This is a genomic window from Hafnia sp. CBA7124 (assembly GCF_002355555.1).
GTDB lineage: Bacteria > Pseudomonadota > Gammaproteobacteria > Enterobacterales > Enterobacteriaceae > Hafnia > Hafnia alvei.
Map to the genome: position 1 here is coordinate 4,087,893 of NZ_AP017469.1, position 57,671 is coordinate 4,145,563.

The window sequence follows — 57,671 nt, forward strand, 5'->3', positions numbered from 1 at the left end:
CGCCGCGTAAGTGATTGCCTTCACGCAGAACAGGAATACCGCCACCGCCAACCGTAATCACCACTTGTCCCGCATTTAGCATCGCGGCCACGGTTTCTTTCTCAACGATATCAACCGGTTTTGGCGAAGCTACCACGCGGCGATAGCCACGACCTGAATCCTCCTTCATGGTGTAGCCATTTTGCGTCAGCAGTTTTGCTTCTTCCTGTGAGAAGAAAGAGCCTATTGGCTTCGTTGGGTTAGCGAAAGCGGGATCTTTGGCATCAACGATGACCTGCGTAATAATCGTGGCAACCGGCGTATGTAATCCACGGTCGAGCAGTTCTTCACGCAGCGCATTTTGCAGATCGTAGCCAATGTAGCCCTGACTAAGCGCGACACAAACCGACATGGGCAGCATTGGCGTATGCGCTTCCGTTTTCGCCGCGGCTTCAAAAGCCTGATTGATCATTCCCACCTGTGGGCCATTGCCGTGCGTCACCACCACTTGATGACCATGGGCAATCAAATCCACAATCGCTTTCGCCGTCGATTTCACCGCCTGCATTTGCTCGGCGAGTCCTTCACCTAACGCATTGCCGCCCAGCGCAAGCACAATTTTCTTTTTCATCCTATCCCTCGCAAATATTGGTGACGTAAGTTAAACGCTTAAATAATGGTGGATTGAGCAAAAGGCTGACGGTGAATAAAGCGACCAAAGCCAGCCTGCCCGGTAAATTTTTTGTCTTGATATACGCATTCACCCCGGCAAAGCGTGGTGATAATTTCACCTTGGCAGCGATAGCCTTCATAGGGTGAATAATCAGCATTATCATGGAGGTGAGCGTGTTCGATGGTGACGTTTTTCTGTGGGTCGATAATGATGACATCAGCATCAGCCCCCACAGAGAGATTGCCTTTCTGAGGCCACAAGCCAAACAGGCGAGCAGGATTGGTACTGGTTAGCTGCACAAAACGCGCTGGCGAAATTCGGCCTGTCATCACCCCCTCAGAGAACAACAGTTGCATACGGTTCTCAACACCGGGCAAGCCGTTTGGGCAGCGGGTAAAATTCCCGTCCGACATCGTAATGCGTTGTTGATAAGGGAACGTGCAGTGGTCGGTCGCAACCGTATCAATAGCGCCGTCAGCAATACCGCACCACAATTTGTCCTGCTCTCGATGGTTACGTAGCGGAGGGCTGAGAATAAACTTCAGCGCATCTTCCCGTTGATAGCTACGTTCATCTAGCAGCAAATATTGCGGGCAGGTTTCCACCCAAACAGGCTGGTGCCTTTCTCGCGCCAATCGTAAATAGTCCAGCCCCAATCCGTTGGAGAGATGGACGATATACAGCGGTGCATTTCCCGCGAGCTGGGCTAGATTAATCATTCGGCTAATGGCCTCAGCTTCGCACTCAAGCGGGCGGCTCAATGCATGGTACATCGCCGCCGTTTTGCCTTCGGAGATAAACTGCTCGCGCCGCAACGCAATCGCAGCATCATTTTCAGGATGCACCGTCGCCAACGCGCCGACCTTATGTAGCTGCTGCAAAGCGCGCAGCACATCGGCATCGCCTAGCTTGTAGTTGTACGTCAGATAGAGCTTAAAACTGCTAATCCCTTCTTCATGCACCATGGATGACATTTCATTAAGAATGTCGTCATCAATATGCTGGATCACCCCGTGAAAGCTATAATCCACCACGGCTTTTCCCGCCGCATATTGATGATAAGCGTTTAGCTGGTGATGCAAATTGCATCCCGCTGGCCCAAAGCCCATATGGTCAATAATGGTTGTTGTACCGCCGCAGGCTGCTGCGCGTGTGCCGGTAAAAAAATCATCACAGCTACGGGCTATTCCAACATCGATATTAAAATGCGTATGAACATCAATTCCTCCGGGCATCACGTAGCACCCATTGGCATCGATCACCTCTTCAGCCTCATCGTCGGAGATGTGTGCTGCCACGCGTGCAATCATCCCGTTCTCAATCAGCAGATCCTGACGAACTTCACCGTTTTCGCTAACGACTACGCCATTTTTAATCAGCTTTTTCATTGAAGCAGTTTCCTTGAATGCCATACTGAAAAAACCACTCCAGCCAAATTTCGGCGGGAGTGGGTTACGCAATAAACGCTAATTATTTTTTCAGTTCATCAAGGTAAGACAGAGGGATAGCAGCGTACATGGCAGCACAGGTCACCAAATGATCTTTCCAAGTTTTTTCATTTGGCGCATGCGCTTCTGGCTCTTTGCCTGGGCCAAAACCGATAACTGGAATGCCATGACGACCCATGATAGAAACGCCATTTGTCGAGAAGGTCCACTTATCTACAACCGGTTTTTTGTTAAACAGTCCTTCGTAGGCTTTGCTCAGGGTTTTCACCGTGATGTGGTCTTCTTCCACTTTCCATGTTGGGAAGTAGCACTCGGTTGGATATACCAAGCCAGTGTAAGAAGGTCGTTCATAGTTGTACATTGATACCACGGCGTTTGCCGCTTTCACCGCTGGCAGCGCACGGATCTCGTCCAGTGCCCCTTCCCATGTTTCACCCCAGGTCAAGCGGCGGTCGATGGAGACTGCGCAGCTATCGGCAACGGCACAACGGCTTGGTGAAGTGAAGAAAATTTCAGATACGGTTAACGTCCCTTTACCCAAGAAATCATCGTTACCTAAATGGTTAGACAGTTCTTTTAATTCGTTAAGAATTGGGCCCATTTTGAAAATGGCGTTATCGCCGCGTTCTGGCGCCGAGCCGTGGCAGCTGATGCCCTGCACGTCCACGCGAATTTCCATGCGTCCACGCTGGCCGCGATAGATTTGGCAGTCTGTCGGTTCAGTACTAACAACAAATTCAGGGCGAATTTTGGATTGCTCGATAATGTACTGCCAGCATAGGCCGTCACAGTCTTCTTCTTGCACAGTCCCGGTCACCAGCAGCGTGTATTGATCTTCCAGCCCCAGATCTTTAATGATCTTACCGGCATAAACCATCGATGCCATGCCGCCTTCCTGATCCGATGCACCACGTCCACCGATCAGCTCATCATCTTCCATTCCCTGATAAGGATCGAAGTTCCAGTTTTTAATATTACCAATCCCAACGGTATCGATATGGGCATCCATTGCAATCAGATGCGGCCCATGGCCGATATACCCTAAAATATTACCCATTGGGTCAATTTCTACTTTATCGAAACCGACTTTTTCCATCTCTTTTTTAATGCACTGTACAACCAGTTTTTCATCGCAGCTTTCACTTGGGATAGCGATCATATCGCGCAGAAAGCGGGTCATTTCATCTTTGTACTGATACGCTTTTTCCAACACCATTTCGAAAGGAACTTGCTTAGCCATTTTCTTAAACTCCAATGTGTTAGCTCGCTTAAGGCGAGAAAATAAAGGTCAAAAAGTCGTTAATTTCATCGCTTTCAGCTACAGGCGGGATGTTTCCCTTCCCAAACGACTTCTCGGTAATGTTTAACGTCGGTATCGCCTTCCGTGCTGATAAGCAACACAACGGAATCATGATTTAAACCCAGCTGTTGCATCAGCTCTTCACGTTTTGGATGGTGGTGAACGGCGGCCAAGACACCCAGCCCTACGGCACCAGATTCACCAGAAACAATGCGCGGATCGCTTCCCAGCGGATTGCCGAGAACGCGCATACCTAACGCAGCGACTTTGTCTTGGCAGGAGATAAACTGAGTGGCGCAGTTGCGCAGCAGTGGCCATCCGAGCGGGTTAGGTTCGCCGCAGGCTAAACCAGCCATAATGGTGGCCATATCGCCGCCCACATTGACGATTTCACCTTTCAAACCTGAACGGAAAACACAGTCGGCAAGATCGGGTTCAACAATCACGGAATGCAGTTTTTCGGCACCGAAGACATCAACCAGATAGCCCAAAACGCCGCCGGCCATTGCGCCTACGCCCGCCTGTAAGAAGACGTGTGTTGGTCGCTGAATGCCCATCGCCTGCATTTGTTCGACCGCTTCATCGGCCAGCGTGGAATAGCCCTGCATAATCCACGTTGGGATCTTGGTGTATCCCTCCCACGCAGTGTCTTGCACGATTTCCCAGCCGCGTTCTTTGGCAGTTTTCATGGTCAAACGCACTGTGTCGTCGTAGTTCATATCGGTCACGATGCACTCCGCACCCAGATTGCGGATATGATCTACGCGCTCACGCGCGGAGCCTTTCGGCATATAAATCACGGCGTTTTGGCCCAGTTGCTGAGCGGCCCATGCCACGCCACGTCCATGATTACCATCGGTGGTGGTGGCGAACGTCATTTTTTCTGTCAGCGTTGACTTCAGCTTTTCGAAAGAAAATGTATTGATATCAATCTGGTATTTTTCACACAGCAAACGCGCAATCGCGTAAGCCCCGCCCAACATTTTGAAAGCGTTCAAACCGAAACGCTGAGACTCGTCTTTGACTAAAATTTTATTAACGCCAAAAAGCTGAGCCAGTTCGTCTAAAGAACAGAGCGGCGTAGGCTGATAACCCGTTATTTTTTTGTGGAAGGCACGGGCCTTTTGCGCTTCTGCGCGTGAGAAAAGTGGAGACGTTTCACCGTTGAAAAAACGGTTTTGCGCAATATCCACTTTCATAGAGAAAACAGACATAACCCATCCTCATCAGGAGAGTATCCGCCAGAGGCGGAAATACCGACGCATCGACAGATGCGCCGGTGCAGACAGTATTACTTGATACGTTTTTGCGCTTCTTTCAGCAGTTGTTCTAACACCAGACCTGGTTTCGAAAATTTACGCGCGACGATCATGGCGGCGATGATATAAGGCTTCCAGCTGGCTTCTTTGTAAGTAGCAATACGGTATTTTTCAAAGACGCCTTCGGTGACTTCGCCTTCCTTACAAGACACGCCTGAGATATCCGCTGGCAGGCAGTGCATATAGAGCGCCTCGCCGCCTTTGGTGTGCTTCATCATCTCTTCGGTGCAGTGCCAATCTTTATGTTTGGCATTCTCTGCTAAACACTGTTTTTCTAATGCTTTGAGACCGTCATGATCGTTCGCACGCAGCAGTTCGGTGCGCTCTTCCATGACTTTATAAGGCGCCCAAGATTTCGGATAAACGATATCAGCGTCTTTGAATGCTTCAGCCATAGAGTTCACCTGACGGAAGCTGCCACCAGAGGATTCAGCGTTTTGTTTTGCCACCGCAACCACGTCTGGAATGAGGTCATAGCCTTCTGGGTGAGCCAGCGTGACATCCATGCCAAAGCGGGTCATTAGACCGATGATGCCCTGCGGCACAGAGAGCGGCTTGCCGTAGCTTGGTGAATACGCCCACGTCATCGCAATTTTTTTGCCTTTTAAGTTTTCTAGACTGCCGAAATGTTCTTGGAGCCAAGCCAGATCGGCCATCGACTGCGTTGGGTGGTCGATGTCACATTGCAGGTTTACCAATGCCGGACGCTGTGGCAGAACGCCTTGTTCATAGCCTTCATCCAGCGCGGCGCCGACTTCGCGCATATAAGCGTTACCTGCGCCGAGGTACATGTCATCACGAATACCAATAGCATCAGCACAGAAAGAGATCATGTTCGCGGTTTCACGCACGGTTTCGCCATGCGCAATCTGTGATTTACCTTCATCCAGATCTTGTTGGGTTAATCCCAGCAAGTTCAGGGCTGATGCATAAGAAAAACGCGTTCTTGTGGAGTTATCGCGGAAAACGGAGATGCCTAAACCACTGTTGAAAATCTTGGTCGCAATGTTCTCTGCGCGCATGGTTTTTAATGCTTCGGCCAGATCCAGAACCAGTTTCAGCTCATCTGGGCTTTGCTCCCAGGTCAGCAGAAAATCTTTTTCATGCAGATTCGACTTAAGCGCATTGATATCCTTAATTAATTCGTTAACTGTTCTCATCTCATGGCCCTACAAAGTAAGTGATTGGCGTTTGATTTAATCTGCTATGGCGTACGTATGGCGGGTGGTTCAACGCTCGCCGTGAATAGCGACTGTTAACTCTTAAACAATAACTATGCCAAGCTGTGATTAATGGAGAGAGAACGTATGAAATAGGGGGGATAATGTGAGCCACGCCTCATTATTTATTCAAAATCAGCGTGTGCAGTTATGAATATCAGTAATAGTTGCATTATTAACTCACTAAGAAAGCTATTTCACTTTGCATACATCGCAAATAAAAACGTTATTCTCAGATGGGTGACAACCCAGAATGATAACAAAAACCATATTCTTATCAGTTTGATAATAAAGTGTGATGCCAACAACAGAAACTCATCCTAGTTAAGAAAAGGCAATTGATGTTTATCAAACCACACTTTCTATTCATGTATTATCGTAAGGTGAAAAGGACATAATTCCCGCTAACCATAAACGCGAATAATTTAGCGTTAGAGAAAGGTTCTGATTATGACACCCGTAAATGCTCAGTCCATATTGATGCAAATTCAGCCGACGATCTTACGCTTCACAAAAATGCTCGCCAGCGTCTTACAATTGGAAGTCGAAATCGTGGATGCCAATATGACGCGAGTATCGGGCACAGGCCCCTACGGGAAATTTTTTGGCCGAAAGCTCAACAGTAACTCAAGACTTCTTAGGTATGTTCTTGATACTAAGCAGGAAAAAGTTGTTATCCATTCACGATTCGATCCGGTTTGCGACGGCTGCACCAGCAAAGACAGCTGCAAAGAAAAAGCCTTTCTTGGGATCCCCATTATTTTTCAAAACGCCTGCATCGGAGTGATCAGCTTGGTGGCATTTACGCCCGAACAACAAGAGAGAATAAAAGATAATATTCATGAATTCTCTGACTACGTCCGCCATATATCCAATCTTTTTGTCTCTAAGCTCCTAGAAAACCAAGGAGGTAGCGATGGAATAAATAAAATACTCATGAGCCTCATTGAGAATATGGACCAAGGCGTACTGGTTATTGATAATGAGAATAGAGCTAAATTTGCTAATCCCACGGCATTAAAACAGCTTAATGCGTCTCAAGATCAAATTATGGGTAAAACCTTTAATATCAGACCTCTTACTTTTCAACAAAATTATACCAGTGGCCATCTGCAACATATTATTTCCTTTGATGAACAACAGGAACTTATTATTGGTCAGCTGCATGATATTCAAGACCACCAGCTTTTTTTAATGGCATTTCATCAATCTCATTCACCGATGAATGTTGATTTTAATCCTGACGATCCACGCATTGAACATTTAGTTGGGGAATGTCGCCCAATTCGTACTTTAAAGCGTCTGATCACCCGCGTTGCCCCCAGTCCATCCAGCATTCTCGTGGTTGGTGAAAGTGGAACCGGTAAAGAAGTGGTGGCGCGTGCTATACATCAACTGAGCGATCGTAATAACAAACCATTTATTGCCATCAACTGCGCAGCTATTCCAGACCAACTGCTAGAAAGTGAATTATTTGGCTATGTGAAAGGCGCATTCACCGGTGCTTCGGCGAATGGGAAAATAGGCCTGATTCAGGCGGCTAACAATGGCACGCTTTTTTTAGATGAAATCGGAGATATGCCCCTGACGCTGCAGGCTAAACTACTGCGTGCGATTGAATCCCGTGAGGTCCAACCGATTGGTTCCAGTAAGCCAATCCCTGTAGATATCCGAATTATTTCCGCGACTAACCAAAATCTTGAGCAATACATTGCCGACGGAAAATTCCGCGAAGACCTCTACTATCGCTTGAACGTTATTCCTATGACGCTACCACCGCTGCGTGAGCGCCAAGGTGATATTGAGCTCCTAGTGCATTATTTTTTAAATTTGCATACCAAACGTATCGGGATTGTTTATCCCGGCATGGCGCCAGAAGTAATGTCTTTGCTCAAGCTTTACCGCTGGCCGGGCAACGTGCGCGAACTCAGCAATTTGATGGAATATTTGATTAACGTGGTTCCAAGCGGAGAAGTGATTGATATCTCGCTGCTGCCTCCGAATTTGGTCAATGGGCAGGTGATACGCAGCTATAGAGAAGATGTCCCCTATCAAAGCGCGGCAGCGTGCGAAGAGCACGGCGCAACAGGGCTTGAAGACATGGAGCGGCAGATGATCCGCGAAGCGCTAAGCCGCCACAATAATAAAAAACAGGCCGCAGACGAACTTGGCATTGGTATCGCAACGCTGTATCGGAAAATCAAAAAATACGAACTCACGTCATTGTAGGCACTGAGCCCCTTGCGCTAAAGCTGTGCAGGGGCTTGCCCACATTCCACATTTGGCACGATAGCCAATGCGCAGGTCGTGTTAACCGTGAACCAACAACATGCCCATAAGGAACAGGCACAACATCATCGGCAGAGCTAAAATCAGTAATTCCAGCATGCGCTTGCCCGGATGCAAAACCTCGTCCTCTTTCGTTTTGGCTAGCGCCATCGCCCCCAGCAGCACCGCCAGCAAAGACAGAGCACCGGCAAAGCTAAAATCGGCAAACAGCACCGACATCTTCCATGCATTATAAGCTTCTGGCGATACCGTTGCTTGATGCTGCCCTTCTGCCATCCATTGCCACAGCAGCAATACCAGCGGCAGCAGCCATGAGCCTGCGCCAGCAATCCATGAAATACGTCTAATCATTGCCTTCTCCCTAAAACCAAACCCGAGAAAGAGTTAAATCTCGATTTCCACTCAAAAAAAAGCCCCGCAATGCAGGGCTATGAGCTGATTTCTTTAACAGAAATCAGAATGGAATATCGTCATCGAAATCCATTGGAGGTTCATTGCTTTGTGGCTGAGCTGCCGGTGCATTCTGTGGGCGAGCCGCTGGCTGAGAACCGCCGCTAAACTGATTGCCCTGTGGCTGCTGAGGCTGACCCCAACCGCCCTGCTGCCCTTGTGCCTGACCGCCGCCCATAGGAGCGCCGCCGCCTTGACGTCCACCCAGCATTTGCATGGTGCCGCCAACGTTTACGACGATTTCAGTGGTGTATTTTTCAACGCCAGCCTGATCGGTCCACTTACGGGTCTGCAAAGCACCTTCGATGTAAACCTGAGAACCTTTGCGCAGATATTCACCTGCAACCTCTGCCAGCTTGCCAAACAACACTACACGGTGCCATTCGGTTTTTTCTTTCTGTTCGCCGGTTTGCTTGTCGCGCCAAGTCTCGGAGGTGGCCAGAGTAATATTGGCTACAGCACCACCATTCGGCATATAACGGACTTCTGGATCTTGACCCAGATTCCCGACAAGAATCACTTTGTTAACGCCTCTGCTGGCCATTTCGATTCTCCTGATGAAGTAAATTTGTACGCACTCAAAATAATTATAGCGCGTAGTCTAAACCGTTAATTCTATCACGCCAGAGCCCTAACAGCATCACTGTTCGCTTCTGTGAAGTGGATTCCTTAATTGTTTAAGCATAGAACAATTTTGCATTTATATACTGGATATTCATTCAGGTTTTATTGTGCCATAATTGATCGTTTCAAGCATCGTTGTGTACTCCTAAACTGGCTAAATATTGCAGCAGACCGCGCCGTTACTGGTCTCAGCCCATTTTACCGACCGAGAGCACAACGCTGTACTAAGATTATCCAGAGCCTATCCCAATAGGTACTCCGCTGTTGCCCGCTGTGTACGATTTATCAGCAAACTGCGGTAGGTAAGCCTAATGAGATGGGTTCTTCATCCGGGAAGTCGTTAATGGATAAAATAGAAATACGGGGTGCTCGCACCCACAACCTGAAAAATATCAATCTGATCATTCCTCGCGACAAGCTGATTGTTGTGACCGGTCTGTCAGGCTCAGGCAAGTCCTCTCTGGCGTTTGATACGCTGTATGCTGAAGGTCAGCGTCGGTATGTCGAATCGTTGTCTGCCTATGCGCGTCAGTTTCTTTCTTTGATGGAAAAGCCAGACGTTGACCACATTGAAGGTCTATCTCCGGCAATTTCCATTGAGCAGAAATCTACTTCGCATAACCCGCGTTCAACAGTGGGGACAATCACTGAAATCCATGATTATCTGCGTCTGCTGTTTGCCCGCGTTGGTGAGCCACGCTGCCCGGATCATGATGTTCCCTTAGCCGCACAAACCGTTAGCCAAATGGTTGATAACGTACTGACGCAGCCAGAAGGCAAACGTCTGATGCTGCTGGCACCGATCGTCAAAGATCGCAAAGGTGAGCATACTAAAACGCTGGAAAATCTGGCGGCACAGGGCTACATCCGCGCCCGTATCGACGGCGAGGTCTGCGATCTTTCCGATCCTCCTAAGCTGGAGCTTCAGAAAAAACACAGCATTGAAGTTGTGGTCGATCGTTTCAAAGTGCGTGATGACATGGCTCAACGCTTGGCGGAATCTTTTGAAACCGCGCTAGAGCTGTCTGGCGGCAGCGCCATTGTTGCCGATATGGATGACGATAAAGCGCCTGAGCTTCTGTTTTCCGCTAACTTTGCCTGCCCAATTTGTGGCTACAGCATGCGTGAGCTTGAACCACGGTTGTTCTCGTTCAACAACCCGGCTGGCGCTTGCCCAACCTGTGATGGTTTGGGGGTGCAGCAATATTTCGATCCCGATCGCGTGGTGCAAAACGCCGAGCTGTCACTGGCCGGCGGCGCAATTCGCGGCTGGGATCGCCGTAACTTCTACTATTTCCAAATGCTGAAATCGTTAGCAGATCATTATCATTTTGATGTGGAAGCGCCATTCGGTAGTTTGGATGCTAAAACGCAGAAAGCCGTGCTGTATGGCTCCGGCAAAGAGTCGATTGAGTTTAAATATATCAATGACCGCGGCGACATTACGGTACGCAACCATCCGTTTGAAGGCGTATTGCACAATATGGAGCGTCGCTACAAAGAAACGGAATCTTCTGCGGTACGCGAAGAGCTGTCAAAATTTATCAGCAACCGTTCATGCGCATCGTGCCACGGCACCCGTTTACGTGAAGAAGCACGTCATGTATTCGTTGAGAACACTACGCTACCTGTGATTTCAGATCTTAGTATTGGCGATGCTCTAACGTTCTTCCGCGATCTTAAACTACAGGGCCAGCGTGCCCAGATTGCCGAAAAAATCCTGAAGGAAATCGGCGACCGCCTGAAGTTCTTGGTTAACGTGGGCCTGAACTATTTAAGCTTGTCTCGCTCTGCCGAAACACTGTCCGGCGGTGAAGCGCAGCGCATTCGCTTGGCGAGTCAGATCGGCGCAGGTCTGGTTGGTGTGATGTACGTACTGGATGAGCCTTCAATCGGCCTCCATCAGCGCGACAACGAACGACTTCTGGAAACCTTGATCCACCTGCGCAATCTGGGTAACACCGTGATTGTGGTGGAGCATGATGAAGATGCCATTCGCGCAGCAGATTACGTCATTGATATCGGCCCAGGCGCGGGCGTGCACGGTGGTGAAGTGGTTGCTCAAGGCTCCGTGGATGAGATTATGGCGGTGCCTGAATCTCTGACCGGCCAGTTCCTTAGCGGCAAGCGTGAAATCGCGGTACCTGCGGAACGCGTTCCTGCCGATGCCACCAAAGTGCTTAAGCTGATTGGCGCCAGCGGAAACAACCTGAAGGACGTTACGCTAACGCTGCCTGTCGGTCTTTTCACCTGTATCACCGGCGTTTCCGGCTCCGGTAAATCCACGCTGATTAACGACACCCTGTTCCCGATTGCGCAAACCCAGCTAAACGGTGCAACGCTCGCGGAACCTGCGCCTTATCGCGCGGTGGAAGGAATGGAACATTTCGATAAAGTTATCGATATTGACCAAAGCCCAATCGGCCGTACGCCACGCTCGAACCCAGCAACCTATACCGGCATCTTTACGCCGGTACGCGAGTTGTTTGCAGGCGTTCCAGAATCACGCGCGCGCGGTTATAACCCAGGACGCTTTAGCTTTAACGTTAAAGGCGGACGCTGTGAAGCCTGCCAAGGCGATGGGGTTATCAAGGTCGAAATGCATTTCTTGCCGGATATCTACGTACCTTGCGATCAATGTAAAGGTAAGCGTTATAACCGTGAAACGCTGGAGATTAAATACAAAGGCAAGAGCATCCACGAAGTGCTGGATATGACGATTGAAGAAGCGCGTGAGTTCTTCGATGCGGTTCCGGCGCTAGCGCGTAAGCTGCAAACGCTGATCGATGTCGGCCTGTCCTATATTCGCTTAGGTCAGTCAGCAACCACGCTGTCTGGCGGCGAAGCACAGCGCGTGAAGCTGTCTCGCGAACTCTCCAAACGCGGAACCGGCCAAACGCTGTATATTCTGGACGAGCCAACTACCGGCCTGCATTTTGCTGATATTCAGCAACTGCTAGCGGTATTGCATCAATTGCGCGATCAAGGCAACACCATCGTGGTCATTGAACATAATTTGGACGTGATTAAAACGGCTGACTGGATCGTTGATTTGGGGCCAGAAGGCGGCGGCGGCGGCGGTCAGATTCTGGTATCAGGCACACCGGAAACGGTGGCTGAGTGTGAGCAATCACATACTGCTAGGTTCTTGAAACCGTTACTGAATAAAAAATAGAGTACCGTTACAAGCCTAAAATTAATGCGCCCCGATGAGAACGATCACCGGGGCGTTTTATATTTTGGCATTCGCTATCCGCTTACCTATTAAAAAAGATTACAGCCCTTGGCGGGTTTGCTCACCGATATGGTTAAGCGCTAAAGAATAAGAGCCATCAACCAGTTTATAGAGCAAAGAATCCTTGAGGGTGCCGTCGAGGAAAATCGTACTCCAATGTGCCTTATTCAGGTTAGGGCTTGGAACGATATCTTTATGTTCGCTGCGCAGTTGCGCTGCCTGCTCACAGCTCATTTTAAGCGCCACTGCAGGGCGACCTTCAACATGGTCGACCATCGCAAACATCACGCCGCCTACTTTAACCTGATTGGCTCGCCAACGATTTTGAACGCTTTGCTCCGCTCCCGGTTTAGCCATGCAGTATTGCAAAAATGCCGAATTATTCATGAACAATATCCCCTTGTATAGTTGCGACGATCCGGCGCGTACCGCCGTGCACGCGGTGTTCGCCAAACCATATCCCCTGCCAGGTTCCCAACTGTAGCTTTCCCCGACATATCGGTAACGTTAGGGAGGCCCCTAACAGCGAAGACTTAATATGCGCAGGCATATCATCATCGCCTTCATAGTCGTGCTCATAGGGAGCATCTTCGGGGACCGTTCGCATGAAGTGTCGCTCCATATCGTAACGGACAGTGGGATCACAGTTTTCGTTGAGGGTTAACGACGCGGAGGTGTGCTGCAGCAGCAGATGCAATATCCCAACCTCGACAGAGGCTAGCTGTGGGAGTTTTTCGATAATTTCATCGGTGACCAGATGGAAACCACGCGGCTTTGCATGCAAAACAATAGTGTGCTGATACCACATCTTCAGACGTCCTTAACTAGTATATTCTTTGTACAATAGTCGGCAACTTTTGAGCGTCAAAAGTTATGTAAAGACCTATTTAGCCTACGCCCCAGACAGACAGTTTGCAGCAGTCAATTTTCCTCTCTATGCAAAATTCGCATAAAAAAGCCCATGTGCTTTTGCTACATGGGCTATAGAAATCTTAATCAACTTATTGAATATTAATTAGTTAAAATCATCTGCCAGCGATTTGCCATCCATGTTCCGCTGCTTTGCATCAGGAAACCGAATATTCCTCCTAGGCACAACGCCAAAACTACCGCTAGCCACTCGGACTGTGAGCCAAACAGCGCACATGCACCGATAAAACTGCCGGGAACAAAGCAAAGCAGGCGAAACCGAGATTGGGCGCACATCATGAAGGATATCGCCCCAGTAATGACTGCAGCATAGCTAAAATCGGTCGAGGCAGTCAGTGCCATAGCCATCGAAGCCCAGCTTGCACCACTCACATTAGCCGCAAGGCCACGACATAAACCGAGTAGTCCTTTGCTAGGAATAGCAAAATAGGTTGTACAACCTAAAAAGCCAATCCAGCTCATGAGTACCAACTGTTCAGCTAGCCATGCCCAAACGCCGGATAAAATGCCGGTGCTTAGCGCAAGACAAAGCAGCAATCGCATGTCTTTTGTCATCATGACGCTATCGCTAATGCCCCAAGACCGATAAACAGCCCAGCAATCGTTGCACTCATCAAGTTAGAGAGCGTCGCCGCAAGCAAAGCGCGTAATCCTAAGCGTGCAATATCCGATGCACGCTCTGGAGCGACGGCGCTAAATGCCCCCACCACCACCGCAATCGAGCCGAAGTTGGCAAAACCGCAGAGTGCAAAAGAGATAACGGCAATGGTTTTTGGATCTAAGGCACCGGCCGCTTCCCTGAGATAGGGAGAGAAATTCACATACGCGACAAACTCGTTAATGGCCAGTTTCTGCCCAATCAAACCGCCGGCCAGCGCAGAGTTATCCCAGCTTACGCCCATGATGTATGCCAACGGTGAGAAGAGATAACCTAGCAGGCTTTCCAAGCTGACGCCTGACCAACCAAACAAACCGCCAACCCCGCCGATGATGCCGTTAATCAACGCAATTAACGCAACAAACGCCATCACCACCGTCGCCACACCAACGGCAATCTTAAGACCTAACATTGCCCCGCTCGCCGCCGCTTCAATAACACTCGCGGGGCGCTTATCGCTAAACGACATCTGGCTAAATTCAACCTGAGACTCCTCCGTGGCGGGGCTGAGCATGCGCGCAAACAAGATCCCGCCCGGAATCGCCATCAACGATGCAGCCAACAAGTACTCAATGGGCACGCCTAAGCCTGCATAACCCACCAACATGGAACCTGCAATTGACGCCATCCCACTACAAATGACCGTAAAAAGTTCGTTGCGGTTCATTTTGCTAATAAATGGTTTGAGCACCGCCGGGAGTTCGTTTTGCCCAAGAAATATCGTGGTGACCGCTGCAAACGCCTCTACTTTGCTCACTCGCATCATTTTCTGGAACACATAACCAAGAATATTAATAACCCAGCCCATCACGCCAATATAATAAAGAATCGAGATCAGCGAGGTAATAAAAATAATGGCGGGCAATACATGAAATGCGAAAACGAAACCAGCACCGTCAAATAACACATTCATTTTAGGGCCAACCAGACCACCAAAAATAAATGAACTACCGGCATCACTGTATGAGATAACCTTATTAACCCCACTCGCAATGGCGTTAATCAGCCATTTCCCCGCAGGTACATAAAGCATCACCGCACCTAGAACAATCTGTAATAAAAGTGCTGCACCAACCGTTCTTATTTTAATTTTTCTTCGATTATTAGAAAAAATAAAAGCGATTAAAAGAAGTATACCAATACCAAGCAAGCTGCGTAATAAGTCCATAAATCCGTCCCTTCGATATATGCAGCCATAGCCAAAATAATTCGAGTTACATTGAGGCGGTAAGTAAATCCCGATGAGCTTACTCAAGTAAGTGATTCGGGTGAACAAACGTAGCCAACAAAAATGCAGCTTGAAGTATGATGGATATATACCTGAAAGAGGATAAGCGTAGAAACCCATCCACCTTTCAGGTTGGCATTTTATTTAATTGTTAATATCAGGATAAAACTTAAGGAGTAACGCTATTTTTATGCTGCGGTCTCCTGGTAGCAACATGCAATCTGAGCGGCTAGTTTTGCATTATTAAATACCAATTGGATATTGGAGTGCAGGCTATCGCCCCCCGTGAGTTCAGCCACTCTGGCCAGCAAGAATGGCGTGCTGTCTTTCCCATGAACGCCCTGTTCTACCGACTCCTGAACGGCTTGCTCAATCGCCGCATTGATTTTAGCTTCAGGCATCGCAAATTGTTCGGGGATCGGATTAGCAATCACCATTCCACCATCCAAACCAGACTGCCACTTGGTCGCCATTGCCTTCGCTATCTGCTCGGGCTCATCTAATTGAATGCTGACGGAGAACGGACTAGTACGGCAGAAAAATGCGGGTAGCACCTGAGTTTGATAGCCAATCAGCGGCACGCCGTGCGTCTCAAGATATTCGGTGGTTAACCCTAAATCCAGAATCGATTTGGCTCCGGCACAAATTACGGCCACGTTGGTTTTTGCTAGCTCTTGTAAATCAGCTGAGATATCAAATGTTTGTTCAGCCCCGCGATGAACACCGCCGATACCACCGGTGGCAAAGACATGAATACCGGCCATTTCGGCAATAATCATGGTCGAAGCCACGGTTGTTGCACCGTTTTTGCCTGCTGCAACGATGAATGGCAAGTCACGGCGGCTCACTTTCGCCACGTTGTGGCCTTCTTTGCCGAGCAGCTCAATCTCTTCGCGGGATAAGCCTGCTTTCATACGGCCGTTAATAATCGCAATCGTCGCAGGCACTGCACCATTTTCACGAATTTGCTGCTCAACCGCCAACGCCGTTTCGGCATTTTGTGGGTAAGGCATACCATGGGAAATAATGGTAGATTCTAAAGCCACAACGGGGCGGTTATTGGCTAGTGCCTCAGCAACTTCCGGCGAAATATCCAGATACTCATTGGTCATAATGTTATTTTTCATGATTGTAATTCCAACAGTTTTTGAACACTGCCATTCGACAGATTAGGGTTATTAGTAAATTCAGAGGAAAGAGTTAACGCGGAGCATCCCTGCGCAAAACGGATACTTTCGGCAAGCGTCATATCTTCAAGCCAACAGCTAGCCAGCCCGGCCATCATGGCATCACCAGCCCCTGTCACATTGACGATATTCACCGGCAAAGGACTCGACCAACCGCTTTGCCCATCAATCTCGCTGTAAAAAACACCGGCCGCTCCCATGCTTAGCGCAATTCGCTGTACGCCTTGTTCATGGAACCATTTAGCCGCTTTAGGTGCATCTTTTGGGCTCGTAATCGTCATTCCACTGAGGATTTCGGCCTCAAGGCGATTAGGCTTCAAGGTATGAATATGTGATAGCCAATTTCGGATCTTGGGTGCTTTAAATGCAGATACGGTATCAACAAATATTGGCACACTGCCTGCGTGGCTAAATAACCATGCCAAAGCATCTTCGGTAAGGTTGCAGTCAACGATCAATACACCGGCATGCTGAATAAGATCTTTTGACGTTGCTAATAATGCTGGCGTCAGTTTTTCTAAAATGCGCATATCATTAATAGCGACCAGCATTTCACCGCCTTCGTCTAATAACGAGACATAGGTCGATGTGGTTTCACCATGCAGTTTATGGAAACTATCAATATGAACACCGGCTAATTTGGCCTGTTCTAATAAGGTATCCCCATAAAAATCATCGCCTACCACAGAAATCAAATGGCACTCTCGACCCAATAAGGCAATGTTTTGTGCTATATTTCTGCCGACGCCGCCGGGAGTACATTTTATTTTCCCTGGATTAGAATCTTCATAAACTAATTTAGAGGATGAGTATCCACAAACATCCATATTCGTAGAGCCGACGGTAACAACATAGCTGTGCTCAGATAATATATATCCTTTTCCTTTTATATATCCTTTCTTCATTAAGTTCATAATATGTCCTGCTACACCAGAGCGGCTAATACCTAAAACATCGGCAATTTCCTGCTGTGGGATCAAAGGATCACGTCTCAGAAGCTGCAATATCTGCTTTTCTCGGCTAGTCATATTGGACACTTGTTTGTTTTTAAACATGCGTTTGTTTTAATCTGCCATTGAAAAACAGTAAAGTGGGATTTAGAAGTTTAAGAAGGAATTGGGAAGGCGATCGTAATTAGGGTGAATACGTTTTCATTCATTATTTTGTGAACAACATCAAGCTATCAACCACCCGATTTAAACCTAATAACCACAAAAACAAATCATTAAAAATAATGCAGAATTTTATTCTTTTAATAAATATTAAAAATCATAGAGATGGGAATTTTCTTATAAAGCGCTAACTTTTGTTTGCATGGACACTCATTATCGATTTTGAGTGATCCATCAGCATCTGCTATTTAAATTACAACGAGATCTGTCTCACAGTCGGCATCGCTGTTTTCAGTGGAACTCTGCTGGGGATGAGAAATAAAAAAGCTCCCTAAAATATCGGGAGCTTCATTAACGATAGGAATTAAACGGCAGCAAATGACTGGGCAACGCGCTGCGCATTAGCGTGATTCATTCCCGCTACGCACATGCGACCGCTGGCGATCAGGTATACGCCAAACTCTTCACGTAGCCGGTCCACCTGCTGAGCGCTGAGGCCGGTATAGCTAAACATGCCGCGCTGCGACATCAGGTAGTCAAAGTTGCGCTGTGGTAATACGGTTTTCAAACCATCCACCAGCGTGCGGCGCATTTCGATAATGCGCAGGCGCATACTTTCAACTTCATCAAGCCACAAAGCTTTCAGCTTCTGATCGTTAAGCACCGTTGCCACCACCTGTGCGCCGAAGTTAGGCGGGCTGGAGTAAATGCGGCGCACGGTTGCTTTTAACTGGCCTAATACTCGGTTTGCGGCTTCTTCGCTTTCACACACAACGGATAACCCGCCAACGCGTTCACCGTAGAGGGAGAAAATTTTTGAAAACGAATTACTCACGAGGCAAGGCAACTCTGCCTGCGCCATCGCGCGGATAGCATAAGCGTCCTCTTCCATTCCGGCCCCAAAACCTTGATAAGCAATATCAAGGAATGGGATCAGTTCACGCGCTTTCGCGATTTCAATCACGCGATCCCATTGTGCATTGGTGAGATCTGAGCCCGTTGGGTTATGGCAGCATGGATGCATCAACACAATGCTACGCGCTGGCAGTTGATTGAGCGTGTTGAGCATCGCATCAAAATTTACCCCCAGCGTTTCAGGGTCAAAATAGGGATACTGATGCACTTTGAAACCCGCCCCCGAGAAGATCGCAATATGGTTTTCCCACGTTGGATCGCTGACCCATACCTCTGAATCAGGGAAATAATGTTTTAAAAAATCAGCTCCAACTTTCAGCGCACCGGAACCACCAATGGTTTGCACTGTAGCAATTCGCTTTTGAGCAACCATAGGATGTGTATCACCAAACAACAGGCTCTGAATGGCGCTACGGTATGGCGCTAAACCTTCCATCGGCAGATACAACGACGCAGCACCCTCGCGAGCATTCAGGATCTCTTCCGCAGCAGCAACGGCTTTCAACTGTGGAATGGTTCCCTTTTCGTCATAGTACAGACCGATACTGAGATTAACTTTATCGGCTCGAGGATCCTGTTTATAGGTATCCATCAGCGAGAGAATCGGATCGCCTGCATAGGCGTCTACATGCTGAAACACGGGTGCTCTCCTTGAAATCACGGGGGTAAAAATAGCTTTAACAACACAATAACCTTGTCGCAGGTCATAAAGCTATAGCCAATTACTTCGTCCATACCGATCTTTTTGGGCTAGGCTTAAAGGATAGGTTTCATCATATCCAAAATAATTTGAGCTACCTTGAGGCGGCAAAGAGGCAGCAAATTCAGCGCGGCCATCAAAAGTGCAGCTTGAAGTACGGCGGGTATGGAACGGATGGGGCTTCTATTTAGCCTCTCCAGCAGAAGGAGAAAACGATGTCCACACAACCTCTTATCAAGCTGAGCGACGGAAATACCATGCCACAGCTCGGTTTAGGCGTATGGCAAGCCTCGAATGAGCAAGTCATCACCGCTATCGAAACCGCGTTAGAGACAGGTTATCGCTCAATCGATACTGCGGCCATTTATGCTAACGAAGAAGGCGTCGGCAAAGCGTTAGCAAACTCGTCAATTGCTCGCGACGAGCTTTTCATCACCACTAAATTATGGAATACAGACCAAGACAACGCGGCGAAGGCGCTGGAAGAAAGCCTGAAAAAGCTGCGGTTGGATTACATCGATCTGTATCTGATTCATTGGCCAGCGCCTGCGCAGGATAAATACGTTACCGCATGGAAGTCGCTGATTGACCTCAAGAAACAAGGGCTGATCAAGAGCATCGGCGTATGTAATTTTAATATCCCACACCTACAACGCCTGATCGATGAAACGGGCGTTTCACCCACCGTGAACCAAATTGAGCTTCATCCTTTGATGCAGCAAAAAACCATGCACGCATGGAATGCCACACATCACATTGCTACCGAATCTTGGAGCCCGCTGGCACAGGGCGGCGAGGGTGTTTTTGATACTGAAATCATTCATAAGCTGGCGCAGAAGTATGAGAAAACCCCGGCTCAAATTGTCATTCGCTGGCACTTGGATTCTGGATTGATTGTGATCCCTAAATCCGTTACGCCAAAACGCATTCAAGAAAACTTTGGGGTATTTGATTTTCGGTTGGATAAAGATGAGCTGAGCCTGATTGCCAAGCTCGATAGCGGAAAACGCCTGGGACCCGATCCTGATACGTTTGAAAAGCTGTAATGAATCGCTAAAAAAATCCCCGCGCTGCGGGGATTTTTTATCGTTATTTACCTTTGGTCACGCGAGGTGCCTTGCGCCCTGATGGCTTCGCAGCCGTTTTTCCCGCTGGCGTATGCGCCGTTGGTCTAGCCGCTTGCGGTTTACCTTTAACAGGCTTGCCCGCCGGAGAAGCCTTATCATGCGCTTTTCCATTGCGCTCCGCTGACGGCGCTTCACCGCGAATCGTTTTAGGTTTGGCAGCACGCTGTTCAGGTTTCGCTGGAGCACCGGTATGCTTAGTCATCGCCGGACGCATATTTCTCTGGTATCCACGACGCGCTTCGCGTTGTTCTTCAAGCGTTGGGGCCGGTACTAAACATTCACGGCGCGAACCGATCAAATGCTTCATACCCATCTCTTCCAGCGCACCACGGATCAGCGGCCAGTTGGCTGGATCGTGATAGCGCAGCAGCGCTTTGTGTAAGCGGCGCTGGCGATCGCCTTTCGGCACCACAACATCTTCGCTTTTATAATCGACTTTACCCAGCGGGTTTTTACCCGTGTGATACATCGTGGTGGAATTCGCCAACGGCGACGGATAGAAGTTTTGTACCTGATCCAAACGGAAACGGTTTTTCTTCAACCACAGCGCTAAGTTGACCATATCTTCATCTCGCGTTCCCGGATGCGCTGAAATGAAATACGGGATCAAATACTGCTCTTTACCAGCCTGCTTGGAATAGGTATCAAACAGCTCTTTAAAGCGATGATAGCTTCCCATGCCCGGCTTCATCATCTTAGACAGCGGCCCTTCTTCGGTATGTTCTGGCGCAATCTTCAGATAGCCCCCCACATGATGGGTTGCCAGCTCTTTGATATAACGCGGATCTTCAACCGCCAGATCATAACGAACCCCAGAAGCAATGAGGATTTTCTTCACACCGTCTAGATCACGCGCACGACGATACAAATTGATGGTCGGCTCATGGTTGGTGTCCATGTGCTGACAAATCTCAGGGTAAACGCAGGATGCACGACGGCAGGTTTGCTCGGCGCGCGGTGACTGGCAGCGCAGCATATACATGTTGGCCGTTGGGCCACCCAAATCGGAAATCACGCCGGTAAAGCCAGGGACTTTGTCGCGGATCTCTTCGATTTCACGAATAATTGAGTCTTCTGAACGGCTCTGGATGATGCGGCCTTCGTGTTCGGTAATCGAACAGAATGAGCAGCCGCCGTAGCAACCACGCATGATGTTGATGGAGAAGCGGATCATCTCATAAGCAGGAATACGGGCGCTGCCGTAGGCTGGATGAGGAACACGCTGGTAAGGCAGCGCAAATACGCTGTCCATTTCTTCCGTGCTCAATGGGATAGCTGGAGGGTTAATCCAAATATAGCGATCGCCATGTTTTTGCATCAAAGCACGCGCGCAGCCGGGGTTAGTTTCATGATGCAAAATGCGTGATGTGTGCGCATACAGTACTTTGTCATTTTTAACTTTTTCATAAGACGGCAGCAGCACGTAGGTTTTTTCCCACGGCTTAGGCTTTGGCGCACGCACGGTGATGGTTTGTACGCTATCGTCTTTCTTCTTATCGGCATCTGGCGCACAGGCCAAATCGTCGCCGTAAGGGTTGGGAATCGGTTCGATACGGCCCGGTTTGTCTAAGCGAGTGGAATCCACGCCGCTCCAGCCCGGCAACGCCTCTTTGCGCATGACCGCGGTATTACGCACGTCGATAATGCTGGCAATCGGCTCACCGGAGGCCAAACGATGCGCAACTTCCACCAGTGGGCGTTCGCCGTTGCCATACATCAGCATATCGGCTTTAGAGTCCACCAGCACCGAACGGCGCACGGTATCAGACCAATAATCGTAGTGAGCAATACGGCGCAGGCTGGCTTCAATCCCACCTAAAATCACCGGAACATCGCTGAACGCTTCTTTACAGCGTTGGGTATAAACCAGCGTTGCACGATCTGGACGTTTGCCGCTTTCATTGTTTGGCGTGTAAGCATCGTCGTGGCGCAGTTTGCGATCGGCGGTATAGCGGTTAATCATCGAATCCATGTTGCCCGCAGTGACGCCATAAAACAGGTTCGGTTTCCCCAGACGCATAAAATCGGCTTTGCTGGTCCAGTCCGGTTGCGCAATGATCCCCACACGGAAACCCTGAGCTTCCAGCATGCGGCCAACGATTGCCATTCCAAAGCTTGGATGGTCAACGTAGGCATCACCGGTAACTAAAATGACGTCACAGCTATCCCAGCCGAGAGTATCCATTTCCTCACGCGACATCGGTAAGAACGGGGCCGTGCCGTAGCACTCTGCCCAATAGGGCGTGTAGGAGAACAAATCACGTTCTGGCTGGATCAGGCTGATACTACTCATGACATCACTCTTTTCTATTTATCTGGGGAAGTTTGCGTTGAAGCGGAACTGCAATACGTTGTGCCGTTAACAATTTGGGTGGTTAACAAAGCATCAATATCAGGGCGGCGATTATACGCATTTGCACACGTAAAAGAGAGGGATATTTGAGATTGGCCTGTTATCCCCCCTATCGTTCCCTGAATGAGCTGCGGCAAAGTTCATGACGGGGGCTTGCCTTAGCGGCTTTTACCCACAACAATAGCATTCTTATCACTGACTTTGCGTGGCGTTACGTTATGTCCGAACGATTGACGATTAAAGATATTGCTCGCCTCAGCGGCGTGGGTAAATCCACCGTTTCTCGGGTGATCAATAAAGAATCCGGCGTGAAACCTGAAACGCGGGCGCGGATCGAAGAAATCATCAGTCAACATAACTTTGCCCCATCAAAATCGGCTCGAGCCATGCGCGGGCAAACGGATAAAGTCGTCGCCATCATTGTTTCGCGTTTAGATTCCAACGCTGAAAATCAGGCCGTTCGCGCCATGCTTCCCCTGTTGTATGCCCAAGGCTACGACCCTATTTTATTAGAAAGCCAGTTTGAGCCGGAGCGAGTGCGGGAACATTTGACCGTTCTATCGCGTCGTCACGTTGATGGCATTTTGCTGTTCGGCTTTACCGGTCTGGATGAATCAATGCTGCTGCCGTGGCGAGAGAAAATCGTTGTTCTGGCATGGGAGTATGAACAGCTGACCTCGGTACGTTATGACGATAGCGGCGCTGTCACCTTGCTGATGAACGCGCTCATCGCCAAAAAACATCAACACATCGCTTTCGTTGGGGTCAAACTTTCGGATGCCACAACGGGTGGACGCCGTTACGATACCTATCACGCGCTCTGCAAAAAGCACCAGATAACGCCTTGTGCCGCGCTCGGGGAGCTTACCTTTCAGAGTGGATATCAGTTGGCTCAGCAGGTTATCACTGAGGATACCAGCGCTATCATCTGCGCGTCAGATACCATTGCTCTCGGCGTAAGTAAGTACTTACAGGAGCGGTCGAAAAACGATGTAATCGTCTGCGGTATGGGGAATAACTCGCTGCTGGAGTTCTTGTATCCCAAGACCTTTTCCGTCGACTTAGGCTATGCCGAAGGCGGACGAATGGCGGTACAACAGTTACTCTCCCTGCAAAGCGCGCCACAGCCCGGCAAGCACATTACGGTGCCTTGCACATTACGCCGCCCAAACTGATTAACGCTGTGCAAATCGGCGCTTACGTCGATAGGCAAAGACATCATCAACCACGCCGTTACTAATCCGCTGCTGCAAACTACGCCAATAGTTTGCAGTAAATAAATCACCGTGCATTTCGGCAAACAACGTTCTAATTCGCGCATCACCGCATAAGAAATGCTGGAACTCTTCAGGAAACACATCATTTGGCGACACGCTATACCATGGCTCGCTGGCCATTTCGTCCTCAGGATAACGCGGCGGTGGAATATCGCGGAAGTTAACCTCAGTCATGTAGCAAATTTCGTCGTAATCATAAAACACCACTCGCCCATGTCGGGTTACACCAAAGTTTTTAAACAGCATATCGCCGGGGAAAATGTTCGCCGCTGCCAGCTGCTTGATCGCATTGCCATACTCTTCAATGGCGTCATGTAACTGGCGCTCGTCGGCCTGCTCCAGATAGATATTGAGCGGAATCATGCGACGCTCAATATACAGATGACGGATCACAATACGATCGCCCAAATCTTCCAATTTCTCAGGAACTTCCCGTTGTAATTCCGCCATCAGCTCAGGGCTGATGCGCCACTTTTCAATCACAAAGTTTTCATATTCTTGAGTATCAGCCATGCGGCCAACGCGATCGTGTTCCTTAACTAGCTGGTAGCAGGCTTGAACCCGTGCAGGATCGACCTCTTTTTGCGGCGCAAACTTATCTTTGATGATCTTAAATACGCGGTCAAACGAAGGCAGCGTGAAAACCAGCATCACCATTCCTCGAATGCCTGGAGCAATAATGAATTGTTCTTTAGATTCGGCAAGATGCTTTAAGTACTCGCGGTAATATTCTGTTTTCCCATGCTTTTGGCAGCCAATCGCCATATAGAGCTCAGCGGTTGTTTTCCCCGGTAAAATCTCGCGCAGCCAGTCAACCAATGCGGCCGGCAAAGGTGCATATACCATGAAGTACGAACGAGCGAAGCCAAAAACAATGCTGGCCTCATCTAAACGCGTTAAGCAGGTATCGACAAACAGCGCGCCTTGTTCGTTATGATGAATCGGCAGCAAAAAGGGATAAATGCCTTCTGGCGTGTGCAGCTTCCCCACCAGCCAAGCCGCTTTATTGCGATAAAACAGCTCATTGGCTACCTGTAGGCGGCTGTGATTCAGCGTATTTTCACCGAAGGTACTTTCTAAATGGCTGAGAATATAGTCCACATCACGGGCGCGATCCTCCCACGGTAATCGAAGTGGCAGTTCGCCGAGTAAATCATTGATTAGCACATGCCAACCGGCATCAGGCTTAAAGGTTCTGGCTAATGGACGGGGAAATTCGCGCCAATGGCGTTCAGGCTGTGAGCTAAAAACAAATAGCTTATCTGGGGTGAGCTCACGATGATTGAATAAGCGGCAGTATACGGAGTTAAAAAAGCTTTCGGCAATTTCAAAACGCGGATATTCAGGCAGCATGTCGGTGTAGACCGTCTTCACGCGAGCCAAGAATTCAGCATCATGACATAAAGGCCCCGTCATCCTGCGTAGCTGCTCCACCACCAGCCCCACATGGTGATCGTAGAGGTGAATACGTTTTTTCATCGCCAGTTGAACAGCGCCCCAGTTAGCTTTCTCAAAGCGCTGTTGGGCTCCCGCGGTCACTTCGAGAAAACGACCATACTGAGCATCGAAGCCCTGTAAGATCGTCTGCGCAATCAGTTGTTCCATACCAATAGCCATCTCGGTCACCTCGCTGACTCTCAGACAAAACGGGCAGAGCGCATTGCCCTGCCCGTTTTAGCGTGCATGCTTACCCGTGTTTTTAGAATTGCTGCTCTTCAGTTGATCCGGTCAAAGCCGTTACCGATGATGCACCACCCTGAATCACATTCGTCACTTTATCAAAGTATCCCGTGCCCACTTCCTGTTGGTGGGAGGCAAAGGTATAACCCTGTTTCTGTGCCGCAAACTCGCGCTCCTGCACTTTCTCAACGTAGTGTTTCATGCCCTCTCCATTGGCGTATGCGTGCGCCAGATCAAACATGTTGAACCACATGCTGTGAATGCCTGCCAGCGTGATGAACTGGTATTTATAGCCCATCGCAGAAAGCTCATCTTGGAAGCGTGCGATAGTCTGATCGTCGAGGTTCTTTTTCCAGTTAAAGGAAGGTGAACAGTTGTAGGCCAGCAGCTTGCCCGGATACTGGGCGTGAATCGCATCGGCAAAGCGCTTCGCCGCGTCTAAGTCTGGGGTAGACGTTTCGCACCAAACTAAATCGGCATAAGGCGCGTAGGCGAGGCCACGACTGATAGCCTGTTCAATACCAGCATGAGTACGGAAAAAGCCTTCAACGGTACGCTCACCGGTGACAAAAGCGCTGTCGTAGCTATCGCAATCTGATGTGATCAGATCGGCAGCATCGGCATCGGTACGGGCAATCACCAGAGTTGGAACACCCAATACGTCTGCGGCTAAACGCGCGGCGACTAATTTTTGAATCGCTTCCTGCGTCGGAACCAGTACTTTGCCGCCCATATGACCGCATTTTTTCACCGATGCCAGTTGGTCTTCGAAGTGAACTCCGCCTGCACCCGCTTCAATCATCGATTTCATTAATTCAAACGCATTCAGCACGCCACCAAAACCGGCTTCAGCGTCGGCAACAATCGGTAAGAAGTAATCGGTAAATTTGCTATCACCCGGCTCCACGCCGTTCGACCATTGGATTTGGTCTGCGCGACGGAATGAATTATTGATACGTTCAACTACCGCTGGCACCGAATTAACGGGATACAGTGATTGATCCGGATACATGCTGGATGCCAAGTTGGCATCCGCCGCCACCTGCCAGCCAGAGAGATAGATAGCTTCGACACCGGCTTTTGCCTGCTGTAATGCCTGTCCACCGGTTAATGCCCCGAGGCAGTTAACATAGCCTTTGCGTGAACCGCCATGCAGCAGCTCCCAAAGTTTAGCGGCGCCCTTTTGCGCTAAAGTACATTCTGGATTCACCGAACCACGCAGATTAACCACGTCATTTGCGCTGTAGGGACGCGTAATGCCCTCCCAACGCGGGTTAGTTTTCCAATCCTGTTCCAACTGCTGAATTTGCTGATTACGTGAGGTAGACATGGCAAGCGCTCCTTGGCTTTTTTCTCTATTTTATGGTTTCGGTGTAGGGTTAATTTTCGTGCTTAATTCAACAGTTCATAACCAGGTAGTGTCAGGAAATCGATCAGCTCATTGCTGGTTGTAATACGCTCCATCAGACTGGCAGCCTCAATAAAACGGCCGCTGTCGAAACGTTTATCACCAAGCTCTTGACGAATAACCTGCATTTCTTCTTTCAATAACTGACGGAAAAGATCTGGGGTAACCTGCTGGCCATTGCTCAGCGTTTTCCCGTGGTGGATCCACTGCCAGATTGATGTGCGAGAGATCTCCGCCGTCGCCGCATCCTCCATCAAGCCGTAGATTGGCACGCAGCCATTACCCGAAATCCAAGCCTCAATGTATTGAACGGCAACGCGAATATTGGCACGCATCCCCTCTTCGGTACGTTCACCAGGGCAAGGTTCCAGCAGTTGAGCTGCGGTAATAGGTTCATCCTGCGAACGCGTTACCTCAAGTTGATTGCTGCGCTCACCCAACACGCGGCCAAAAACCTGCATCACTTCATCAGCTAAGCCCGGATGTGCAACCCAAGTGCCGTCATGACCGTTATTTGCTTCGAGCTCTTTATCAGCACGGACCTTATCCATCACCCATGCATTGCGCTCAGCGTCTTTGCTAGGGATAAATGCCGCCATTCCGCCCATAGCAAAAGCGCCGCGTCTGTGGCAGGTTTTGATCAGCAAACGTGAATAAGCACTTAAGAATGGTTTTTCCATTGTCACAGACTGGCGATCGGGTAAAACGCGGTCGCTATGGTTTTTCAGCGTTTTGATATAGCTAAAGATGTAATCCCAGCGACCGCAGTTCAAACCAACGATGTGATCGCGCAGGCTATGTAAGATCTCATCCATCTGGAATACCGCAGGCAGGGTTTCAATCAATACAGTGGCCTTAATTGTTCCACGCGGTAGATCAAAACGATCTTCGGTAAAGCTGAAGATCTCACTCCACCATGCAGTCTCATGGTAAGACTCTGTTTTAGGCAGATAGAAATAGGGGCCGCTGCCTTTTTCCAAGAGTGCTTGGTAGTTATGGAAAAAGTAGAGCGCGAAATCAAACAGCCCACCGGGGATAGCCTCACCCTGCCACGTTACATGCTTTTCAGGCAGATGAAGACCACGCACACGAGCAATCAGCACCGCAGGATTCGGTTTTAGCTGGTAAATTTTTCCTGCTTCATTGGTGAAGCTGATCGTGCCATTCACGGCGTCACGCAGGTTAATTTGGCCCTCAATCACTTTGTCCCAGTTTGGAGCAAGTGAATCCTCAAAATCAGCCATAAAAACTTTAACGTTCGCATTAAGCGCATTGATCACCATTTTGCGCTCGACCGGCCCCGTGATTTCAACGCGGCGGTCTTGAAGATCGCGAGGAATACCGCGAATTTTCCAATCGGAATTTTTAATGGAATTAGTTTCCGAAATAAAATCTGGCAGTTCGCCACGATCTATTTTTTGTTGTTGCGCCTGACGAGCCGTAAGTAACTGCTTGCGTTGAGGCGCAAATCGAGCGACTAAATCAGTTAAAAACTCAATAGCCTCTTCGGTAAGAACTTGCTGCTCCTGACTGCCAAATTGCTGGGTGAATGCCAGCTCAGTATCAACGATCTGTTGTGTCATATGTTTGTCTCCGCCCTCTGCTAGGGGTACAACCAGAACCCCACTCCTGTCATTTAGCTCACTTTTACACTTCTCATTAGCGACTAAATTTCGTACCAACAGATTAAAGCGTAGACAGTGATTCAACAAAATCAAAAACAATTTCCATTTTTATTATAATTATTTTTATATTCTTTAAATTTCATATGGATAGGTAAATATATTAATAACAATAAGAAGAAAACCGGTTCCATTAGATTGTTTAAACACAATAGACTGTTAATTAAGAAAAAGAATTGAGGGGAGATAAAATTTGAGGATGCTGCTAAACAGACATTCAGCAGCATTAGGGAAAAGTTGAAAATATAGTGAAGTAGGCTTATTCCAGCGTAGGGTTCATATAACGCAGATCAAACGGCGTGATCTGGTAAACATAGTAGTTCAGCCAGTTAGTAAACAGTAAGTGTCCATGGCTACGCCATGACGCTTTGGGGCTATGTTCAGGATTATCATCGGGGAAGTAATTCACAGGAACATCTGGAGAAAGGCCCGCCGCAACATCGCGGAAATACTCTCCCGACAAAGTATGTGCATCATACTCAGGATGCCCCGTCACAAAAGCCATCCGCTTATCTTTGGTCGCAAATAGGTAAGCGCCTGCCTGCTCAGACTCAGCCAAAATATCGAGATCGCTATATTCTCGCAGCACATCCGTTGGGAAGTCAGCATAGCGAGAATGTGGAGCCAAGAAAGTTTCATCAAAACCGCGGGTCAGAAGCGCTAACGGCTGTAGCGTTTGATGATGATAAACACCTGAGAGCTTAGTCTCACGCGTCAGTTTAGGAATGCCATAGAGAACGTTTAATGCGGCCTGAACCGCCCAGCATACAAACAGCGTAGAGGTTACGTGCTCTTTAGCCCAGTGAACGATCTGTTCAATCTGCGGCCAATACGCTACGTCACAAAAATCGACCAGACCGAGAGGTGCGCCGGTGACAATCAGCCCATCAAAATTTTGGTCTTTAATATCTTCGAAATTGCAGTAGAAATTATCCAGATGCTCGGCAGGCGTATTTTTCGACTCACGGCTATCAATGCGCAGTAGCTGTATATCAATCTGTAACGGCGAATTCGAAAGTAATCGAAGAAATTGGTTTTCTGTCTCGATCTTTTTAGGCATCAGATTGAGTACCAAAACTTTAAGCGGACGGATCTCCTGCGTTGCCGCTCGTGAGGAGGGCATGACAAAGACATTTTCATTCCGCAAAAAGCTTACGGCAGGTAATTCATCTGGCACCCTGATTGGCATAATCGCTAGCTCCTAGACTCTGTTAAGAAAGCATCCATATAAACGTTTAGACTTCTAGATGCCTGACGATAACGAGTTTTCACCAGCTTGTACAGCATGCAGGATGAAGTTGAAAATCTTTCATCCTGCATTTTGCTAGCAGCAATGCTTACATCCTGATTTCTTGGCCTTTTTTATGTAATAGCAATGAAACCAGCATCGCCATAAAGCACATACCTGAAACGTACCAGAAGAAAGCTGTTTCAATGCCAGCCGCTTTCATCGACAAGGCGACATATTCAGCAGAACCACCAAACAAAGCGTTACCAACGGCATAGGAAAGGCCAACGCCTAATGCGCGAACCTCCGGCGGGAACATTTCTGCCTTCAGCAGCCCACCGATTGAGGTGTACAAGCTCACAATCGTTAGCGCAGCAACGATGAGGACAAAGGCAAGATAGGGATTCGTCACATCTTGTAGCGTGGTAAGTATCGGTACCGTCAGCAATGAAGCCAAGGCGCCAAAAGCGATCATTGAGTTTCGACGCCCAACTTTATCTGACAATCCGCCAAAAATAGGCTGCAACAACATAAAGACGAACAAGGCGGCCGTCATTATTCCGCTCGCCATTTTGGCATCCATACCTGCGGTGTTGACCAGATATTTCTGCATATAGGTTGTAAACGTATAGAAGCTCAGCGAGCCCCCTGCGGTAAAACCAAGTACCATCAGAAAAGCTTTTTTGTTATTCCATAATCCAGATAACGTTCCTGCATCCTTACGCGTTCTGGTTTCTTTGGTTGATGTCTCATGCAGTGAACGGCGCAGATAAAGTGCCACCACCGCTAATAACGCGCCAAGCACAAACGGGACTCGCCAGCCCCACGAGCGTAGCTCTTCGGTGCTCAGCGTCTGCTGTAAGACCACCAAAACCAGCAGTGCTAGCAGTTGGCCGCCAATCAGCGTGACGTATTGAAACGATGCATAAAATCCGCGCTTACCTTCTACCGCAACTTCACTCATATAGGTGGCACTGGTTCCATACTCACCGCCGACGGAAAGCCCCTGAAATAATCTAGCAAGCAACAGGAGTGCCGGGGCCCAATTCCCTATTGCGGCATAGGTTGGGAGGCAAGCGATCACTAACGATCCGCAACACATCATGCAGACCGAAATCATCATCGATGTTCGACGGCCATGTTTGTCTGCAATGTAACCGAACATCCACCCACCAATTGGGCGCATGAGAAAACCTGCCGCGAACACGCCAGCGGTTTGTAAGAGTTGTGTCGTGGAATCCCCACTGGGGAAGAATACGGGAGCAAAATACAACGCACAAAACGAATATACGTAAAAATCGAACCATTCGACGAGGTTGCCTGATGATGCACCAACAATCGCCAAAATACGCTTACGCGTGTCTTGATCGTCAGGTTGCTGCTCCGCCAGCGACGGGGTGGTATCTGCCATAACAATATCCCTACAGAGGTAAAGTGTGCGGTGGTCATGTCGCCACGCGCTTCAATGTAAGTTAATTGTTATATATTGGTTAAATAAAGACTTCAATAGCCAACTAACCAATGAAAAAATCATCGGTCACTTGCAGAGTATTTTGTGATATTGGGTGGGAAATAGCCGCGTTAGCGGTTATTTATTTGATAACTTTTTCAAATTCCCCATAGCAAAAAACCCCAGTCTTTCGACTGAGGTTCTTTACTTTAATTAAAGCCTGGCAGTTCCCTACTCTCGCATGGGGAGACCCCACACTACCATCGGCGCTACGGCGTTTCACTTCTGAGTTCGGCATGGGGTCAGGTGGGACCACCGCGCTATCGCCGCCAGGCATATTCTGTTATTTGCACCGCTTTCTGTATTTCTACAGCTAGCCATACAAACCAATCTGTTCAACAAGCCTACTCTTTGTGTTTTCGCGTCTCTGCGTCTTAAAACACCTTCGGTGTTGTAAGGTTAAGCCTCACGGATCATTAGTACTGGTTAGCTCAACGTATCGCTACGCTTACACACCCAGCCTATCAACGTCTTAGTCTTAAACGTTCCTTTAGGAGACTCAAGGTCTCAGGGAAGACTCATCTCGAGGCAAGTTTCGCGCTTAGATGCTTTCAGCGCTTATCTTTTCCGCATTTAGCTACCGGGCAATGCCATTGGCATGACAACCCGAACACCAGTGATGCGTCCACTCCGGTCCTCTCGTACTAGGAGCAGCCCCTCTCAATCTTCCAACGCCCACGGCAGATAGGGACCGAACTGTCTCACGACGTTCTAAACCCAGCTCGCGTACCACTTTAAATGGCGAACAGCCATACCCTTGGGACCTACTTCAGCCCCAGGATGTGATGAGCCGACATCGAGGTGCCAAACACCGCCGTCGATATGAACTCTTGGGCGGTATCAGCCTGTTATCCCCGGAGTACCTTTTATCCGTTGAGCGATGGCCCTTCCATTCAGAACCACCGGATCACTATGACCTACTTTCGTACCTGCTCGAGCCGTCACTCTCGCAGTCAAGCTAGCTTATGCCATTGCACTAACCTCACGATGTCCGACCGTGATTAGCTAACCTTCGTGCTCCTCCGTTACTCTTTAGGAGGAGACCGCCCCAGTCAAACTACCCACCAGACACTGTCCTCAATCCCGATTAGGGACCGGAGTTAGAACATCAAACATTAAAGGGTGGTATTTCAAGGTTGGCTCCACGCAGACTGGCGTCCACGCTTCAAAGCCTCCCACCTATCCTACACATCAAGGCTCAATGTTCAGTGTCAAGCTATAGTAAAGGTTCACGGGGTCTTTCCGTCTTGCCGCGGGTACACTGCATCTTCACAGCGAGTTCAATTTCACTGAGTCTCGGGTGGAGACAGCCTGGCCATCATTACGCCATTCGTGCAGGTCGGAACTTACCCGACAAGGAATTTCGCTACCTTAGGACCGTTATAGTTACGGCCGCCGTTTACTGGGGCTTCGATCAAGAGCTTCGCCTTGCGGCTGACCCCATCAATTAACCTTCCAGCACCGGGCAGGCGTCACACCGTATACGTCCACTTTCGTGTTTGCACAGTGCTGTGTTTTTATTAAACAGTTGCAGCCAGCTGGTATCTTCGACTGGCTTCAGCTCCATCCGCAAGGGACTTCACCTACGCGCCAGCGTGCCTTCTCCCGAAGTTACGGCACCATTTTGCCTAGTTCCTTCACCCGAGTTCTCTCAAGCGCCTTGGTATTCTCTACCTGACCACCTGTGTCGGTTTGGGGTACGATTCAATGTTACCTAGAGCTTAGAGGCTTTTCCTGGAAGCTTGGCATCAACTACTTCATCACCGTAGTGACTCGTCATCACGCCTCAGGGTTAATAAAAGCGCGGATTTACCAACGCTTTCCCCCTACACGCTTAAACCGGGACAACCGTCGCCCGGATAGCCTAGCCTTCTCCGTCCCCCCTTCGCAGTAACACCGAGTACAGGAATATTAACCTGTTTCCCATCGACTACGCCTTTCGGCCTCGCCTTAGGGGTCGACTCACCCTGCCCCGATTAACGTTGGACAGGAACCCTTGGTCTTCCGGCGAGCGGGTTTTTCACCCGCTTTATCGTTACTTATGTCAGCATTCGCACTTCTGATACCTCCAGCAACCCTCACGAGCCACCTTCAACGGCTTACAGAACGCTCCCCTACCCAACAACACCTAAGTGTCGCTGCCGCAGCTTCGGTGCATAGTTTAGCCCCGTTACATCTTCCGCGCAGGCCGACTCGACCAGTGAGCTATTACGCTTTCTTTAAATGATGGCTGCTTCTAAGCCAACATCCTGGCTGTCTATGCCTTCCCACATCGTTTCCCACTTAACTATGACTTTGGGACCTTAGCTGGCGGTCTGGGTTGTTTCCCTCTTCACGACGGACGTTAGCACCCGCCGTGTGTCTCCCGTGATAACATTCTTCGGTATTCGTAGTTTGCATCGAGTTGGTAAGTCGGGATGACCCCCTAGTCGAAACAGTGCTCTACCCCCGAAGATGAGTTCACGAGGCGCTACCTAAATAGCTTTCGGGGAGAACCAGCTATCTCCCGGTTTGATTGGCCTTTCACCCCCAGCCACAAGTCATCCGCTAATTTTTCAACATTAGTCGGTTCGGTCCTCCAGTTAGTGTTACCCAACCTTCAACCTGCCCATGGCTAGATCACCGGGTTTCGGGTCTATACCTTGCAACTTGACGCCCAGTTAAGACTCGGTTTCCCTACGGCTCCCCTATTCGGTTAACCTTGCTACAAAATATAAGTCGCTGACCCATTATACAAAAGGTACGCAGTCACCCCATAAAGAGGCTCCCACTGCTTGTACGTACACGGTTTCAGGTTCTATTTCACTCCCCTCGCCGGGGTTCTTTTCGCCTTTCCCTCACGGTACTGGTTCACTATCGGTCAGTCAGGAGTATTTAGCCTTGGAGGATGGTCCCCCCATATTCAGACAGGATGTCACGTGTCCCGCCCTACTCATCGAACTCACAACATATGCATTTTCAAGTACGGGGCTATCACCCTGTATCGCCGGACTTTCCAGACCGTTCCTCTGACACATACGCTGATTAAGGTTCTGGGCTGCTCCCCGTTCGCTCGCCGCTACTAGGGGAATCTCGGTTGATTTCTTTTCCTCAGGGTACTTAGATGTTTCAGTTCCCCTGGTTCGCTTCGTTAAGCTATGTATTCACTTAACGATAGTGCAACGAATTGCACTGGGTTTCCCCATTCGGAAATCGTCGGTTATAACGCTTCATATCAGCTTACCGACGCTTATCGCAGATTAGCACGTCCTTCATCGCCTCTGACTGCCTAGGCATCCACCGTGTACGCTTAGTCACTTAACCTCACAACCCGAAGGTGTCTCTTTAGTGAACGCGGTTACGAACCGGTTCAAGACAACATTCAAGATTGCAAAAAATTGAGAGACTGCTTAATACAAACTGTGTCAGTGTGTCTCACAGTTGCTTAAGCTTTCAAATTTCAGCTTGTTCCAGATTGTTAAAGAGCAATATCTTAAACACGACTCGTTAGAATCATCTTTAAGATTTTTCGTTCATTAGAACGGGTGATAATGTCTTTCACTCATTATCGGAATGGCGTCCCCAAGGGGATTCGAACCCCTGTTACAGCCGTGAAAGGGCAGTGTCCTAGGCCTCTAGACGATGGGGACACGAAAATACCGACAAAGCTTTCGCCTTCTCGTTTCGTATCAGCATGAGTCTTAAAACTCACAACATCAACAGGTGCTCTTGCTCATTAATTTCATCAGACAATCTGTGTGGACACTGCACTTAACGCTATCTTTAGGTAAGGAGGTGATCCAACCGCAGGTTCCCCTACGGTTACCTTGTTACGACTTCACCCCAGTCATGAATCACAAAGTGGTAAGCGCCCTCCCGAAGGTTAAGCTACCTACTTCTTTTGCAACCCACTCCCATGGTGTGACGGGCGGTGTGTACAAGGCCCGGGAACGTATTCACCGTAGCATTCTGATCTACGATTACTAGCGATTCCGACTTCATGGAGTCGAGTTGCAGACTCCAATCCGGACTACGACATACTTTATGAGGTCCGCTTGCTCTCGCGAGTTCGCTTCTCTTTGTATATGCCATTGTAGCACGTGTGTAGCCCTACTCGTAAGGGCCATGATGACTTGACGTCATCCCCACCTTCCTCCGGTTTATCACCGGCAGTCTCCTTTGAGTTCCCACCATTACGTGCTGGCAACAAAGGATAAGGGTTGCGCTCGTTGCGGGACTTAACCCAACATTTCACAACACGAGCTGACGACAGCCATGCAGCACCTGTCTCAGAGTTCCCGAAGGCACTAAAGCATCTCTGCTAAATTCTCTGGATGTCAAGAGTAGGTAAGGTTCTTCGCGTTGCATCGAATTAAACCACATGCTCCACCGCTTGTGCGGGCCCCCGTCAATTCATTTGAGTTTTAACCTTGCGGCCGTACTCCCCAGGCGGTCGACTTAACGCGTTAGCTCCGGAAGCCACGCCTCAAGGGCACAACCTCCAAGTCGACATCGTTTACAGCGTGGACTACCAGGGTATCTAATCCTGTTTGCTCCCCACGCTTTCGCACCTGAGCGTCAGTCTTTGTCCAGGGGGCCGCCTTCGCCACCGGTATTCCTCCAGATCTCTACGCATTTCACCGCTACACCTGGAATTCTACCCCCCTCTACAAGACTCTAGCTTGCCAGTTTCAAATGCAGTTCCCAAGTTAAGCTCGGGGATTTCACATCTGACTTAACAAACCGCCTGCGTGCGCTTTACGCCCAGTAATTCCGATTAACGCTTGCACCCTCCGTATTACCGCGGCTGCTGGCACGGAGTTAGCCGGTGCTTCTTCTGCGAGTAACGTCAATCACTGCGGTTATTAACCACAATGCCTTCCTCCTCGCTGAAAGTACTTTACAACCCGAAGGCCTTCTTCATACACGCGGCATGGCTGCATCAGGCTTGCGCCCATTGTGCAATATTCCCCACTGCTGCCTCCCGTAGGAGTCTGGACCGTGTCTCAGTTCCAGTGTGGCTGGTCATCCTCTCAGACCAGCTAGAGATCGTCGCCTAGGTGAGCCATTACCCCACCTACTAGCTAATCCCATCTGGGCACATCTGATGGCGTGAGGCCCGAAGGTCCCCCACTTTGGTCCGAAGACGTCATGCGGTATTAGCTACCGTTTCCAGTAGTTATCCCCCTCCATCAGGCAGTTTCCCAGACATTACTCACCCGTCCGCCGCTCGTCACCCAGAGAGCAAGCTCTCTTGTGCTACCGCTCGACTTGCATGTGTTAGGCCTGCCGCCAGCGTTCAATCTGAGCCATGATCAAACTCTTCAATTAAAAGCTTGATTTGCTTCAACAAGTGAAGCGATGCTCGAAAATTAACTTTCGTAATAATTCAACTAAATGAATTACTGCTTGGTCACTCTTCAAGACTTTAATATTTTATCGTCCGAGGACGTTAGATATTGTCTTGTGAGTGCCCACACAGATTGTCTGATAAATTGTTAAAGAGCAGTGAGTTAGGAGACTAAGCTTGCTAACTCGAGGTGGCGTATAATACGCTTTCCTCTTTCAGAGTCAACCCTAAATTTCAGGATTTTTTCTCTCGCGATTTCTTATCGAAACCGCCGATACGGTGTGAAGTGATTCACATGTTCCGTGTCGATGGAGGCGCATTATAGGGAGTTCTCGCGGGCTGACAACCCTTAATTTCCATTAAATTGATCGTTTGCTGCATTCCACAGCAAAACCCCGCTTTATACCCATTTGTGCACAAACTTATCCACAGATATAAGGATCCATCAGTTGAGTTTTCACTTCTGCGCGATAGTATTGGGTGTATCCATCTTTCTTTTGGCGCTCTTTTTATGTCTTTTTCTATTCGTCCCTATCTCTCTTTACATCCAAAGATCGCAAATCGCGTCTTTATTGATCCCACCAGCACAATAATTGGTGCAGTAGATCTGGCAGACGACGTCAGTATCTGGCCTCTGGTCGCGATCCGAGGAGATGTTAACTATGTTTCCATTGGTGCGCGTTCCAATATTCAGGATGGGACAGTTATTCACGTCACCCATAAATCGGCAAACAGTCCTGAAGGCTTACCTACGATTATTGGCGAGGATGTCACCGTAGGTCATAAAGTCATGCTTCACGGCTGTACCCTTGGAGATAGAGTGCTGGTTGGTATGGGGAGCATCATCTTGGATGGTGCAATAGTAGAAAACGATGTGATCATTGGTGCAGGGAGTTTAGTTTCGCCAGGTAAACGCTTGGAGAGTGGGTATATGTATTTTGGTAGCCCTGCTCGCCAAATTCGCCCATTAACGGAGGAAGAGAAAGCAGGGTTGCTATATTCAGCGAATAACTATGTCCGTTGGAAAGACGATTATCTCTCTCAACCAGAGATCCATACCCAGCCATCATCGCTATAATCTTCATTCAGGATCTTGTGTTCTGCTATATCTTCAAGATCCCAGCGTAGCGATCTAAAAAGAACGAGAGGATCAACATTCTGTCGCTCCTCTGACATGCGTTGAAGTTCTTCTATATAAATAGCACAACATATTTGAAAACCGTTTAGTGTTGCAGGGAATAATACGGCTCTCTTATTCGCATCCCATTCTTCTTGATCGGGAAACTGTATCGCTTGATTCATAACGCCGATTCTTCACGCATGATTTGCAGCACCGGTGAGATTTCAGGCATTACATCATTCCACAATAAGAATGCATGAGCAGCCTGCCCCACCAGCATGCCAAACCCATCGGCTAGCTGACCCGCGCCTTGTGCTTTTGCCCAAGCTAAGAAAGGTGTAAGTCCTTTCTGATAGAACATGTCATAGCAGGCCGTGTGCTCATTAATGACAGCTTCGGGTATTTGCGGGATTTCACCGTGAATACCCGAAGCTGTAGCATTGATGATGAGATCAAAGCGCCTTGTTGATAGCGCGCCAAACTCCACGGCGTCTATATTTCCCAAATGGCTAAACACGCTTGCCAGCTCTTGAGCCCGGCTATCGGTTCTATTCGCTATCGTGAGATCACAATCTAAAGAGAGAATCGGCTGGATTACACCTCGAGCGGCGCCGCCGGCCCCTAACAGCAAAACTTTTGCCTGAGGAGCGATCATGCCTAAACGTTCAAGATCGCTAAGCAAACCTATGCCGTCAGTGTTATCACCTAGCAATCGGCCATCACCTAATAATTTAAGTGTATTAACCGCCCCCGCCAATGAGGCTCTTTCCGTTAGCTCATCGGCGAGTTCATAAGCTTGCTCTTTGAAGGGGGTAGTTATGTTTGCCCCAGTAGCGCCACCAGCAAAGAACAACTGGATACTTTTCTGAAAATCATCAAGTGGAGCAAGCCGAGTTTCATAATTAAGCTCAATCCCAGTCTGCTGGCTAAACAGCTGATGAATGCGTGGCGACTTGCTGTGTTTAATCGGATTACCGAAGACGGCAAACTGCTTCATCACCATTATCCTTGTCTAAACAATTCGCCGGTCAGCGCATCACGGATTTCGGATGGGTTCATACGCCCACCCACATCAGCATCAACGACAGGGAACGCGTCACCAAACTGCACTCGAACCTCTTGAGCTGTGCGGCAAGGTTCTAGGCCACTGAGGTTGGCACTTGTCGATACCAGCGGTTTACCAAACTGCGAACATAAGGTTTGAACCAATGGGTGATCGCTAACTCGAACCGCTATCGTTGAGAACCGGCCCGTAAGCCACTTTGGCGTAGTGCTTTTGGCAGGCATCACCCACGTGACGGGGCCAGGCCAATAAGAAAAGACCTCTGCGCGTCTTTCTCCCGACAATTTGGCATCATCGACATACGGCAATAACTGCTCATAATTTGCGGCAATCAGGATCAGACCTTTTTCCCATGTCCGTTGTTTTAGGTCGAGTAATGCATGCACAGCACGTTCACTATCAGGATCACATCCCAAGCCAAAAACAGCCTCGGTAGGGTACGCCACAACTTTTTCATTTTTTAGCGCATTCAGTACATTCTCTAACGATGTATTTTGTTCTTTATTCATTATCTTCTATTCATTTACCACGGCTTTGCCGCAGAGTTTGCTAGCACAAAATAATTTAACGCCCTGTGCAGTCCGTTTTTCTACTAACAGCGGGTAGTGGCAATAAACACATACCCCCTCGATAGGTTTTAGATTTATCGCGAATTGGCACTCTGGATATCGATCGCAAGCGTGGAAAATTTTGCCATAGCGAGATTTTCGTTGAAGTAGCTGTCCTTGTTGGCACTGAGGACAAGTAATCGAGGTGGTATCCGGTTTATCGATAACTTCAGTATGGTCACAATCAGGATAGGCACCACAGCCAATGAACATCCCATAGCGCCCCTGCCGCAATACCAACGTTGTGCCACATTTTGGACACAGCTGACCATCCAGAACTTTAACGACGTGTCCATCCGCCTGCGGTTTAAGCGGGCGAATGAACTGGCATTCTGGATAGCGTGAACAGCCGAGAAATGGCCCATGTTTGCCGCTGCGCATAACTAACTCAGCGCCGCACTCTGGACAATTTTCCGTATTTTTAACCGCAAGCAATGTTGCCTGACTCATAAATAGTTTCTTAATTCTTAGGGCATCCCTTTAGTGCAGGTAACCCTCGTTAACTTCAAACAGCAGTTCTTCCATCTGTTCATAGGCGTGCTCATGGCCAGGTACATTAAACAAAACCATCAGCACTACCCATTTCAAATCTTCAAGATCGAACTGATCCGCATCCAGCGCCATCACACGATCAATGACCATTTCTCTTGTCTCTGGGGTTAACACCTGTATTTGTTCAAGAAAAAGTAGAAACCCTCGGCAGGCACAATCAAGGCGTATAGCCTCATCATCCGTATAAATGCGCATAACATGGGGGTCTGCGCATGAAATATACGGCATAGCGTCAGCTTCTTGCATCATAGCAAGTTTTTCTAACCAACCGAGGGCACTATATATATCTTCCCGCTCAAACCCCGCACGCGTTAAATCATCGGTTAACTTATCTTGATCAACCTGCATCCCTGATGCTGTGTGTATATAGGTTTCAAACAGGTACATTAATACGTCGAACATGGCTAGCCCTCTTCAGTCGGACATAGCCGCCGGACACAGCTTTAATCCATCCTGCTAACTCCAGATCGAGCAAAGCCACCGCAATCTCTGGCACAGGTTGGCCGACACGTTCGGCGACGACGTCAACAGATGTCACCTCATATTCTACGTTAGCCAACACCTCGGCAAATGGCAATTCCGCAACGTCTTGCTCAGGATAAATAATTTCTGGGTTAGGGCTTGGTAACCAATGCAAACCACCAATTTGTTCAATAATATCCTTAGGATGCGACACTAAATAAGCGCCCTGCTGAATCAGCCAATTGGAACCTGCACTTTGTAGACTCTCAATAGAACCAGGGATCGCAAAAACGTCCTTTCCCTGCTCGAGGGCACAACGCGCAGTTATCAACGTGCCACTTTTCTCTGCAGCCTCAACAATCAGCACTCCCTCACTCAATCCACTAATAATACGATTCCGACGCGGGAAATACTCCGCTCTTGCTTTGGTGCTAGGAGGAAATTCAGAAACAATCGCACCATGGTTTGCCACAATGCGCGACGCAAGATGTTCATGACAGGCAGGATAAAGCTGCGCTATTCCACAACCCAATACCGCAATAGTTGTACCCTGAGTTTCTAGGCAGGCACGATGCGCGATACCATCAATTCCTAATGCAAGACCGCTGGTTATCACCAGGCCCGCCGCTGAAAGTTCACTGGAAAAATAGGTCGCGCACGTTTCGCCATAATCGCTATAACGCCGGCTCCCTACGATAGCAATTTGAACCAGAGAGAGGCATTCAACGTTTCCCTTCACAAACAAAACCGGTGGTGGATTCGCTATATTTTTCAGTTTTTCTGGATAGCGAGGATCATCACAGGCAATTAACGCGTTTTCCTGCTGACTAAGCCAGCGTAGATCGGCCTCAATATGTTCAGCGGCTAGAAATTTCTGTGCTTGGGTCTGCGTCAGCCCCAGTTTTCTCAACAAGAGAACGTTTGGTTTACCTTCAGAACAATGCTGCGCAATAGCAAGACACTGCGGCAAAGAGACTTTTTGCAATCGACTTAGTCGAAGCCATATTTCCTGAACATCCATGTTTGCCCCTTGTGCAGCCTGCACCTATGTGTTCAATAGGTGAACAATACTGTCAATCAGGGCCGGAAATGTCTAGAATAGTGAGTGACAATCATTCCACTACTCAGAGACAGATCGAATAATTTATGGCGGTATTGCAGGTATTACATTTCCCCGATGAGCGGCTCCGCACAGTGGCGCAGCCGGTAAAAGAAGTCACTCCAGAAATTCAGCGTATCGTTGATGACATGTTTGACACCATGTACGCAGAAGAGGGTATTGGTCTGGCTGCCACCCAGGTAGACGTTCACCAGCGTATTATCGTCATTGATGTGTCTGAAAACCACGATCAGCGCTTAGTTCTGATCAACCCAGAATTACTCTCCAGCGAAGGTGAAACGGGTATTGAAGAGGGTTGCCTCTCTGTTCCTGAACATCGTGCATTGGTTCCACGCGCTGAGCGAGTCAAAATTCGTGCTCTCGATCGCGAAGGTAAACCTTTCGAGCTTGAAGCAGACGATCTGCTCGCTATCTGTATTCAGCATGAAATGGATCATTTGATCGGAAAATTATTTGTCGATTACCTCTCGCCTCTGAAGCGTCAGCGTATCCGTCAGAAACTGGAGAAGCTGTATAAACAGCAAACCAGAGGCTAATTAGTCCATCATTAGCAGGAAACAACATTGTCTGATTCTTTGCGTATTATTTTTGCGGGAACTCCCGATTTTGCAGCGCGTCATCTTGACGCGCTTTTGTCTTCCCAGCATCAAATCGTTGGCGTATTTACTCAGCCCGATCGCCCTGCTGGACGTGGCAATAAACTTACACCAAGCCCAGTCAAGGTATTAGCACAGCAGCATGATCTGCCAGTGTATCAGCCCGCATCACTACGTCCTGAAGAAAACCAGAAATTGGTTTCTGACCTTAACGCGGATGTGATGGTCGTGGTTGCCTATGGTTTGATCCTGCCTAAAGCCGTATTAGACATGCCTCGTCTTGGCTGTATTAACGTGCATGGTTCTCTGCTTCCACGTTGGCGTGGCGCTGCGCCTATCCAGCGCGCACTTTGGGCTGGCGATGCAGAAACCGGTGTCACCATTATGCAAATGGACGTAGGTCTAGATACCGGCGACATGCTGCATAAAGTCTCTTGCCCAATTACCTCTCAAGATACCAGCGCAACGTTGTACGATAAGTTGGCCGATCTAGGTCCGCAGGGGCTTATCACCACGCTGGCTCAATTAGCCAACGGAACCGCGGTACCAGAGAAACAAGATGAAGCATTAGTCACCTATGCTGAAAAACTCAGCAAAGACGAAGCTCGTCTGGATTGGACTCTTTCAGCCGTTCAGCTTGAGCGCTGCGTTCGCTCTTTCAATCCATGGCCTGTCAGTTTCTTTATGATTGATGAGCAACCGGTAAAAGTATGGCAGTCTCAAGCATTGGACGCTGAGCATAACCAAGCACCGGGAACCATCATCAGTGCAGATAAACAGGGGATCGCCGTAGCCACCGCGCAAGGTATCTTACTGATGACTCAGCTACAGCCTTCCGGTAAAAAAAGCATGTCCGCACAGGATTTACTGAATTCTCGTCGCGAATGGTTCACTCCGGGCAATTGTCTCGAGTAAGCGATTTACGATTGCGTAAAGGGCCCAAATGGGCCCTTTTTGTTTGAAATTGACGCAAAGCGGTCTCTAAACTTCAAACCAGCCCCTTATTCGCGGTAAACTTCGCGTAATTATTCAAATTCTTAATTTATGCTGCAATGGTCAGCCTTACGCTATGAAAAACACTCCTTATAATTTGCGTGCTATTGCTGCTAAAGCTCTCAGTTCGGTGCTCGATCAAGGGCAATCCCTCAGCACGGTTCTTCCTGCACTGAGCAAAGAAGTCAGTGAAAAAGATCGCGCACTACTGCAAGAACTTTGCTTCGGGGTGCTACGCGTGCTACCTCAGCTTGAATGGTATATTCAGCAATTGATGGCCAAGGTTCTTACCGGCAAGCAGCGCTCACTGCATTACCTCATCATGGTGGGCATTTACCAGCTGGTTTATACCCGAATTCCGCCTCACGCCGCTTTGGCAGAAACGGTCAATGGTGCGGTAGCGTTAAAGCGTCCGCAGTTGAAAGGATTGATCAACGGCGTACTGCGTCAGTTCCAACGCCAAGAAGATCAGTTAAAAGAGCGGTCGCAAAATAACGAATGCCGTTTCCTCCACCCTTCTTGGTTACTTAAACGCTTGCAGCAGGCTTATCCAGAGCAGTGGGAATCTATCGTTGATGCTAATAATCAGCGCCCGCCGATGTGGCTACGCGTTAATCGTCTTCATCACACTCGCGATGAATATCTGACATTGCTGACAAACGCTGAAATCAACGCTTTTGCCCATCCACAGTTTCCTGATGCAATTTGCCTTGAAGAAGCCTCCCCTGTCGGACGCTTGCCAGGATTTGAACAAGGGTGGGTCACCGTACAAGATGCCAGCGCCCAGCACTGCGTCGATCTCCTCGATCCGCAAAACGGCGAACAGATCCTCGACCTCTGCTGTGCACCAGGGGGAAAAACGACCCATATTCTGGAAGCAGCACCAAAAGCACATGTGCTTGCCGTTGATGTTGATGAAAATCGCCTGAAGCGCGTAAAAGAAAACCTGCAACGTTTGCAACAGCAGGCCGAAGTGAAATGCGGCGATGGACGCTATCCTGAAAACTGGTGTGGCGACAAACAATTTGATCGCATCTTGCTTGATGCCCCGTGCTCCGCGACCGGCGTAATCCGTCGTCATCCTGATATCAAGTGGTTACGCCGCGATCGCGATATTGCAGAACTGGCTGCGTTGCAGAATGAGATCATCGAAGCTATTTGGCCACGCTTAAAATCAGGCGGTGTGATGATGTATGCAACCTGCTCCGTTTTACCTGAAGAAAATGCTCAACAGATGCGCGAGTTTCTTGCCCGCCATCCTGAAGCAAAGCTTGTGGCCACCGGAGATAAAGAAAATCCAGGGCAGCAACATCTTCCCCATGCACAGGATGGTGATGGGTTCTTTTACGCTAAGCTGATTAAAGCATGACAGTGTCTGCCTGCGGACGACACAGGCTTATAGATAGCGCAAAGCAGAGAGCACAATGAAGATAATTATTCTTGGCGCCGGACAAGTGGGCGGCACACTGGCTGAAAACCTAGTGGGTGAAAACAACGACATAACCATTGTCGATACCAATAGCGATCGTCTCCGCCAATTGCAGGATAAGTTCGATCTCAGAGTCGTTCAAGGCCACGGTTCTCACCCGCGCGTATTACGAGAAGCGGGCGCAGATGATGCAGACATGCTCGTGGCCGTGACAAGTTCAGATGAAACCAACATGGTTGCCTGTCAGGTTGCCTACTCGCTATTTAATACACCTAACCGTATCGCCCGTATTCGTTCGACAGAATATATACGCGAAAATGAGCGTTTGTTTAATGCTGAAGCAGTCCCTATAGACCATCTCATATCACCTGAGCAGCTGGTGACTGATTATGTCTATCGCTTAATCGAATATCCTGGTGCATTGCAGGTTGTGAACTTTGCTGAAGGAAAAGTCAGTCTTGCGGTGGTAAAAGCCTATTATGGTGGCCCACTGGTGGGTAACGCATTGGCTTCCCTAAAAGAACATATGCCGCATATTGATACGCGCGTTGCTGCTATTTTCCGCCAAGATCGCCCGATCAGGCCTCAAGGTTCTACGATCATTGAAGCCGGTGATGAAGTCTTTTTTGTTGCCGCATCACAGCATATCCGCGCCGTAATGAGCGAGCTTCAGCGCTTAGAGAAACCATATAAGCGCATCATGATTGTTGGCGGCGGGAACGTCGGCGCAGGTCTAGCGCATCGCTTAGAAAAAGACTACAGCGTGAAGCTGATCGAGCGTAATCAACAACGCGCTGCTGAATTAGCTGAAATTTTGCATGACACCATCGTATTCTACGGCGATGCCTCTGACCAAGAATTGCTGATGGAAGAGCACATCGATCAGGTTGATGTATTTATTGCCCTAACTAACGATGATGAAGCTAATATCATGTCAGCGATGCTAGCTAAGCGCTTAGGTGCCAAAAAAGTCATGGTACTGATTCAAAGAAGCGCATATGTCGATTTGGTTCAGGGCAGTGTTATCGACATCGCAATCTCGCCACAGCAAGCCACTATTTCTGCTCTGCTCGGGCACGTTCGAAAAGCAGACATCGTCAGCGTTTCTTCTTTACGCCGTGGCGTTGCTGAAGCCATCGAAGCCATCGCGCACGGCGATGAAAGCACATCGAAAGTCGTCGGACGTAGAGTCGAAGAAATCAAGCTGCCACCGGGCACAACTATCGGCGCTATCGTTCGTGGTGACGACGTTATCATCGCCAATAGTGAGTCTAAAATTGAGCAAGGTGACCATGTCATTATGTTCTTAACAGACAAAAAGTTTATTACCGACGTCGAGCGCTTGTTCCAACCAAGCCCATTCTTCTTATAGCAATACAAATGAGTAATAGCTTTGTATTCATGTCTGGACGCTTTAGGGACTGTTAATTTTGCATCTGAATTTTGTCAATTAATGCTATGTTTGTTAAGCTTGTGTTATTGATTTTATAAGGGGTGGTCTATGAGTTTATTAAAAGAGTTTCGTGAGTTTGCCATGCGTGGCAACGTGGTTGATTTAGCGGTCGGTGTTATTATCGGTGCAGCTTTCGGCAAAATTGTCTCATCTTTGGTTGCCGATATTATCATGCCTCCATTAGGCCTGCTCATTGGCGGTGTTGATTTCAAACAATTCCATTGGGTCATGCGTGCCGCCGAAGGAGCAACACCGGCGGTCATCATGAACTATGGCCAATTTATCCAGAATATCTTTGATTTTGTTATTGTTGCTTTCGCTATTTTCTTAGCTATTAAGCTGATGAACAAAATGCGCCGCCAAGAAGCCGATGTCCCAGCAGCGCCGCCTGCCCCAACCACAGAAGAAAAACTATTAACTGAAATTCGCGATTTGCTGAAACAGCAGCAAAAATAATTTGTTGGTGTTAATAAAAAAGCCGCTTAATAAAGCGGCTTTTTTGTTTCTGATAGAAAACAGAAGGCTGTAGGTAAAATACATCATCATTAATGCAGTTTGCCTACAGCCTCCCAGCTGCCTTTTTTGCCATGTTTAGCTTTACGGCTATAGCTGCCTTTACCTTTGCTATTTTTCTCTACGCGCTGTTTAAACAATGGATCATGCAAAAGAGCCTGAATAGCATTATCAGCAATTACGCCTTTGGTGTGTTGATATTTAGTTGTCATAACTTCCTCACTAACAATATGATGGTTTAGGGTAAACCCCGCGTAAATCTATACTCGTCAATCGCTCGGCAGCCCCCTGTTCCAAGGCTTCAAGAATAGAACAGTAAGTGCTCGTATGCGCTTTTCCACAACAGGCATCACTTAAACGTTTTAAAGAACTACGCATAAGCTCCAGCTCACTAATCTTACTTTCCACCTCAACCAATCTGGCGTCAACGATCGATTTCGATTCTTGACAAGTATGATGCATAGGATCGACTCGGATCGAAAGTAACTCGCGGATCGACTCTAACGTAAAACCCAGTTGCTTAGCATAACGGATAAAACGTAATCGTTGAAGATCATGATCGGTGTAGAGCCGATATCCACCTTCGGTCCGCACTTCATGATCCATCATCTTTTGCTTTTCGTAATAACGAACGGTGTCTGGCGTTACGCCAGCAAGCTTCGCTAATTGCCCGATACGATACATAATTTATCTCTACTCAGGATCAAAATGCTGTTTAAATTTATCCGCATACTCAGTATGCAAAAAGTCAGTGCTCATGCCTGATTGCCGCAAACGAAATTCTAATACAGCCAATCTTTTATTAAGCTCTATAAAATCAGGATGCTCACGAGAAAGGCCACGAAGTAGTGATGCTAGCGTTGCGGCTTCCTTTCTTTGCTCGATCTCAGGAGGTAAACACCCAGCATTTTTTAAAAGACGGTAACCAGCACGCAAGTCTGCCGGAACATGAGAGTCATCATCCAGCTGCAGAGGTTTGCCCTCACCAGATAGATTCTCAAGCTCACCGCGTTTCAATGCTGAACTAATATGGCGCTCGGCCCATTCATCGATTAAAAACATCGCACTCACCCCAAATAAATCTATCTATAGCTTATAGCAGGATGACAGTAAAAATGAAGGAGTACCTAGAGGATTAAATGAAGGGGCTAAATTTTAGATATAAAAAAGCCGGGCCTAAGCCCGGCATTTTCATTGCTTCTACAGATTACTCTGCAGTTGCTTCTGCATCAGATACAGAACGATCAACGAGTTCGATGTAAGCCATCGGCGCGTTGTCGCCTGCACGGAAGCCACACTTCAGAATGCGAGTGTAACCACCGGCGCGGCTCGCGAAACGCGGGCCTAGCTCGTTAAACAGTTTTGCCACGATCTCGTTATCACGAGTACGGGCGAATGCCAGACGACGATTAGCAACGCTGTCGGTCTTGGCAAGAGTAATCAGCGGCTCAACCACGCGACGCAGCTCTTTCGCTTTCGGCAGGGTCGTCTTGATGATTTCATGACGAACCAAAGAGCCGGCCATATTGCGGAACATAGCTTGGCGATGGCTGCTGTTACGGTTCAGTTGACGACCACTCTTACGATGGCGCATGACCTTATCCTTCTCAGTAAAACCTTAACCTGTGACCTAGTTACTCGTCAGCAATGCTAGCTGGCGGCCAGTTTTCGAGGCGCATGCCCAGAGACAGACCACGTGAAGCCAGCACGTCTTTAATCTCAGTAAGAGATTTTTTACCCAAGTTCGGCGTTTTCAGCAACTCAACTTCGGTACGCTGTACTAGATCACCGATGTAGTGGATAGCTTCTGCCTTGAGGCAGTTAGCAGAGCGGACAGTCAATTCCAGATCGTCAACAGGGCGCAGCAGGATCGGATCGAACTCCGGCTTCTCTTCTTTAACTTCCGGCTGACGCACATCACGTAGGTCAACGAAAGCTTCAAGTTGTTCAGCCAAGATAGTTGCCGCACGGCGGATTGATTCTTCCGGATCAATCGTACCATTGGTTTCCATCTCGATAACCAGCTTGTCCAGGTCGGTACGCTGTTCAACACGAGCCGCTTCAACATTGTAAGCAATACGCTCCACAGGGCTGTAGCAAGCATCGACTAACAGACGGCCGATCGGGCGCTCATCTTCTTCCGAATGAATTCGGGCAGAAGCCGGCACATAACCACGACCACGCTGAATTTTGATACGCATACTAATTGATGCATTTTCATCAGTCAGATGGCAGATCACATGCTGCGGCTTGACGATTTCGACATCACCATCATGGGTGATATCGGCTGCAGTCACAGGGCCAATGCCAGACTTATTCAGGGTAAGAATAACTTCATCTTTGCCTTGAACTTTCACCGCCAGCCCTTTCAGGTTGAGCAGGATTTCCAGGATATCTTCCTGTACACCTTCTTTGGTGCTGTACTCATGTAGTACACCATCAATCTCAACCTCGGTCACCGCGCAACCCGGCATAGATGAAAGCAGAATACGGCGCAGTGCGTTACCAAGAGTATGGCCAAAGCCACGCTCTAACGGCTCAAGGGTCACCTTGGCGTGCGTCGAACTCAGTTGCTCGATATCTACCAGGCGCGGTTTTAGAAACTCTGTCACAGAACCCTGCATTGTGTCCTCTCTTTGGTACTAAGCTTTACTTAGAGTAAAGCTCGACGATCAGGTGTTCGTTAATGTCCGCAGACAGGTCGGAACGTTCAGGATTACGTTTGAACACACCTTCCATCTTAGCAGCATCAACTTCCAGCCAAGTCGGCTTTTCACGCTGCTCAGCCAGCTCCAGAGCGGCCTTCACACGAGATTGCTTTTTAGCTTTCTCACGTACGCTGACTACGTCATTAGGAGATACCTGATAAGAAGCGATGTTAACAACGCGACCATTTACTACGACTGCTTTATGGCTAACCAACTGACGTGCTTCTGCACGAGTGGCGCCGAAGCCCATACGGTAAACGACGTTGTCCAGACGACCTTCCAGCAGTTGCAACAGGTTTGCACCAGTGTTGCCTTTCAGGCGGGCTGCTTCTTTATAATAGTTACGGAACTGACGCTCCAGAACGCCGTAGATACGACGAACTTTTTGCTTCTCACGTAACTGAACACCATAGTCAGACAGACGCGGTTTACGCGCACCGTGCTGGCCTGGTGCCTGCTCAATTTTACACTTGGTATCGATCGCACGAACGCCAGACTTAAGGAATAAGTCTGTGCCCTCACGACGGCTCAGCTTGAGCTTAGGACCCAAATATCTTGCCATTTTCTTTCTCCAACAATCCGAGGAACGACGTTATACGCGACGTTTCTTCGGCGGACGACAACCGTTATGAGGGATCGGAGTCACATCAGTAATATTAGTGATGCGGAAACCAGCCGCGTTCAACGCGCGGATAGTAGACTCACGGCCAGGACCAGGTCCTTTAACCATAACTTCCAGATTCTTAATTCCGTACTCTTTTACTGCTTCGGCGCAACGTTCTGCTGCTACCTGTGCGGCAAACGGAGTGGATTTACGAGAACCACGGAAACCGGAACCACCGGCTGTTGCCCAACCCAGTGCGTTACCCTGACGATCAGTAATGGTAACAATGGTGTTGTTGAAAGAAGCATGGACGTGAGCCACACCGTCAGAGACTTGCTTTCTTACACGTTTACGTGCACGAATAGGTGCCTTTGCCATTATTCAATCACCCCGATTATTTCTTGATCGGTTTACGCGGACCCTTACGGGTACGTGCGTTGGTCTTAGTACGCTGACCGCGAACCGGTAGACCACGACGATGACGCAAACCACGATAGGTACCAAGATCCATCAGACGCTTGATGCTCAGGGTTACTTCACGACGCAGGTCACCTTCTACAGTGTACTTGGCAACTTCGTCACGCAGCTTATCGATTTGCTCTTCAGACAGCTCACTGATCTTAACATTTTCAGCAATGCCCGTTGCTTCACAGATAGCCTGTGAACGGGTCTTGCCGATACCGAAGATCGCAGTTAATGCGATTACAGTATGTTTCTGATCAGGAATGTTAATGCCTGCTATACGGGCCACTATGCACTCCTAAATTTTTATACAACAGCACCACTCTGAAAAGCCCGTTTTCAGGATACTCAAATGATACTGTAGCAACATACAAAAGATTGGCTGGCTAATCTAGCCAGCTCAACCCAACTTTGCAAGAAAAATATGCGAGATAATCAGCCTTGACGCTGTTTATGCTTCGGTTCTACGCTGCAAATCACACGCACAACACCGTTGCGCTTAACAATTTTACAGTTACGACATAATTTCTTGACGGAAGCACGAACTTTCATTTTACTCTCCGTAACTTCTCAAACTCACCAAGATTAGCGGTTATAGCCTTTCAGGTTCGCTTTCTTCAATGCAGACTCGTACTGACTTGACATCATTAGAGTTTGCACTTGAGCCATAAAGTCCATGATGACCACAACTACGATGAGTAGTGATGTACCACCAAAGTAGAATGGTACTTTCATTGCATCACGCATGAACTCCGGGATCAGGCAGATAAAGGTAATATACAACGCACCAATTAAGGTTAAACGAGTCATTACTTTATCGATATACTTCGCCGTTTGCTCTCCCGGACGAATTCCTGGTACGAATGCACCGGACTTCTTCAGGTTATCAGCTGTTTCTCTTGGGTTGAAAACCAACGCCGTATAGAAGAAACAGAAGAAGATGATTGCAGACGCATAGAGTAACACATAAAGCGGTTGCCCAGGCTGCAAATACAGCGAAATTGTAGTCAGCCAGTTCCAACCGGTGCCGCCCCCGAACCAAGATGCAATCGTGGCTGGGAACAGAATAATGCTGGAAGCGAAGATAGCAGGGATTACACCGGCCATATTCACTTTCAACGGTAAATGTGTGCTCTGTGCTGCATAAACACGACGACCTTGCTGACGCTTCGCATAGTTAACGACAATACGACGTTGACCACGCTCTACGAAAACAACGAAGAAGGTTACTGCAAATACTAACACTGCAACCAACAGCAACAGGAGGAAGTGCAGGTCGCCCTGCCGCGCTTGCTCGATAGTATGGCCAATTGCCGGCGGTAAGCCCGCTACAATCCCCGCAAAGATAATGATTGAAATACCGTTACCGATACCACGCTCAGTTATCTGCTCACCCAGCCACATTAGGAACATCGTCCCTGTAACCAAGCTCACGACTGCAGTGAAGTAGAACGCAAAGCCAGGGTTTATAACCAGACCTTGCATTCCTGGCATATTCGGAAGACCGGTAGCAATACCGATCGACTGGAATATGGCTAAAACCAGCGTACCGTAACGGGTGTACTGACTAATCTTACGACGGCCAGCCTCCCCTTCTTTCTTAATTTCCGCTAACGCTGGATGAACCACCGTCAGCAACTGGATAATAATTGACGCAGAAATATACGGCATAATACCCAGAGCAAAGATAGAAGCACGGCTGAGAGCACCACCAGAGAACATGTTAAACATTTCAATGATGGTGCCTCTCTGCTGTTCGAGCAGTTTGGCAAGTACAGCGGCATCAATACCAGGGATCGGAATGAAAGAGCCAATACGGAAAACTATGAGCGCCCCAATTACAAACAACAGTCTGCGCTTGAGTTCGCCAAGTCCACCCTTGGCACTTTGAAAATCTAATCCTGGTTGCTTAGCCATCTGCTACTTATTCCTCAATTTTACCGCCAGCAGCTTCGATAGCAGCACGAGCGCCTTTGGTGACACGAAGGCCACGCAAAGTCACAGCACGATTGATTTCACCAGAAAGCATAACTTTCGCGAATTCAATCTGTGGGCCAACTACGTTAGCGGCTTTCAGAGTGTTCAGGTCGATAACATCGCCTTCAACTAAAGCGATCTCTGACAGACGAACTTCTGCAGTGATCATTGCTTTACGAGAAGTAAAGCCGAATTTCGGCAGACGACGGTACAGAGGCATCTGACCACCTTCGAAACCACGACGTACGCCACCGCCAGAACGTGAGTTCTGACCTTTGTGACCACGACCGCCGGTTTTACCCAGGCCAGAACCGATACCACGACCCAGACGCTTGGAAGCGTGCTTGGACCCTTCGGCCGGAGACAGAGTATTTAAACGCATCTCTTACTCCTCAACTTTAACCATGTAGGAAACCGCGTTGACCATACCACGTACAGCAGGAGTATCCTCGCGCTCTACGGTGTGGCCAATACGACGCAGACCCAGGCCAAGCAGCGTTGCCTTGTGTTTCGGCAAACGACCGATTGCACTGCGGGTTTGAGTTATTTTAATAGTCTTTGCCATGGTCAATTACCCCAGAATTTCTTCAACGGATTTACCACGCTTGGCAGCGACCATTTCTGGGGACTTCATGCTAGCCAGACCATCGATAGTTGCACGAACCACATTAATTGGGTTGGTGGAACCATAGGCCTTAGCTAGAACGTTGTGCACCCCAGCGACTTCCAGAACGGCGCGCATTGCACCACCGGCAATAATACCGGTACCTTCGGAAGCCGGCTGCATGAACACACGAGAACCCGTATGAGCACCTTTAACAGGATGCTGCAGGGTGCCGCTGTTCAGCGCGACATTCATCATGTTGCGACGGGCTTTTTCCATCGCTTTCTGGATCGCTGCTGGAACTTCACGCGCTTTACCGTAACCAAAACCTACGCGACCATTGCCATCACCCACTACAGTTAGTGCGGTGAAGCTAAAAATACGGCCACCTTTTACAGTTTTAGATACGCGATTTACCGCGATCAGCTTTTCCTGCAGTTCGCCAGCTTGTTTTTCGATGTGAGCCATCTTACACCTCTACCTTAGAACTGAAGGCCAGCTTCACGGGCAGCATCTGCCAGTGCCTGGACACGACCATGATATTGGAAACCAGAGCGGTCAAAAGATACGCCTTTGATGCCCTTCTCCAACGCGCGCTCAGCAATAGTTTTACCTACAGCGATTGCAGCATCTTTGTTCCCAGTATATTTCAGTTGTTCACTGATTGCTTTTTCTACAGTAGAAGCAGCGACCAGAACTTCAGAACCATTCGGAGCAATTACCTGTGCGTAAATATGACGCGGGGTACGATGTACCACCAGGCGAGTTGCACCCAGCTCTTTGAGCTTGCGGCGTGCGCGGGTCGCACGACGGATACGAGCAGATTTCTTATCCATAGTGTTACCTTACTTCTTCTTAGCCTCTTTGGTACGCACGACTTCGTCGGCGTAACGGACACCCTTGCCTTTATAAGGCTCAGGACGACGGTAAGCGCGCAGATCTGCTGCCACTTGTCCGATCAACTGCTTATCAGCGCCTTTCAGCACGATTTCAGTCTGGGACGGGCATTCAGCAGTAATACCTGCTGGCAGAGCATGTTCAACTGGGTGAGAGAAGCCTAAAGCTAAATTCACAGAGTTGCCCTTGACTGCTGCACGGTAACCGACACCTACCAACTGAAGCTTCTTAGTGAAGCCATCGGTAACACCAACAACCATTGCGTTAAGCAGCGCACGAGTGGTACCCGCTTGGGCCCACGCATTTGCAAAACCTTCGCGTGGAGCGAAAGTCAGTGCGTTATCAGCATGCTTAACTTCAACGGCGTCGTGGACTGTACGAGTCAGCTCGCCGTTTTTACCCTTAATCGAAATTACCTGACCGTTGAGTTTGACCTCTACGCCGGCAGGAATGACGACGGGTGCTTTTGCAACACGAGACATTCTTTCCTCCCGATTAAGCTACGTAGCAGAGAATCTCGCCACCAAGACCAGCCTGGCGAGCTGCACGATCAGTCATAACACCTTTAGAGGTAGAAATAACAGCGATACCCAAACCGGCCATAACTTTTGGCAGCTCATCTTTTTTCTTATAGATGCGCAGACCTGGACGGCTGATACGTTGAATGCTTTCTACCACTGCCTTGCCCTGGAAGTACTTCAGTACTAATTCCAGTACAGGCTTGGTGTCGCCTTCGATTTTGAAATCTTCAATAAAACCTTCTTCCTTCAGCACGTTGGCAATTGCCACTTTCAGCTTGGAGGAAGGCATGGTGACCGCAACTTTGTTCGCGGCTTGACCGTTACGGATACGGGTCAGCATATCCGCGATCGGATCTTGCATGCTCATCTGTCTTTACTCCCGTGATTCAATTGGTGACAATTACCAGCTAGCCTTTTTCAGACCCGGGATTTCACCGCGCATAGCGGCTTCACGGACCTTAATACGGCTCAACCCGAACTTACGCAGGAAAGCGTGCGGACGGCCAGTTTGACGGCAGCGGTTACGCTGACGGGACGGGCTGGAATCACGCGGCAGAGTCTGCAGCTTAAGAACAGCATCCCAACGATCTTCGTCAGAAGCGTTCACGTTAGAGATGATCGCTTTCAGTTCAACGCGTTTGGCAAAGAACTTATCAGCTAATTTCACGCGCTTGACTTCGCGTGCTTTCATGGATTGCTTAGCCATTAGTAACCCTACCTTACTTGCGGAACGGGAAGTTGAAAGCAGTCAGCAGCGCACGGCCTTCATCATCGGATTTCGCAGTAGTGGTAATGGTAATATCCAAACCACGAACGCGATCGACTTTATCATAATCGATTTCCGGGAAGATGATCTGTTCACGCACGCCCATGCTGTAGTTACCACGACCATCGAATGACTTAGCAGACAAGCCACGGAAGTCACGGATACGAGGTACAGCAATGGAAATCAGACGCTCAAAGAACTCCCACATGCGTTCGCCACGCAGAGTTACTTTACAGCCGATCGGATAGCCCTGGCGGATTTTGAAGCCTGCAACTGATTTGCGTGCTTTAGTGATCAACGGCTTTTGACCGGAGATTGCTGCTAAGTCAGCTGCTGCATTATCCAGCAGTTTCTTATCAGCGATCGCTTCACCAACACCCATATTCAGGGTAATCTTCTCGACCCGTGGGACTTGCATGACAGAATTGTAGCCGAACTCAGACATGAGTTGCTTGACTACTTCGTCTTTGTAGTAATCATGCAGTTTCGCCATCGTACTACTCCAAATTACTTGATAGTTTCGCTGTTAGATTTGAAGAAACGGACTTTTTTGCCGTCTTCGAATCTAAAGCCTACACGGTCAGCCTTACCGGTTGCCGCATTGAAGAGAGCAATGTTAGAAACCTGAATAGCAGCTTCTTTTTCAACAATGCCACCTGGTTGGTTCAGGGCCGGAACCGGCTTCTGATGTTTCTTAACCAGGTTAATACCTTCAACGATGACCTTGCCAGAAGACAGGACATTTTTTACTTTACCGCGCTTACCTTTATCTTTACCGGTTAGCACGATAACTTCGTCATCACGACGGATTTTCGCTGCCATGGTTCGCTCCTTAGAGTACTTCTGGTGCCAGAGAGATAATTTTCATGAACTTTTCATTACGCAGTTCACGAGTTACCGGCCCAAAAATACGCGTACCGATAGGCTGCTCAGAGTTATTGTTTAAAATAACACAAGCATTGCCATCGAAGCGAATGACAGAACCGTCCGGGCGACGAACACCCTTCTTGGTGCGCACCACTACCGCCTTCAGCACATCGCCTTTCTTGACCTTGCCACGAGGAATTGCTTCCTTGATGGTGATCTTGATGATGTCGCCGACGCCTGCGTAGCGACGGTGCGAGCCACCTAGAACCTTGATACACATTACGCGACGTGCACCGGAGTTGTCGGCCACGTTCAGCATAGTCTGTTCTTGGATCATGTTAGTGCTCCGCTAATGTCAACTACAACTTTGGACCCAGAATGGGTCGTTTGAAATCCCCACAATTGAGGGCGCAGCATTATAACACCGCTTCCAGAATATGGGTAGAAAAAATAAACGGCTCAGTTTTTGAGCCGTTTATAGTACTCGAGATGCGTACTGTATTACAGAACGGCTTTCTCTACAACGCGAACAAGTGTCCAAGACTTAGTCTTTGACAGTGGACGGCATTCGCGGATTTCTACCACGTCACCGATACCACATTCATTGTTCTCGTCGTGTACGTGCAGCTTGGTCGTACGTTTGATGAATTTACCATACATTGGGTGCTTCACCATACGCTCGATCGTAACAACAACGGATTTCTCCATTTTGTCACTAACTACTCGACCTTGCAGAGTACGGATTTGATCAGTCATTACGCACCCGCCTTCTCAGTCAGTAAAGTCTTAACGCGTGCGACATCACGACGCACTTGCTTCAACAGGTGAGATTGTTGCAGCTGACCGCTTGCCGCTTGCATGCGCAGGTTAAATTGCTCACGCAGCAGGCTCAGCAGTTCAGTGTTCAGCTCTTCAACACTTTTCTCACGCAGCTCTTGTGCTTTCATTACATCACCGTCTTAGTTACAAAGGTGGTTTTGATAGGCAGTTTCGCTGCTGCCAGCTTGAAGGCCTCACGGGCCAGCTCTTCAGGCACGCCGTCCATTTCGTACAGGACTTTACCCGGCTGGATCAAGGCAACCCAATACTCTACGTTACCTTTACCTTTACCCATACGAACTTCAAGCGGCTTTTCAGTGATCGGCTTGTCTGGGAACACACGGATCCAGATTTTACCCTGACGCTTAACTGCACGAGTCATCGCACGACGAGCTGCTTCGATTTGACGAGCAGTCAGACGGCCACGGCCAACAGCTTTCAGACCGAAAGTGCCGAAGCTAACATCCGTACCTTGCGCCAGACCACGGTTGCGGCCTTTGTGCACCTTACGGAATTTTGTACGCTTTGGTTGTAACATTCAGCGACTCTCCTTACTTGCGGCCTTTACGCTGCTGCTTTTTAGGTTGAGCAGCCGGTTTTTCCGGTTGTTCAACTGCAGCCATACCACCCAGGATCTCACCTTTGAAGATCCATACCTTAACGCCGATTACACCAT

Annotated in this window: 60 protein-coding genes, 1 tRNA gene and 3 rRNA genes (2 of these 64 cut by a window edge); 10 read left to right on the forward strand and 54 right to left on the reverse strand. The window is 48.7% G+C overall.

Annotation, left to right across the window (positions count from 1 at the left end; translation table 11 throughout):
• The 5 genes from arcC to ygeW all read right to left on the reverse strand — a co-directional run.
• Positions 1–610, reverse strand: the 5' portion of a protein-coding gene (arcC, locus tag CPY98_RS18495) for a carbamate kinase (protein ID WP_043488874.1). The gene continues 323 nt to the left of window position 1, outside the view; only the first 610 of its 933 coding nucleotides appear in the window; it begins with the start codon at positions 608–610; the stop codon falls past the left edge of the window.
• A gap of 38 nt (positions 611–648) precedes the next feature.
• Positions 649–2,040, reverse strand: coding sequence for a dihydropyrimidinase (gene hydA, locus CPY98_RS18500; protein ID WP_096388590.1), 1,392 nt, complete (start codon positions 2,038–2,040; stop codon positions 649–651).
• An 82-nt stretch (positions 2,041–2,122) separates the two neighbouring features.
• A complete protein-coding gene (locus tag CPY98_RS18505) occupies positions 2,123–3,340 on the reverse strand; it encodes a YgeY family selenium metabolism-linked hydrolase (RefSeq protein WP_025798532.1) in 1,218 nt (405 codons plus the stop codon).
• Positions 3,341–3,414: 74 nt separating this feature from the next.
• Positions 3,415–4,614 (reverse strand): diaminopropionate ammonia-lyase, encoded by a 1,200-nt coding sequence (dpaL, locus tag CPY98_RS18510; RefSeq protein ID WP_025798534.1) that lies wholly within the window; start codon positions 4,612–4,614, stop codon positions 3,415–3,417.
• A gap of 77 nt (positions 4,615–4,691) precedes the next feature.
• Positions 4,692–5,879, reverse strand: a complete 1,188-nt coding sequence (gene ygeW, locus CPY98_RS18515) for a knotted carbamoyltransferase YgeW (RefSeq protein ID WP_040045589.1) — start codon at positions 5,877–5,879, stop codon at positions 4,692–4,694.
• A gap of 510 nt (positions 5,880–6,389) precedes the next feature.
• On the opposite strand from ygeW, the gene CPY98_RS18520 reads away from it, so the two are divergent.
• Positions 6,390–8,168, forward strand: coding sequence for a sigma-54-dependent Fis family transcriptional regulator (locus CPY98_RS18520; RefSeq protein ID WP_025798538.1), 1,779 nt, complete (start codon positions 6,390–6,392; stop codon positions 8,166–8,168).
• 81 nt (positions 8,169–8,249) lie between these two features.
• Here the strand turns inward: CPY98_RS18520 and CPY98_RS18525 are convergent, their stop codons facing one another.
• Together CPY98_RS18525 and CPY98_RS18530 are read right to left on the reverse strand one after the other, a co-directional pair.
• On the reverse strand, positions 8,250–8,579 hold the full coding sequence (locus tag CPY98_RS18525) for a hypothetical protein (protein WP_043488866.1): 330 nt from the start codon (positions 8,577–8,579) through the stop codon (positions 8,250–8,252).
• A 103-nt stretch (positions 8,580–8,682) separates the two neighbouring features.
• A complete protein-coding gene (locus CPY98_RS18530; protein WP_043488863.1) occupies positions 8,683–9,222 on the reverse strand; it encodes a single-stranded DNA-binding protein in 540 nt (179 codons plus the stop codon).
• Positions 9,223–9,645: 423 nt separating this feature from the next.
• On the opposite strand from CPY98_RS18530, the gene uvrA reads away from it, so the two are divergent.
• Positions 9,646–12,477 carry an excinuclease ABC subunit UvrA gene (uvrA, locus tag CPY98_RS18535; RefSeq protein ID WP_025798543.1) on the forward strand — a complete coding sequence of 944 codons (2,832 nt, stop codon included), beginning with the start codon at positions 9,646–9,648 and terminating at the stop codon, positions 12,475–12,477.
• 99 nt (positions 12,478–12,576) lie between these two features.
• Here the strand turns inward: uvrA and CPY98_RS18540 are convergent, their stop codons facing one another.
• From CPY98_RS18540 to CPY98_RS18570, 7 genes are all read right to left on the reverse strand, one after another.
• Complete coding sequence (locus CPY98_RS18540) at positions 12,577–12,924, reverse strand: MmcQ/YjbR family DNA-binding protein (protein ID WP_025798545.1); 348 nt, start codon at positions 12,922–12,924, stop codon at positions 12,577–12,579.
• Positions 12,917–13,345 (reverse strand): secondary thiamine-phosphate synthase enzyme YjbQ, encoded by a 429-nt coding sequence (locus tag CPY98_RS18545; protein WP_043488862.1) that lies wholly within the window; start codon positions 13,343–13,345, stop codon positions 12,917–12,919. The genes CPY98_RS18540 and CPY98_RS18545 overlap by 8 nt, the downstream gene beginning before the upstream one ends.
• Positions 13,346–13,548: 203 nt before the next feature.
• Positions 13,549–14,025 (reverse strand): DUF1097 domain-containing protein, encoded by a 477-nt coding sequence (locus tag CPY98_RS18550; RefSeq protein ID WP_172625160.1) that lies wholly within the window; start codon positions 14,023–14,025, stop codon positions 13,549–13,551.
• Positions 14,022–15,293: a NupC/NupG family nucleoside CNT transporter gene (locus tag CPY98_RS18555; protein WP_046448905.1), complete on the reverse strand. Its 1,272-nt coding sequence runs from the start codon at positions 15,291–15,293 to the stop codon at positions 14,022–14,024. Before CPY98_RS18555 ends, CPY98_RS18550 begins: the two co-directional genes overlap by 4 nt.
• Positions 15,294–15,541: 248 nt before the next feature.
• Complete coding sequence (locus CPY98_RS18560) at positions 15,542–16,480, reverse strand: pseudouridine-5'-phosphate glycosidase (protein ID WP_043488855.1); 939 nt, start codon at positions 16,478–16,480, stop codon at positions 15,542–15,544.
• Positions 16,477–17,595 (reverse strand): PfkB family carbohydrate kinase, encoded by a 1,119-nt coding sequence (locus tag CPY98_RS18565; RefSeq protein WP_043488853.1) that lies wholly within the window; start codon positions 17,593–17,595, stop codon positions 16,477–16,479. The genes CPY98_RS18560 and CPY98_RS18565 overlap by 4 nt, the downstream gene beginning before the upstream one ends.
• 421 nt (positions 17,596–18,016) lie before the next feature.
• Complete coding sequence (locus CPY98_RS18570) at positions 18,017–19,207, reverse strand: amino acid aminotransferase (protein ID WP_046448903.1); 1,191 nt, start codon at positions 19,205–19,207, stop codon at positions 18,017–18,019.
• Positions 19,208–19,482: 275 nt separating this feature from the next.
• On the opposite strand from CPY98_RS18570, the gene dkgA reads away from it, so the two are divergent.
• Positions 19,483–20,313, forward strand: coding sequence for a 2,5-didehydrogluconate reductase DkgA (gene dkgA, locus CPY98_RS18575; RefSeq protein ID WP_043488848.1), 831 nt, complete (start codon positions 19,483–19,485; stop codon positions 20,311–20,313).
• A gap of 43 nt (positions 20,314–20,356) precedes the next feature.
• On the opposite strand, the gene CPY98_RS18580 is transcribed toward dkgA, so the two are convergent.
• Positions 20,357–22,687, reverse strand: a complete 2,331-nt coding sequence (locus CPY98_RS18580) for a YgiQ family radical SAM protein (RefSeq protein ID WP_025798561.1) — start codon at positions 22,685–22,687, stop codon at positions 20,357–20,359.
• 278 nt (positions 22,688–22,965) lie between these two features.
• Between CPY98_RS18580 and treR the strand changes: the two genes are divergently transcribed.
• Positions 22,966–23,922 (forward strand): trehalose operon repressor TreR, encoded by a 957-nt coding sequence (treR, locus tag CPY98_RS18585; protein WP_046448902.1) that lies wholly within the window; start codon positions 22,966–22,968, stop codon positions 23,920–23,922.
• On the opposite strand, the gene aceK is transcribed toward treR, so the two are convergent.
• From aceK to CPY98_RS18630, 9 genes are all read right to left on the reverse strand, one after another.
• Positions 23,923–25,641, reverse strand: coding sequence for a bifunctional isocitrate dehydrogenase kinase/phosphatase (aceK, locus tag CPY98_RS18590; RefSeq protein ID WP_096388592.1), 1,719 nt, complete (start codon positions 25,639–25,641; stop codon positions 23,923–23,925). It abuts the gene before it with no gap.
• 82 nt (positions 25,642–25,723) lie between these two features.
• Positions 25,724–27,034 (reverse strand): isocitrate lyase, encoded by a 1,311-nt coding sequence (gene aceA / locus CPY98_RS18595; protein WP_025798567.1) that lies wholly within the window; start codon positions 27,032–27,034, stop codon positions 25,724–25,726.
• A gap of 62 nt (positions 27,035–27,096) precedes the next feature.
• On the reverse strand, positions 27,097–28,695 hold the full coding sequence (gene aceB / locus CPY98_RS18600) for a malate synthase A (RefSeq protein WP_043488840.1): 1,599 nt from the start codon (positions 28,693–28,695) through the stop codon (positions 27,097–27,099).
• Positions 28,696–29,053: 358 nt separating this feature from the next.
• Complete coding sequence (gene metA, locus CPY98_RS18605) at positions 29,054–29,983, reverse strand: homoserine O-succinyltransferase (protein WP_040045575.1); 930 nt, start codon at positions 29,981–29,983, stop codon at positions 29,054–29,056.
• Between the two features lie 148 nt (positions 29,984–30,131).
• Positions 30,132–31,433 carry an MFS family transporter gene (locus tag CPY98_RS18610; protein ID WP_043488837.1) on the reverse strand — a complete coding sequence of 434 codons (1,302 nt, stop codon included), beginning with the start codon at positions 31,431–31,433 and terminating at the stop codon, positions 30,132–30,134.
• Between the two features lie 257 nt (positions 31,434–31,690).
• Positions 31,691–31,806 (reverse strand): 5S ribosomal RNA (gene rrf, locus CPY98_RS18615).
• Positions 31,807–31,927: 121 nt separating this feature from the next.
• Positions 31,928–34,835 (reverse strand): 23S ribosomal RNA (locus tag CPY98_RS18620).
• A 250-nt stretch (positions 34,836–35,085) separates the two neighbouring features.
• Positions 35,086–35,161, reverse strand: a tRNA-Glu gene (locus CPY98_RS18625).
• Between the two features lie 138 nt (positions 35,162–35,299).
• A 16S ribosomal RNA gene (locus tag CPY98_RS18630) occupies positions 35,300–36,842 on the reverse strand.
• The 16S, 23S and 5S rRNA genes sit together here with 1 tRNA gene alongside, the layout of an rRNA operon.
• A 530-nt stretch (positions 36,843–37,372) precedes the next feature.
• Between CPY98_RS18630 and CPY98_RS18635 the strand changes: the two genes are divergently transcribed.
• Entirely contained in the window at positions 37,373–37,939 is a 567-nt protein-coding gene (locus CPY98_RS18635; RefSeq protein WP_025802619.1) for a gamma carbonic anhydrase family protein, read from the forward strand.
• Here the strand turns inward: CPY98_RS18635 and CPY98_RS18640 are convergent.
• From CPY98_RS18640 to dprA, 6 genes are read right to left on the reverse strand one after another with little or no spacing between them, the layout of a single operon-like run.
• Positions 37,903–38,163 carry a DUF1488 domain-containing protein gene (locus tag CPY98_RS18640; protein ID WP_043489347.1) on the reverse strand — a complete coding sequence of 87 codons (261 nt, stop codon included), beginning with the start codon at positions 38,161–38,163 and terminating at the stop codon, positions 37,903–37,905. The genes CPY98_RS18635 and CPY98_RS18640 overlap by 37 nt on opposite strands.
• Entirely contained in the window at positions 38,160–38,978 is an 819-nt protein-coding gene (gene aroE, locus CPY98_RS18645) for a shikimate dehydrogenase (RefSeq protein ID WP_038502504.1), read from the reverse strand. Before aroE ends, CPY98_RS18640 begins: the two co-directional genes overlap by 4 nt.
• A gap of 5 nt (positions 38,979–38,983) precedes the next feature.
• On the reverse strand, positions 38,984–39,553 hold the full coding sequence (tsaC, locus tag CPY98_RS18650) for an L-threonylcarbamoyladenylate synthase type 1 TsaC (RefSeq protein WP_046450575.1): 570 nt from the start codon (positions 39,551–39,553) through the stop codon (positions 38,984–38,986).
• 6 nt (positions 39,554–39,559) lie between these two features.
• The gene (locus tag CPY98_RS18655) at positions 39,560–40,102 is read right to left on the reverse strand and encodes a topoisomerase DNA-binding C4 zinc finger domain-containing protein (protein ID WP_025802625.1); all 543 of its coding nucleotides are present in this window, start codon (positions 40,100–40,102) and stop codon (positions 39,560–39,562) included.
• A 30-nt stretch (positions 40,103–40,132) separates the two neighbouring features.
• Positions 40,133–40,606, reverse strand: coding sequence for a DUF494 family protein (locus CPY98_RS18660; RefSeq protein WP_025802627.1), 474 nt, complete (start codon positions 40,604–40,606; stop codon positions 40,133–40,135).
• On the reverse strand, positions 40,578–41,687 hold the full coding sequence (dprA, locus tag CPY98_RS18665) for a DNA-protecting protein DprA (RefSeq protein WP_043489354.1): 1,110 nt from the start codon (positions 41,685–41,687) through the stop codon (positions 40,578–40,580). The genes CPY98_RS18660 and dprA overlap by 29 nt, the downstream gene beginning before the upstream one ends.
• Positions 41,688–41,812: 125 nt before the next feature.
• Here dprA and def point away from each other — a divergent pair, with 125 nt between their 5' ends.
• From def to mscL, 5 genes are all read left to right on the forward strand, one after another.
• Positions 41,813–42,322, forward strand: coding sequence for a peptide deformylase (def, locus tag CPY98_RS18670; protein WP_040046962.1), 510 nt, complete (start codon positions 41,813–41,815; stop codon positions 42,320–42,322).
• A 27-nt stretch (positions 42,323–42,349) separates the two neighbouring features.
• Complete coding sequence (gene fmt, locus CPY98_RS18675; RefSeq protein ID WP_046450573.1) at positions 42,350–43,297, forward strand: methionyl-tRNA formyltransferase; 948 nt, start codon at positions 42,350–42,352, stop codon at positions 43,295–43,297.
• Positions 43,298–43,451: 154 nt separating this feature from the next.
• Positions 43,452–44,744 (forward strand): 16S rRNA (cytosine(967)-C(5))-methyltransferase RsmB, encoded by a 1,293-nt coding sequence (gene rsmB / locus CPY98_RS18680; protein ID WP_096388593.1) that lies wholly within the window; start codon positions 43,452–43,454, stop codon positions 44,742–44,744.
• 55 nt (positions 44,745–44,799) lie between these two features.
• Complete coding sequence (gene trkA, locus CPY98_RS18685) at positions 44,800–46,176, forward strand: Trk system potassium transporter TrkA (RefSeq protein WP_025802637.1); 1,377 nt, start codon at positions 44,800–44,802, stop codon at positions 46,174–46,176.
• A gap of 129 nt (positions 46,177–46,305) precedes the next feature.
• Positions 46,306–46,713 (forward strand): large-conductance mechanosensitive channel protein MscL, encoded by a 408-nt coding sequence (gene mscL, locus CPY98_RS18690; protein ID WP_043489362.1) that lies wholly within the window; start codon positions 46,306–46,308, stop codon positions 46,711–46,713.
• Positions 46,714–46,802: 89 nt separating this feature from the next.
• On the opposite strand, the gene CPY98_RS18695 is transcribed toward mscL, so the two are convergent.
• The 24 genes from CPY98_RS18695 to rpsC form a co-directional block, all read right to left on the reverse strand.
• A complete protein-coding gene (locus tag CPY98_RS18695; RefSeq protein ID WP_025802641.1) occupies positions 46,803–46,982 on the reverse strand; it encodes an alternative ribosome-rescue factor A in 180 nt (59 codons plus the stop codon).
• Between the two features lie 10 nt (positions 46,983–46,992).
• Positions 46,993–47,454, reverse strand: a complete 462-nt coding sequence (zntR, locus tag CPY98_RS18700; protein WP_025802643.1) for a Zn(2+)-responsive transcriptional regulator — start codon at positions 47,452–47,454, stop codon at positions 46,993–46,995.
• 9 nt (positions 47,455–47,463) lie between these two features.
• On the reverse strand, positions 47,464–47,832 hold the full coding sequence (locus tag CPY98_RS18705; protein WP_025802644.1) for a DUF1992 domain-containing protein: 369 nt from the start codon (positions 47,830–47,832) through the stop codon (positions 47,464–47,466).
• 145 nt (positions 47,833–47,977) lie between these two features.
• Positions 47,978–48,364, reverse strand: a complete 387-nt coding sequence (rplQ, locus tag CPY98_RS18710) for a 50S ribosomal protein L17 (protein ID WP_008815460.1) — start codon at positions 48,362–48,364, stop codon at positions 47,978–47,980.
• A gap of 40 nt (positions 48,365–48,404) precedes the next feature.
• Entirely contained in the window at positions 48,405–49,394 is a 990-nt protein-coding gene (gene rpoA / locus CPY98_RS18715) for a DNA-directed RNA polymerase subunit alpha (protein WP_004846552.1), read from the reverse strand.
• Between the two features lie 25 nt (positions 49,395–49,419).
• The gene (gene rpsD / locus CPY98_RS18720) at positions 49,420–50,040 is read right to left on the reverse strand and encodes a 30S ribosomal protein S4 (RefSeq protein ID WP_025802647.1); all 621 of its coding nucleotides are present in this window, start codon (positions 50,038–50,040) and stop codon (positions 49,420–49,422) included.
• Between the two features lie 30 nt (positions 50,041–50,070).
• The gene (gene rpsK / locus CPY98_RS18725; RefSeq protein WP_002438687.1) at positions 50,071–50,460 is read right to left on the reverse strand and encodes a 30S ribosomal protein S11; all 390 of its coding nucleotides are present in this window, start codon (positions 50,458–50,460) and stop codon (positions 50,071–50,073) included.
• 16 nt (positions 50,461–50,476) lie between these two features.
• Entirely contained in the window at positions 50,477–50,833 is a 357-nt protein-coding gene (gene rpsM, locus CPY98_RS18730; protein ID WP_008815461.1) for a 30S ribosomal protein S13, read from the reverse strand.
• A gap of 146 nt (positions 50,834–50,979) precedes the next feature.
• A complete protein-coding gene (gene rpmJ / locus CPY98_RS18735) occupies positions 50,980–51,096 on the reverse strand; it encodes a 50S ribosomal protein L36 (RefSeq protein ID WP_008815462.1) in 117 nt (38 codons plus the stop codon).
• 33 nt (positions 51,097–51,129) lie between these two features.
• A complete protein-coding gene (secY, locus tag CPY98_RS18740; RefSeq protein WP_025802655.1) occupies positions 51,130–52,461 on the reverse strand; it encodes a preprotein translocase subunit SecY in 1,332 nt (443 codons plus the stop codon).
• A 7-nt stretch (positions 52,462–52,468) separates the two neighbouring features.
• Positions 52,469–52,903, reverse strand: coding sequence for a 50S ribosomal protein L15 (gene rplO / locus CPY98_RS18745; RefSeq protein ID WP_025802657.1), 435 nt, complete (start codon positions 52,901–52,903; stop codon positions 52,469–52,471).
• 3 nt (positions 52,904–52,906) lie between these two features.
• The gene (gene rpmD / locus CPY98_RS18750; RefSeq protein ID WP_004846568.1) at positions 52,907–53,086 is read right to left on the reverse strand and encodes a 50S ribosomal protein L30; all 180 of its coding nucleotides are present in this window, start codon (positions 53,084–53,086) and stop codon (positions 52,907–52,909) included.
• Positions 53,087–53,092: 6 nt separating this feature from the next.
• On the reverse strand, positions 53,093–53,593 hold the full coding sequence (gene rpsE / locus CPY98_RS18755) for a 30S ribosomal protein S5 (RefSeq protein ID WP_004846569.1): 501 nt from the start codon (positions 53,591–53,593) through the stop codon (positions 53,093–53,095).
• 14 nt (positions 53,594–53,607) lie between these two features.
• Entirely contained in the window at positions 53,608–53,961 is a 354-nt protein-coding gene (gene rplR / locus CPY98_RS18760; RefSeq protein ID WP_004846572.1) for a 50S ribosomal protein L18, read from the reverse strand.
• Positions 53,962–53,970: 9 nt separating this feature from the next.
• Positions 53,971–54,504: a 50S ribosomal protein L6 gene (gene rplF, locus CPY98_RS18765; protein WP_025802661.1), complete on the reverse strand. Its 534-nt coding sequence runs from the start codon at positions 54,502–54,504 to the stop codon at positions 53,971–53,973.
• A gap of 13 nt (positions 54,505–54,517) precedes the next feature.
• Positions 54,518–54,910, reverse strand: coding sequence for a 30S ribosomal protein S8 (gene rpsH / locus CPY98_RS18770; RefSeq protein ID WP_025802663.1), 393 nt, complete (start codon positions 54,908–54,910; stop codon positions 54,518–54,520).
• A gap of 33 nt (positions 54,911–54,943) precedes the next feature.
• Positions 54,944–55,249: a 30S ribosomal protein S14 gene (gene rpsN / locus CPY98_RS18775; protein ID WP_004846582.1), complete on the reverse strand. Its 306-nt coding sequence runs from the start codon at positions 55,247–55,249 to the stop codon at positions 54,944–54,946.
• Between the two features lie 13 nt (positions 55,250–55,262).
• The gene (rplE, locus tag CPY98_RS18780; RefSeq protein ID WP_004846583.1) at positions 55,263–55,802 is read right to left on the reverse strand and encodes a 50S ribosomal protein L5; all 540 of its coding nucleotides are present in this window, start codon (positions 55,800–55,802) and stop codon (positions 55,263–55,265) included.
• 14 nt (positions 55,803–55,816) lie between these two features.
• Positions 55,817–56,131, reverse strand: a complete 315-nt coding sequence (gene rplX / locus CPY98_RS18785) for a 50S ribosomal protein L24 (RefSeq protein WP_004846586.1) — start codon at positions 56,129–56,131, stop codon at positions 55,817–55,819.
• Positions 56,132–56,141: 10 nt separating this feature from the next.
• Positions 56,142–56,513, reverse strand: coding sequence for a 50S ribosomal protein L14 (gene rplN / locus CPY98_RS18790; protein WP_000613954.1), 372 nt, complete (start codon positions 56,511–56,513; stop codon positions 56,142–56,144).
• Positions 56,514–56,677: 164 nt separating this feature from the next.
• On the reverse strand, positions 56,678–56,932 hold the full coding sequence (gene rpsQ / locus CPY98_RS18795) for a 30S ribosomal protein S17 (protein ID WP_004846590.1): 255 nt from the start codon (positions 56,930–56,932) through the stop codon (positions 56,678–56,680).
• Entirely contained in the window at positions 56,932–57,123 is a 192-nt protein-coding gene (gene rpmC / locus CPY98_RS18800) for a 50S ribosomal protein L29 (protein WP_004846592.1), read from the reverse strand. Before rpmC ends, rpsQ begins: the two co-directional genes overlap by 1 nt.
• Entirely contained in the window at positions 57,123–57,533 is a 411-nt protein-coding gene (rplP, locus tag CPY98_RS18805; RefSeq protein WP_002438716.1) for a 50S ribosomal protein L16, read from the reverse strand. Before rplP ends, rpmC begins: the two co-directional genes overlap by 1 nt.
• Positions 57,534–57,546: 13 nt before the next feature.
• Positions 57,547–57,671: the final stretch of a 30S ribosomal protein S3 gene (rpsC, locus tag CPY98_RS18810; RefSeq protein WP_004846598.1), read on the reverse strand. It continues 577 nt past the right edge of the window; only the last 125 of its 702 coding nucleotides appear in the window; its start codon lies off the right edge, out of view; the stop codon is at positions 57,547–57,549.

Coding starts and splice junctions, on each gene's coding strand:
- hydA (WP_096388590.1), bottom strand. CDS start 2,040: ATGAAAAAGCTGATTAAAAATGGCGTAGTCGTTAGCGAAAACGGTGAA.
- CPY98_RS18505 (WP_025798532.1), bottom strand. CDS start 3,340: ATGGCTAAGCAAGTTCCTTTCGAAATGGTGTTGGAAAAAGCGTATCAG.
- dpaL (WP_025798534.1), bottom strand. CDS start 4,614: ATGTCTGTTTTCTCTATGAAAGTGGATATTGCGCAAAACCGTTTTTTC.
- ygeW (WP_040045589.1), bottom strand. CDS start 5,879: ATGAGAACAGTTAACGAATTAATTAAGGATATCAATGCGCTTAAGTCG.
- CPY98_RS18520 (WP_025798538.1), top strand. CDS start 6,390: ATGACACCCGTAAATGCTCAGTCCATATTGATGCAAATTCAGCCGACG.
- CPY98_RS18525 (WP_043488866.1), bottom strand. CDS start 8,579: ATGATTAGACGTATTTCATGGATTGCTGGCGCAGGCTCATGGCTGCTG.
- CPY98_RS18530 (WP_043488863.1), bottom strand. CDS start 9,222: ATGGCCAGCAGAGGCGTTAACAAAGTGATTCTTGTCGGGAATCTGGGT.
- uvrA (WP_025798543.1), top strand. CDS start 9,646: ATGGATAAAATAGAAATACGGGGTGCTCGCACCCACAACCTGAAAAAT.
- CPY98_RS18540 (WP_025798545.1), bottom strand. CDS start 12,924: ATGAATAATTCGGCATTTTTGCAATACTGCATGGCTAAACCGGGAGCG.
- CPY98_RS18545 (WP_043488862.1), bottom strand. CDS start 13,345: ATGTGGTATCAGCACACTATTGTTTTGCATGCAAAGCCGCGTGGTTTC.
- CPY98_RS18550 (WP_172625160.1), bottom strand. CDS start 14,025: ATGATGACAAAAGACATGCGATTGCTGCTTTGTCTTGCGCTAAGCACC.
- CPY98_RS18555 (WP_046448905.1), bottom strand. CDS start 15,293: ATGGACTTATTACGCAGCTTGCTTGGTATTGGTATACTTCTTTTAATC.
- CPY98_RS18560 (WP_043488855.1), bottom strand. CDS start 16,480: ATGAAAAATAACATTATGACCAATGAGTATCTGGATATTTCGCCGGAA.
- CPY98_RS18565 (WP_043488853.1), bottom strand. CDS start 17,595: ATGTTTAAAAACAAACAAGTGTCCAATATGACTAGCCGAGAAAAGCAG.
- dkgA (WP_043488848.1), top strand. CDS start 19,483: ATGTCCACACAACCTCTTATCAAGCTGAGCGACGGAAATACCATGCCA.
- CPY98_RS18580 (WP_025798561.1), bottom strand. CDS start 22,687: ATGAGTAGTATCAGCCTGATCCAGCCAGAACGTGATTTGTTCTCCTAC.
- treR (WP_046448902.1), top strand. CDS start 22,966: ATGTCCGAACGATTGACGATTAAAGATATTGCTCGCCTCAGCGGCGTG.
- aceK (WP_096388592.1), bottom strand. CDS start 25,641: ATGGCTATTGGTATGGAACAACTGATTGCGCAGACGATCTTACAGGGC.
- aceA (WP_025798567.1), bottom strand. CDS start 27,034: ATGTCTACCTCACGTAATCAGCAAATTCAGCAGTTGGAACAGGATTGG.
- aceB (WP_043488840.1), bottom strand. CDS start 28,695: ATGACACAACAGATCGTTGATACTGAGCTGGCATTCACCCAGCAATTT.
- metA (WP_040045575.1), bottom strand. CDS start 29,983: ATGCCAATCAGGGTGCCAGATGAATTACCTGCCGTAAGCTTTTTGCGG.
- CPY98_RS18610 (WP_043488837.1), bottom strand. CDS start 31,433: ATGGCAGATACCACCCCGTCGCTGGCGGAGCAGCAACCTGACGATCAA.
- CPY98_RS18635 (WP_025802619.1), top strand. CDS start 37,373: ATGTCTTTTTCTATTCGTCCCTATCTCTCTTTACATCCAAAGATCGCA.
- CPY98_RS18640 (WP_043489347.1), bottom strand. CDS start 38,163: ATGAATCAAGCGATACAGTTTCCCGATCAAGAAGAATGGGATGCGAAT.
- aroE (WP_038502504.1), bottom strand. CDS start 38,978: ATGAAGCAGTTTGCCGTCTTCGGTAATCCGATTAAACACAGCAAGTCG.
- tsaC (WP_046450575.1), bottom strand. CDS start 39,553: ATGAATAAAGAACAAAATACATCGTTAGAGAATGTACTGAATGCGCTA.
- CPY98_RS18655 (WP_025802625.1), bottom strand. CDS start 40,102: ATGAGTCAGGCAACATTGCTTGCGGTTAAAAATACGGAAAATTGTCCA.
- CPY98_RS18660 (WP_025802627.1), bottom strand. CDS start 40,606: ATGTTCGACGTATTAATGTACCTGTTTGAAACCTATATACACACAGCA.
- dprA (WP_043489354.1), bottom strand. CDS start 41,687: ATGGATGTTCAGGAAATATGGCTTCGACTAAGTCGATTGCAAAAAGTC.
- def (WP_040046962.1), top strand. CDS start 41,813: ATGGCGGTATTGCAGGTATTACATTTCCCCGATGAGCGGCTCCGCACA.
- rsmB (WP_096388593.1), top strand. CDS start 43,452: ATGAAAAACACTCCTTATAATTTGCGTGCTATTGCTGCTAAAGCTCTC.
- trkA (WP_025802637.1), top strand. CDS start 44,800: ATGAAGATAATTATTCTTGGCGCCGGACAAGTGGGCGGCACACTGGCT.
- mscL (WP_043489362.1), top strand. CDS start 46,306: ATGAGTTTATTAAAAGAGTTTCGTGAGTTTGCCATGCGTGGCAACGTG.
- CPY98_RS18695 (WP_025802641.1), bottom strand. CDS start 46,982: ATGACAACTAAATATCAACACACCAAAGGCGTAATTGCTGATAATGCT.
- zntR (WP_025802643.1), bottom strand. CDS start 47,454: ATGTATCGTATCGGGCAATTAGCGAAGCTTGCTGGCGTAACGCCAGAC.
- CPY98_RS18705 (WP_025802644.1), bottom strand. CDS start 47,832: ATGTTTTTAATCGATGAATGGGCCGAGCGCCATATTAGTTCAGCATTG.
- rplQ (WP_008815460.1), bottom strand. CDS start 48,364: ATGCGCCATCGTAAGAGTGGTCGTCAACTGAACCGTAACAGCAGCCAT.
- rpoA (WP_004846552.1), bottom strand. CDS start 49,394: ATGCAGGGTTCTGTGACAGAGTTTCTAAAACCGCGCCTGGTAGATATC.
- rpsD (WP_025802647.1), bottom strand. CDS start 50,040: ATGGCAAGATATTTGGGTCCTAAGCTCAAGCTGAGCCGTCGTGAGGGC.
- rpsK (WP_002438687.1), bottom strand. CDS start 50,460: ATGGCAAAGGCACCTATTCGTGCACGTAAACGTGTAAGAAAGCAAGTC.
- rpmJ (WP_008815462.1), bottom strand. CDS start 51,096: ATGAAAGTTCGTGCTTCCGTCAAGAAATTATGTCGTAACTGTAAAATT.
- secY (WP_025802655.1), bottom strand. CDS start 52,461: ATGGCTAAGCAACCAGGATTAGATTTTCAAAGTGCCAAGGGTGGACTT.
- rplO (WP_025802657.1), bottom strand. CDS start 52,903: ATGCGTTTAAATACTCTGTCTCCGGCCGAAGGGTCCAAGCACGCTTCC.
- rpmD (WP_004846568.1), bottom strand. CDS start 53,086: ATGGCAAAGACTATTAAAATAACTCAAACCCGCAGTGCAATCGGTCGT.
- rpsE (WP_004846569.1), bottom strand. CDS start 53,593: ATGGCTCACATCGAAAAACAAGCTGGCGAACTGCAGGAAAAGCTGATC.
- rplR (WP_004846572.1), bottom strand. CDS start 53,961: ATGGATAAGAAATCTGCTCGTATCCGTCGTGCGACCCGCGCACGCCGC.
- rplF (WP_025802661.1), bottom strand. CDS start 54,504: ATGTCTCGTGTTGCAAAAGCACCCGTCGTCATTCCTGCCGGCGTAGAG.
- rpsH (WP_025802663.1), bottom strand. CDS start 54,910: ATGAGCATGCAAGATCCGATCGCGGATATGCTGACCCGTATCCGTAAC.
- rpsN (WP_004846582.1), bottom strand. CDS start 55,249: ATGGCTAAGCAATCCATGAAAGCACGCGAAGTCAAGCGCGTGAAATTA.
- rplE (WP_004846583.1), bottom strand. CDS start 55,802: ATGGCGAAACTGCATGATTACTACAAAGACGAAGTAGTCAAGCAACTC.
- rplX (WP_004846586.1), bottom strand. CDS start 56,131: ATGGCAGCGAAAATCCGTCGTGATGACGAAGTTATCGTGCTAACCGGT.
- rplN (WP_000613954.1), bottom strand. CDS start 56,513: ATGATCCAAGAACAGACTATGCTGAACGTGGCCGACAACTCCGGTGCA.
- rpsQ (WP_004846590.1), bottom strand. CDS start 56,932: ATGACTGATCAAATCCGTACTCTGCAAGGTCGAGTAGTTAGTGACAAA.
- rpmC (WP_004846592.1), bottom strand. CDS start 57,123: ATGAAAGCACAAGAGCTGCGTGAGAAAAGTGTTGAAGAGCTGAACACT.
- rplP (WP_002438716.1), bottom strand. CDS start 57,533: ATGTTACAACCAAAGCGTACAAAATTCCGTAAGGTGCACAAAGGCCGC.